Genomic DNA, 57,193 nt, shown 5'->3' with positions numbered 1-57,193 from the left:
GAGTATACCTTGTTTACCCGGTTATTGAACCCCGATCACATCATAAGCCGCTTTTCGGGTCGATGGCATTTTGTGCCCCCTGTTATAAAAATGTAGCAGACAGAGCTTTTCTCTCTGAAAAGATAAAGATTCTGCGTGGCGCGTTTGCGGCAACCGGAATAGACTGGAGTCGTAACCAACAGAAGATGCTAAAGGTTTTTTATGACACAACAGCCACAAGCCAAATACCGCCACGATTACCGTGCGCCGGACTACCTGATTAGCGATATTGACTTGACCTTTGATCTTGACGCCGACAAAACCGTCGTCACCGCGCTGAGCACAGTGTCACGCCATAGCGCCTCTGCTGCGCCGTTGCGCCTGGACGGCGGCGAACTGACTCTGATCTCCCTGCACGTTAACGATCAACCCTGGACAAATTATAAAGAAGAGGGCTCACAGCTGGTCATTGATGGCTTGCCGGAGCGTTTTACGCTGCGCATTGTCAATGAGATAAGCCCGGCGGCGAATACCGCGCTGGAAGGCCTTTATCAGTCTGGCGAAGCGCTATGTACCCAATGTGAAGCGGAAGGTTTCCGTCATATTACCTGGTATCTTGACCGTCCCGACGTGCTGGCGCGTTTTACCACTAAGCTGATTGCTGATAAGACCCGCTATCCTTTCCTGCTCTCCAACGGTAACCGCGTTGCTCAGGGCGAACTGGAAAATGGCCGTCACTGGGTGCAGTGGCAGGATCCTTTCCCGAAACCTTGCTACCTGTTTGCGCTGGTCGCCGGGGATTTCGACGTGCTGCGTGATACCTTCACCACCCGCTCCGGGCGTGAAGTGGCGCTGGAGCTGTATGTCGATCGCGGTAACCTCGATCGTGCGCCATGGGCGATGACCTCGCTGAAAAACTCGATGAAATGGGACGAACAGCGTTTCGGCCTCGAGTACGATCTCGACATCTATATGATTGTCGCCGTCGACTTCTTTAATATGGGGGCGATGGAAAATAAAGGGTTAAACATTTTTAACTCGAAATACGTCCTCGCCCGCACCGATACCGCGACGGATAAAGACTACCTCGATATTGAGCGCGTGATTGGTCACGAATATTTCCATAACTGGACCGGTAACCGCGTCACCTGCCGCGACTGGTTCCAGCTCAGCCTGAAAGAAGGGTTGACGGTGTTCCGCGATCAGGAGTTCAGTTCTGACCTCGGTTCCCGCGCGGTAAACCGCATCAGTAACGTGCGCACCATGCGCGGCATGCAGTTTGCGGAAGACGCCAGCCCGATGGCGCACCCGATCCGCCCGGATAAAGTTATTGAGATGAATAACTTCTACACCTTAACGGTGTATGAAAAGGGCGCGGAAGTGATTCGCATGCTGCATACGTTGCTGGGCGAAGAGAATTTCCAGAAAGGGATGCAGCTCTACTTTGAGCGTCATGACGGCAGCGCGGCCACCTGCGATGATTTCGTGCAGGCGATGGAAGATGCCTCAAACGTCGATTTGTCGCAGTTCCGCCGCTGGTACAGCCAGGCCGGTACGCCGGTGGTGACGGTGCATGATGATTACAACCCGAACACTGAACAATATACCCTGACCATCAGCCAGCGCACGCCGCCGACTGCCGAGCAGCATGACAAACTGCCGCTGCACATTCCGTTCGATATCGAATTGTACGATAACGAAGGCAAAGTGATCCCGCTGCAAAAAGAGGGGCATCCGGTCCATCACGTGCTGAATGTCACTCAGGCCGAGCAGACCTTTATCTTTGATAACGTCTACTTCCAGCCGGTGCCGTCGCTGCTGCGTGAATTCTCTGCGCCGGTGAAGCTGGAATATAAATGGAGCGATCAGCAGCTGACGTTCCTGATGCGCCATGCCAGCAATGATTTCTCCCGCTGGGATGCGGCGCAAAGCCTGCTGGCGACGCACATTAAACTGAATGTCGCGCGCTCCCAGCAGGGCCAGGCATTGTCGCTGCCGCTACATGTCGCCGATGCGTTTCGCGCCATCTTGCTTGATGAGACGATTGATCCGGCGCTGGCGGCGGAGATCCTCACGCTGCCGTCGGCCAATGAGATTGCCGAGCTGTTTGAAACCATCGATCCCCTCGCTATTGCGTCCGTACGTGACGCGCTGACGCGTACGCTGGCGACCGAACTCGCCGATGAGTGCCTCGCGGTGTATAACGCCAATAAACTCGACAGCTATCGTGTAGAGCATGCGGATATCGGTAAGCGTTCCTTGCGCAACACCTGCCTGCGCTATCTGGCGTTTGGCGATGCGCAGCTGGCCGACAAGCTGGTAAGTCAGCAGTATCATCAAGCGGATAATATGACCGATGCGCTGGCGGCGCTTTCGGCGGCGGTTGCCGCACAGCTGCCGTGCCGGGATGCGCTGATGCAGGAATATGATGACAAATGGCATCATGACGGTCTGGTAATGGATAAATGGTTTATCCTGCAGGCCACTAGCCCGGCAGAAGATGTGCTGCAGACGGTGCGCGGCTTGCTGAACCATCGCTCCTTCACCCTGAGCAACCCGAACCGCATTCGTTCCCTGATTGGCGCGTTCGCCAGCAGCAATCCGGCGGCGTTCCATGCGCTGGACGGCAGCGGTTATCAGTTCCTGGCGGAAATGCTGACGGAGCTGAACAGCCGTAACCCGCAGGTAGCATCGCGCCTGATTGAGCCGCTGATCCGCCTGAAACGCTATGACGCAAAACGTCAGGAGATGATGCGCGCGGCGCTGGAGCAGTTGAAAGCGTTGCCGAACCTCTCCGGCGATCTGTACGAGAAAGTCAGCAAAGCGCTGGCGTAACACTAAACGGGCGCGTAATGCGCCCGTTTAGCACTATCAAGCGTGGCGAGTCTGGGCTAACGGCAGCGTTTCCGACTCGCCGCGCTTCATCACCCGGTTCAGTACTTCCTCTTCCAGTTCCGCCAGGCGCACAGAGCCCAGACGGCGCGGGCGGGGCAGATCGACGGTCAAATCCAGCCCGATTTTCCCTTCTTCTATTAACAGCACGCGATCGGCCATCGCTACCGCCTCGCTGACATCGTGCGTTACCAGCACCACGGTGAAGCCGTGCTGTTGCCATAGCTGGGTAATTAATACCTGCATCTCCAGCCGGGTGAGGGCATCCAGCGCGCCCAGCGGTTCATCAAGCAACAATAGCCCCGGCTGATGAACCAGCGCCCGCGCCAGCGCGACCCGCTGTTTTTGCCCACCGGACAATGCGGCGGGCCATTCATTGGCCCGCTGTTCTAGGCCAACTGCGCACAGCGCCGCAAGTGCCGCCTCCCGCCAACGGCCTTTTAGTCCTAAACCGACGTTATCGATCACCGATTTCCATGGCAGCAGGCGCGCATCCTGAAACATCATTCGTGTATCGTGCTGAATATTGGCCAGCGGGGTACTGCCTGCCAGCAACGCCCCGGCATTCGGCTTTTCCAGCCCGGCCAGCAGGCGCAGCAGGGTGCTTTTGCCTCCCCCGCTGCGGCCAACGACGGCAACAAACTGCCCGGCAGCAATATGCAGATCCAAATCGCTCAGTACGCTGTTCTCGCCATAGCGCTTGCTGACACTATTTAAAACCAGCGGGATCCCCTGATTAAGTCGTGCAGTGTTCATGCGCTTGCCTCCTTTTGATGATAAGCCGGATGCCAGCGCAGCCACAGCCGCTCCAGCAGTTGCGCGCTGATATCGGCCAGTTTACCGAGCAGGGCATAGAGAATGATGGCTACCACTACCACATCGGTTTGCAGGAATTCACGCGCATTCATCGCCAGGTAGCCAATGCCGGCGTTTGCCGAAATAGTTTCCGCCACAATCAGCGTTAGCCACATCAGGCCGAGGGCGAAGCGCACGCCGACCATAATTGACGGCAGTGCGCCGGGCAGGATCACATGGGCAAACAGTGCAAACCCGGATAAACCATAGCTGCGCGCCATCTCCAGCAACCCACGATCGATATTACGAATACCGTGCCAAGTATTGATATAAATCGGAAACAGGGTACCCAGCGCCACGAGGAATATTTTTGCGCTCTCATCAATACCAAACCACAGAATCACCAACGGAATTAGCGCCAGATGAGGAATGTTGCGCAGCATTTGAATCGACGTATCCAGCAGCCGCTCTCCCCAGCGCGACAGGCCGCTAATCAGCCCGAGCGTCAGGCCAATCGTGCCGCCGATGGAAAAACCAATCGCCGCGCGCCAGGAGCTGATCGCCAGATGCTGCCATAATTCACCGCTGGCGCTCAGGGTCCAGAAGGCTTTTACCACCCCTTCGGGGGAGGGAAGAATACGTGTTGACAATAACCCGGTTGCCGAGGCGATTTGCCACACCACCACGATCGCCGCCGGCAGCAGCCAGGGCGCAATGCGCTGGAGCCATTTTTTTTCTGCAGCCATCGTAACCTCAGCTTTGCGCCACTTTACGCGGGATAAACTCGTTGGCAACCGTTTCGCCCTGCTGCTGCAACGGTTGCGGCTGCGGGATTTGCGGGATAGCGACATCGAGATGAGGAAACAGCAGTTCACCAACCCGGTACGCCTCTTCCAGATGCGGATAACCGGAAAGAATAAAACTGTCGATACCGAGGGCGGCATACTCATTAATACGCGCCGCGACCGTTGGGCCATCGCCCACCAGGGCGGTTCCCGCGCCGCCGCGCACCAGGCCAACGCCCGCCCACAGGTTGGGGCTGATCTCCAGCTTATCGCGCTTGCCGCCGTGCAGCGCCGCCATGCGCTGCTGCCCCACGGAATCCTGACGAGAGAAGGCCGCCTGGGCTTTGGCGATGGTGTCGTCATCGAGATGGGATATCAGGTTGTCCGCTGCCTGCCAGGCTTCGGCATTGGTTTCCCGCACAATCACATGCAGGCGAATTCCGAAACGCACTTTACGCCCGTGCGCGGCAGCTTTAGCGCGAACCTGCGCGATCTTCTCTTTGACCTCATTGGGCGGCTCGCCCCAGGTGAGATAGAGATCGACCTGCTCTGCGGCAAGATCTTGCGCCACATCGGACGAACCACCGAAATAGAGCGGCGGTCGCGGTTGTTGTACCGGCGGGAAAAAGAGTTTCGCCCCGCGGACATGAATATGCTTGCCCGCAAAATCGACTGTCTCCCCCTCCAGCAGACGACGCCAGACGTGGGTGAACTCCGATGAAGCTTCGTAGCGGGCAGTATGATCGAGGAATACGCCGTCACCGGCTAATTCTTGTGGATCGCTGCCGGTCACCAGGTTAAACAGCGCCCGTCCGTTAGAGAGTCTGTCCAGCGTGGCGGCCTGGCGGGCAGCCACCGTTGGTGAGGTGACGCTGGGGCGCAGGGCGACGAGGAACTTCAGCCGCTGTGTGACGGGAATAAGCGATGCGGCGACCAGCCATGCATCTTCGCAAGAGCGCCCGGTCGGGATCAGCACGCCGCTAAATCCCAAACGATCTGCGGCCTGAGCGATTTGCTGCAAATAGGCATGATCGACCGGACGCGATCCGTGATCGGTGCCTAAGTAGTGTCCATCGCCGTGGGTCGGTAAAAACCAGAACAGATTCAGGCTCATGATTTCGCTCCTTGTGGGGTCGGTTGCCAGATACGGCTGCGGATATCGACTTTTTTCGGTAATAAACGGTTCTCATAAAAGAGATCGGCGGTTTGCTGTTGCAATGCGGCTATGGCGTCATCCACCGGGGAAATTTTGGTCGGCGGTCGGTGATCGAAATAGGTGGCAATCACCGGCTGCGGCAGCCCGAGAGTTTTGGCAAACAGCGCGACGCTCTCGTCTCGCTGGCTCAGGGTGAGCGCATCGGCTTCGCTAAAAGTATTTAATACACCCTGAATAAAGGTGCCGTGCTGTTCGGCATAGGTGCGCGAGGCGAGATAAAAAGAGCCGGTCTGTTTCAGGCTGCTACCGTCTTTTAACACTCGCACACCGCCTTGCAGCAGGGCCGCCGAGTAGTAGGGATCCCAAATCGCCCACGCATCCACATTGCCTTGCTGGAAAGCCGCCCGTGCATCGGCGGGAGTCAGGAAAACGGGTTGAATATCGTTGAATGTTAGTCCGGCCTGTTGCAGCGCACGCAGCAGTAAATTGTGGGAACTGGAACCTTTCTGGAAAGCGACTTTATGTCCTTTCAGATCGGCCACGGTTTTGATCGGGCTACTCTCAGCAACAAGAATGACTTCCGCTTTTGGCTTCGGAGGCTCAACGCCCACATACAGCAGATCCGCGCCTGCGGCCTGGGCGAAAATCGGCGGAATATCGCCGGTGCTGGCAAGATCGATACTGCCAATATTCAGCGCTTCAAGCATTTGCGGACCGGCGGGAAATTCCGTCCAGCTAATTTTGGTGTTCGGGTAGCGTTTCTCCAGCAGCTGATGGGTTTTCGCCAGCACCATACTAACGCTGCCTTTTTGGTAGCCAATGCGTAAACTCTCCGCTGCCGGTTCGGCGGCGTGACTCCAGGCAGAAAGGGTTAATAAACCTGCTAATGCCAATCGGTGTGCAGGGTAGCGAAAGAGATTAAACATGCACGACTCCTTGCGGCTGTTGAAACACGGGAGCCTGGATATCCCGGCGATGCAGGGCCTGCCAGAACGTTTCCAGCGCGCTATCGAGCCGCGTTTGCAGATGGGGCGTAAGGTTGGGTTTATGCTGGTAATCCAGCACCTGGCCGTCATCGGCGAAGACGCCGTGCAGGATCTCTTGTGCTTTCAACGCGCTGAGTACCGGCTTTAAGGCATAATCGACCGCCAGCATATGCGCCACGGTTCCGCCGGTTGCCAGCGGCAGCACCACTTTCCCCGCCAGCGCGCGTTCGGGCAGCAGGTCAAGCAGGGTTTTCAGCGCGCCGGAGTAAGCGGCTTTATAAATCGGCGTGGCGACAATCAGCCCATCCGCCTCGCGAAGCTGGTCAGTAAAGGTTTGCAGCGCCGGGCTGTCAAAGCGGGCATAGATAAGATCTTCCGGGGCAAAATTGTGCAAATGCCAGTGACAGACCTCGATATCCTGCGCTTGTAAGCGTTCGCGGGCATATTCCAGCAACGCGCTGGAGCGGGAGGGAAAGCGCGGGCTTCCGGCCAGGGTAACAACTCTCATAATCGCTCCTTATAACCAATTGTTTGCGTTTAGATAACATCTATAACAATTTCACGCAGTGTGGCAGAGTCGATTTATTCCGCTAAATGATTTATTCGCGCAAAATTTGCCGAAATTTGTATAAAGCAGGAGAAAGAAGGAAAACGATTGCGTCGATCGCGCTTTTTTTGCCGCAGGTCAATTCCCTTTCGCAGACGAATGAAAGATAATACGCCCCCGGTTTGCAACCGGGAATCCAGGAGAGTTCATGTACTACCCCTTCGTTCGTAAAGCCCTTTTCCAGCTCGATCCTGAGCGCGCTCATGAATTTACGTTCCAGCAACTGCGCCGTATTACCGGCACCTCGTTTCAGGCTCTGGTGCGTCAGCGCGTCCCGGAAAAACCCGTCAAATGCATGGGACTGACCTTTAAAAACCCGTTGGGCTTAGCGGCCGGGCTGGATAAAAACGGTGAGTGTATTGATGCGTTCGGTGCGATGGGGTTTGGCGCCATCGAGATCGGTACCGTTACGCCACGCCCGCAGCCGGGCAATGACAAGCCGCGGATCTTTCGTCTTGTCGATGCCGAAGGGCTGATCAACCGCATGGGCTTTAATAATCTCGGCGTTGATAACCTGGTTGAGAACGTTAAAAAATCCCACTTCGACGGTGTGCTGGGTATTAATATTGGCAAAAACAAAGATACGCCCGTTGAGCAAGGTAAAGATGACTACCTGATTTGCATGGAAAAAATCTATGCCTACGCCGGTTATATCGCCATCAATATCTCTTCGCCCAATACGCCCGGTCTGCGCTCGCTGCAATATGGCGAAGCGCTGGACGATCTTCTAACGGCAATTAAGAATAAACAGCAAGCTTTACAAACTTTACATCATAAATATGTGCCGGTTGCGGTGAAGATCGCCCCGGATCTTTCTGAGGAAGAATTGATCCAAGTAGCAGACAGTTTAGTACGTCATAATATCGATGGCGTTATTGCCACAAATACCACCCTTGATCGCTCGTTGGTGCAGGGAATGAAACATTGCGATGAAACCGGTGGCTTAAGCGGACGCCCGCTGCAATTAAAGAGTACCGAAATTATCCGAAGGCTGTCGCAAGAATTAAACGGACGCTTGCCGATTATTGGCGTGGGCGGTATCGACTCGGTGATAGCGGCTCGCGAGAAGATGGCTGCCGGTGCGTCGCTGGTGCAAATTTATTCGGGTTTTATTTTTAAAGGCCCACCGCTGATTAAAGAAATCATTACCCATATCTAATCTTTTACCCCATCTTGTGTAACCAGGGCTTTATTTCCCGCCCTGGTTGTTTTATATTCCACGACTGTTGCTAATTTATACATTTTAGTCTTTTATTATTTAGGTAATAAACGAAGCGGTAAACAGGATGAAAAAACAACAGGATGTTTAGGGGTAGGGGAGAGGAAAATGCGAATTAAACCTGACGATAATTGGCGCTGGTATTTTGATGAAGAGCACGATCGTATGATGCTCGACCTTGCCAATGGCATGTTATTTCGCTCCCGTTTCGCCCGTAAAATGCTGACCCCGGACGCCTTTTCGCCGTCTGGTTTCTGCGTGGATGATGCGGCGCTCTTTTTCTCCTTCGAAGAAAAATGCCGCAATATACCGCTGTCAAACGAACAGCGCGCTGAACTGGTGCTCAATGCGCTGGTGGCGATTCGCTTCCTCAAACCGCAAATGCCAAAAAGCTGGCACTTTCTGACGCATAAAGCGTTGTGGTTCCCCCAGACGGGCGAAGGCGCATGCGTCTGGCTAAGCGACACGCAGGAGTGCGTCAACTTGCTGGTGGTGGAACCGGGTGATAACGCGTCGCTGTGCCTGCTGGCTCAGCCCGGCGTGGTGATTGCCGGGCGCACGATGCAGCTGGGTGACGCGATTAAGATTATGAACGATCGCCTCAAACCGCAATTTCACGCCGCCGAAATGCACCTCGAGCAGGCGGTTTAAGCCTCCAGCCGCAGCGCTGTTTTTGGAATACAGCTACAGCAAAGAACGGACCCTTCCTCTGCAATAGCGGATTGCTTCAGCGCCGTCACTTCTCCCGCCACTAAACGAATCCGGCAGCAGCCACAAATGCCCGCGCGGCATGAGTAGGGCACGCGAATACCCTGATTCTCCAGCTGCTCCAGCAACACTTGTTGGTTATTACCAAGAAAGGTCTGCCCCTGCCAGGTAATCTCGACGGTGCCGGCGGGTTGTTCCGGTTGTGCAAGGGGTTCTTCAACGTGACCCGCGCCGTAAGCTTTCGCCGGTGCCGTTGCCAGAATAGCCACTTCGTCGCCGACGCGAATCACGCCGCTATTACGGGCAATCAGATTTTGGCCGAAATCGACATCGCCATTATCCTTGGCGGTACGAAAACGTTGCAAGGTAGCGAGCGGCTCGCCGGCAGGGTGTTTTTGCCCGCGCTCCGGGCTCACCGTGGTGAAGATGCAGCGGCTGCAGGGTTTAACCACGTCAAAAACCACTTCACCAATGCGGATCACTTTCCAGCCGTCTTCTTCCCACGGCTGCGCACCTGTGACCACCAGGTTCGGACGAAACTGCTCCATCTTCACGCTGGCCGGACAGCGGTTTTGGAGATCACGCAGCGAGGCTTCATTCGTCAGCAAATAGGGGAAGCCGTCGGCAAAGGAGAGCGGCACGGCATCAAAGCGTTTAACCCGGCGGGTTAGCTCTGGCCCAACCCAGCGCAGCTGTACCTCACGGGCAAAAAAACCGCTTAGCCAGGTGTTAATCGCTGCGGGGGCGATAAGGGCGGTAAAATGGTTGCCCCATACTTCCGTCGGTGCCGCATCCGTTGAAAAATCCGTAAAGCGGATCACCGCGCTGCTGCCGTCCGGCGCGGTCAGATGCAGACCATCGGTCAAAGGCGAGGGCGTAAAGCGCACCATCTGCGGATACTGGCGCGCGGTAATAAAGGTGCCATCGGGTTGGGTGATCATAAAAACCCGATCGAAAGCGAAGCCGCTGATATCAGCAAACCCATGGGTCAGACCGATTGCGCGCATTGATTTGACCGGATGAATAAAAAGACGTGAAAGCGTTGGCACGTCTTCCCCCTGTAAGATGAAAATTAGCCTTCAACTTTATGACATGCTCGCCAGATTAGCTATAATGCGCCTCAATTTTCGTAAAGTGTAAGTGACATGATGATTTCTCTGTTTGCCAGTACGGCCCGTGGGCTGGAAGAGCTGTTAAAAACTGAACTGGAAAAACTCGGTGCCGTTGAGTGCCGGGTAGTTCAGGGTGGTGTCCATTTTGAAGGGGACACGCGGCTCCTCTACCAAAGCCTGATGTGGAGTCGTCTGGCTTCGCGCATTATGCTGCCGCTCGGGGAGTGCAAGGTTTACAGCGATCTTGATCTCTATCTGGGCGTGCAGGCGATCAACTGGACAGAGATATTCAATCCTGACGCGACCTTCGCCGTCCATTTTAGCGGCCTGAACGATGAGATCCGCAACAGCCAGTACGGCGCGTTGAAGGTCAAAGATGCAATCGTTGACAGCTTTACCCGCAAAAATCTGCCGCGTCCCAATGTTGAACGCGAGTTGCCCGATCTGCGTATCAACGTCTGGCTGAACCAGGAAACCGCTAATATCTCTTTGGATTTAAGCGGCGAAGGTTTGCATCTGCGCGGTTACCGCGATCGTGCCGGTATGGCGCCGATCAAAGAGAATCTGGCGGCGGCGATTGTGATGCGTTCCGGCTGGCAGCAAGGCACGCCCTTGCTGGACCCAATGTGTGGTTCCGGCACGCTGCTGATTGAAGCGGCGATGGCGGCAACGGATCGTGCACCGGGCCTGCACCGTACCCACTGGGGTTTTGGTGGCTGGGCACAGCACGATGAAGCGGTATGGAGTGAGGTGAAAGCCGACGCGCAAACCCGCGCCCGCAAAGGGCTGGCTGATTATCCTTCCCGTTTCTACGGTTCCGACAGCGATGCGCGCGTGATTGAGATTGCGCGTAAAAACGCCCGCCGCGCCGGGATTGGCGAGCTGATAACGTTCGAGGTGAAAGATGTTGCTCAACTGAGCAATCCGCTGCCAAAAGGTCCGTACGGCACGGTAATCAGTAACCCGCCTTATGGCGAACGTCTGGAGAGTGAACCGGCGCTGATCGCCCTGCACAGCCTGCTGGGTCGTCTGCTGAAAGCCCAGTTCGGCGGCTGGACGCTGTCGCTGTTTAGCGCCTCTGTCGATCTGCTGAATTGCCTGCAACTGCGCGCCGAGCGCCAGTTCAAAGCGAAGAATGGCCCGCTGGATTGTGTGCAGAAAAACTACCATCTGGCGGAAAATACCGGCGAGGCGAAAGCGCCAGCCATGGCGGAAGATTACGCGAACCGCCTGCGCAAGAATGTTAAAAAGCTGGAAAAATGGGCGCGTCAGGAAGGCATCGAGTGCTATCGCCTGTATGATGCGGATCTGCCGGATTACAACGTGGCGGTTGACCGTTATGCCGACTGGGTGGTGGTGCAGGAGTATGCCGCACCGAAAACCATCGATGCGCAAAAAGCGCGCCAGCGTCTGTTCGATATTATTGCCGCGACGATTCATGTACTCGGCATTGCGCCTAATAAGCTGGTGCTGAAAACCCGTGAACGGCAGAAAGGGAATAACCAGTATCAGAAGATGAACGAGAAGGGCGACTTTATGGAAGTGAGCGAATATAACGCTCGTCTGTGGGTTAACCTGACGGATTATCTTGATACCGGTCTGTTCCTCGATCACCGTATCGCTCGCCGTATGCTCGGCCAAATGAGTAAAGGCAAAGATTTCCTCAACCTCTTTTCTTATACCGGCAGCGCCAGCGTGCATGCCGGGCTGGGCGGCGCGCGCTCGACGACCACCATTGATATGTCGCGCACCTATCTGGAGTGGGCGGAGCGCAACCTGCGCCTGAATGGTTTGAGCGGGCGTGCGCATCGTTTGATCCAGGCGGATTGCCTTGGGTGGCTGCGTGAAACCGATGAGCAGTTCGACTTAATTTTTATCGATCCGCCAACCTTCTCCAACTCCAAGCGTATGGAAGACTCGTTCGATGTGCAGCGCGACCATATGCGGCTGATGGAAGATCTCAAACGTCTGCTGCGTAAAGGCGGCACGATTATGTTTTCCAATAACAAACGCGGTTTCCGTATGGATCTCGACGGGTTGGCGAAGCTGGGACTTCAGGCACAAGAAATTACCCAAAAAACGCAGTCGCAGGATTTTGCCCGCAACCGTCAGATCCACAACTGCTGGCTGATTACCGCAGCCTGAAAGGATAAATAAATGTCATTAATCAGTATGCATGGCGCGTGGCTGTCGTACAGCGACGCGCCCCTTCTTGATAATGCCGAGCTGCATATCGAAGAAAACGAACGCGTGTGTCTTGTCGGGCGTAACGGCGCGGGTAAATCAACGCTGATGAAGATCCTCAACCGGGAAGTGAGCCTGGATGATGGTCGCATCGTTTATGAACAAGATTTGGTGGTGGCGCGTCTGCAACAGGATCCGCCGCGGGATGTGACCGGCAGCGTGTACGATTTTGTCGCGGAAGGCATTGAAGAGCAGGCGGAATATCTCAAGCGCTACCACGATGTTTCCCATCTGGTGATGAGCGATCCGAGCGATAAAAACCTTGCCGAACTGGCTCGCGTGCAGGAGATGCTCGATCACCACGGATTGTGGCAGCTGGAAAACCGTATCAACGAAGTGCTGGCGCAGCTTGGGCTGACGGCGGATATGTCGCTGTCTGCACTTTCCGGCGGCTGGCTGCGTAAAGCGGCGCTCGGGCGTGCGCTGGTCAGCGGCCCGCGCGTGCTGCTGCTCGACGAACCGACTAACCACCTTGATATTGAAACCATCGACTGGCTGGAAGGATTCCTGAAATCCTTCGGCGGCACCATTATCTTTATCTCGCACGATCGTTCGTTTATTCGCAATATGGCGACGCGCATCGTTGACCTCGATCGCGGCAAACTGGTCTCTTATCCGGGCAATTACGATCAGTACCTGCTGGAGAAAGAAGAAGCGCTGCGCGTTGAAGATCTGCAAAATGCCGAGTTCGATCGCAAACTGGCGCAGGAAGAAGTGTGGATCCGTCAGGGCATTAAAGCACGTCGTACCCGTAACGAAGGCCGTGTGCGTGCGCTAAAAGCAATGCGTCGCGAACGCAGCGAGCGCCGCGAAGTGATGGGCAGCGCGAAAATGCAGGTGGAAGAAGCGTCACGCTCCGGCAAAATCGTCTTCGAAATGGAGAACGTTAACTACGCCGTCGATGGCAAAGTGCTGGTCCGCGACTTCTCCTCGCAGGTACAGCGCAGCGACAAAATTGCCCTGATTGGCCCCAACGGCTGCGGCAAAACCACGCTGCTGAAGCTGATGCTCGATCAACTGAAGGCCGATAGCGGGCGTGTCCACGTCGGCACCAAACTGGAAGTGGCCTATTTCGATCAGCACCGTGCCGAGCTGGATCCGGACAAAACCGTGATGGACAACCTGGCGGAAGGCAAGCAGGAAGTGATGGTCAACGGCAAGCCGCGCCATATTCTCGGTTATTTACAGGACTTCTTATTCCATCCGAAACGGGCGATGACGCCGGTGCGTGCGCTCTCGGGCGGGGAACGTAACCGACTGTTGCTGGCGCGTTTGTTCCTGAAACCCAGCAACCTGCTGATTCTCGATGAGCCGACCAACGATCTGGATGTTGAAACCCTCGAACTGCTGGAAGAGCTTATCGATAGCTATCAAGGCACCGTTCTGCTAGTGAGCCACGACCGTCAGTTTGTGGATAATACGGTGACCGAATGCTGGATCTTTGAAGGCGAAGGCCGCATTGGGCAATACGTTGGCGGCTATCACGATGCCCGCGGGCAACAGGCGGCATCAACACTGCATAAGCAGGAAGCGGCTAAAAAAAGTGTAGAAGTTCCCGCTGCCAAAGCAGACACTGTCAAACGCGGTAGTAGCAAACTAAGCTATAACCTGCAACGCGAGCTGGAACAGCTACCGCAAAAGCTGGAACAGCTGGAGGCTCAGCTGGAAAATCTGCAGGCGCAGGTTGCCGACGCCAGTTTCTTTAGCCAGCCGCACGATCATACGCAGAAAGTCTTAGCCGATATGGCTTCGGCGGAGCAGGCGCTTGAAGAAGCATTTGAACGCTGGGAGTATCTGGAGGCCATGAAAAGCGGCGCATAAAGGGAGTCTGTATGTGTGAACACCACCACACCACTCGCCACATTCTTTGTTCGCAATGTGACATGCTGGTGGCGTTACCGCCGCTGCAACATGGACATAAAGCGGTCTGTCCACGCTGTGGGACAACCTTGACGACCCAGTGGGACGCGCCCCGGCAGCGTCCCACTGCTTATGCTATTGTCGCGTTGTTTATGCTGCTGCTCTCCAACCTCTTTCCCTTTGTCAATATGCAAGTGGCGGGGGTTGTCAGTGAAGTGACACTGCTGGAAATTCCCGGCGTCCTGTTTTCAGAAAATTACGCCAGCCTCGGTACCTTCTTTCTGCTGTTCGTGCAGTTGGTGCCCGCATTTTGTCTGGTGACGATCCTGCTGCTGGTTAACCGTGTACCGATGGATTTTCGCCTGAAGGTCGGTCTGGCTCGTATCTTTTTTAAGTTGAAAAGCTGGGGCATGGCGGAAATTTTCCTCGCCGGCGTGCTGGTGAGTTTTGTCAAACTAATGGCCTACGGCGACATTGGCATTGGCAGCAGTTTTATTCCCTGGTGCCTGTTCTGCCTGTTACAGCTGCGCGCGTTTCAGTGCGTTGACCGTCACTGGCTATGGGATGACATCGCACCCGCACCGCAAGTGACGCGAAATTTACACGTCGGTGTGCCAGGCATTCGTCAGGGGCTGCGCTCCTGCGCATGTTGTACGGCGATAGTCGACAACGAACAGCTGATTTGCCCGCGCTGCACTACCCGCGGACACGCCCGTCGTCGCCACAGTATTCAGTGGACGCTTGCGCTACTGACGACCGCTATCATGCTCTATTTCCCGGCCAATATTTTGCCGATCATGGTAACGGATCTGCTGGGCGATCGTATGCCGTCGACCATTATCGCCGGGGTAATTCTGTTATGGAGCGAAGGCTCTTATCCGGTCGCGCTGGTGATTTTTATCGCCAGTATTATGGTGCCGACGTTAAAAATGATCGGTATCGCCTGGCTCTGTCTCGATGCCAAAGGGCACGGTAAGCGCGACAGTGAGCGCATGCATTTTATTTATGAAGTGGTGGAATTTGTTGGGCGCTGGTCAATGATTGACGTTTTTGTCATTGCCGTTCTGTCGGCGCTGGTTCGCATGGGCGGACTGATGAATATTTATCCGGCGATGGGTGCGCTAATGTTTGCGCTGGTCGTTATTATCACGATGTTTGCGGCAATGACTTTCGATCCGCGCCTTAATTGGGATCGTGAGCCGTTAACGCGCCATGAGGAGCCGTTGAAACATGGAGAATAAAAGTGGGGAAGCCAGGGTGCAAAAGGTGAGAAATTGGTCGCCGGTGTGGATTTTCCCGATTGTCACGGCGCTGATTGGTGCCTGGGTGCTGTTCTATCACTACAGCCATCAAGGCCCGGTAGTTACCCTGATCACCAATAATGCAGAAGGCATTATTGGCGGGAAAACAACCATTAAAAGCCGTAGCGTCGATGTCGGCGTGGTTGAGAGAACGACGCTCACCGACGATCTCAATCACGTTGAGATAACCGCACGGCTGAATTCGGGCATGGAAAAACTCCTGCACGGCGACTCGGCTTTCTGGGTGGTTAAACCGCAGGTCGGGCGGGAAGGGATTAGCGGGCTGGGTACGCTGCTTTCAGGGGCGTATATCGAGCTTCAGCCCGGCGCGAAAGGCAGTGCGCCGGAACAGTATACGTTGCTGGAATCACCGCCGCTGGCACCGCCGGATGCAAAAGGGATTCGCCTGATCCTCGATAGCAATAAAGCGGGACAGTTGACCGCCGGCGACCCGGTATTATTCCGTGGTTATCGCGTGGGTTCGGTGGAGACCAGCACCTTTGATACGCAAAAGCGCACCATGAGCTATCAGCTGTTTATCAACGCACCAAACGATCGACTGGTTACCAGCAATGTGCGTTTCTGGAAAGACAGCGGCATCGCGGTCGATCTGACGTCCGCCGGGATGCGGGTTGAGATGGGATCGTTGACGACGCTGTTTGGCGGCGGTGTCAGTTTTGATGTGCCGGAAGGACTGGAACTCGGTCAGCCGGTCGCGGAAAAAACGGCGTTTAAACTGTATGACGATCAGCGCAGCATCCAGGATTCCCTCTATACCGACCACATTGATTATCTGCTGTTCTTTAAAGATTCCATTCGTGGCTTGCAGCCTGGCGCGCCGGTAGAGTTTCGCGGCATTCGCCTGGGTACGGTCAGCAAGGTACCGTTCTTTACTAAAAGCATGCAGCAATCCTTGAATGATGATTACCGTATTCCGATCCTGATCCGCATTGAACCGCAACGTATTGCCAATCAGTTTGGTGAAGATCCGAATATGCCCGAGCATCTTAAAGAACTGCTGAAGCGCGGCCTGCGGGCTTCGCTGAAAACGGGAAATATCGTCACCGGCGCGCTGTATGTCGATTTGGACTTCTATAACAATGCGCCGCCTGTGGGAAATATGCATGAATATGCCGGTTATCCGATTATCCCGACGATGAGCGGTGGGCTGGCGCAGATCCAGCAGCGTCTGATGGATACGCTGGATAAGATCAACAACTTGCCGTTGAATCCAATGATCCAGCAGGCAACAACAACGCTGTCTGAAAGCCAGAAAACGCTGAAACGCCTGCAAACGACGCTGGATAATCTCAACAAATTAACCGCCAGCCAGTCGATGCAGCAGCTGCCTGCAGATATGCAAAGCACGTTACGCGAGCTTAATCGCAGTATGCAGGGCTTCCAGCCGGGATCGGCGGCGTATAACAAAATGGTGACGGATATGCAGCGACTCGATCAGGTTTTACGCGAACTGCAACCGGTGCTGAAAACCCTTAACGATAAGAGCAATGCGCTGGTGTTTGAAGCGAAAAGGAAAGACGATCCGCAGCCGAAGAGGGCGAAACAATGAAGAAAAGCGCATTAGTCGGTCTGGCGTTGCTGCTGGCAGGCTGCGGTAGCGGCGGTGACAATAAAAGCTACTATCAGCTCCCTTCACCCACTCAGTTCAAAGGGGAAACGGTGGCGGGGCAGAATCAGGGCGGCCGCCAGTTATGGGTGGAGCAGGTTTCGGTACCGGATTTCCTCGCAGGCACCGGCGTGGTGTATCAAACCAGCGATGTGCAGTATGTTATCGCCACCAACAATCTGTGGGCCAGTCCGCTCGATCAGCAACTGCGCAATACGCTGGTGGCGGGTCTGAGCAATCAACTGCCCGGCTGGGTTGTGGCTTCTCAGCCGCTGGGCAGTGAACAAGATACGCTCAATGTTACGGTGACGGGCTTTCATGGCCGTTACGATGGCAGCGTCATTATCAGCGGCGAATGGTTGCTCAAGCACCAGGGTCAGTTGATCAAGCGGCCGTTCCATATTGAGCTAAAACAGGAACAAGATGGCTATGACGAGATGGTGAAAATGTTAGCGCAGGGCTGGCAGCAAGAAGCCAGGCAGATTGCGACTGAGATTAATCGTCTGCCATAAGAAAATAGAACGATAACAACAGCCGCTATACGCAGACGCGATAGCGGTTTTTTTTATCTTATCCCTCAGATCATTAGTTGTGCCGGCTCACATTTTTTGTACAAATGAACTTTTGCGTAGCTCACATTTATGACACTGGCGTGAATTTTGCGCATTGACGACGCAGTCTATTCAAGGTATTCCTGACCTGTGGTTGAGCACTTAGTGACCACTGTTTTCTTTTCCACCAGATCAAAGAATGAGGGAAACGAGGCATGAAGAGACAAAAACGCGATCGCCTGGAACGGGCACATCAACGTGGTTATCAGGCTGGTATTACCGGGCGTCCGAAGGAAATGTGTCCCTACCAAACCCTGAATCAAAAGTCCGAGTGGCTGGGAGGCTGGCGGCAAGCCATGGAGGACAGGGCAGTCATTGCCTGATTCTGTCTCTTTAAAAAAGAAACCTCCGCACTGCGGAGGTTTCGCCTTTATAGGGGTATAAACCCGTATTAGAAAGTAGAGGTGTCCTGGAACAGGCCCACTTTCAGGTCAGCGGCGGTATAGATAACGCGGCCATCGACCAGTACTTCGCCATCCGCCAGGCCCATGATTAAACGACGGTTCACAATGCGTTTAAAATGAATACGGTAAGTGACGGTTTTTGCCGTCGGCAGTACCTGCCCGGTAAATTTCACTTCGCCAACGCCCAGCGCGCGGCCTTTGCCTTCACCGCCGAGCCAGCCCAGATAGAAACCGACCAGCTGCCACATGGCGTCCAGACCGAGGCAGCCTGGCATCACCGGATCGCCGATGAAATGACAGCCAAAGAACCACAGGTCCGGATTGATATCCAGCTCAGCTTCAACATAGCCTTTATCAAAGTTACCGCCGGTTTCGGTCATTTTGACCACACGGTCCATCATCAGCATGTTCGGTGCCGGTAATTGCGGGCCCTTCGCGCCAAACAATTCACCACGACCAGAGGCAAGAAGATCTTCTTTTGTATAGGATTCGCGTTTATCTACCATGTTCTCAGTAAGCCTTATTTGTAGTTTCGGACGCAGGATAGCTAACACGTGTAAGCTGAACAAGTCCGATCAGTTTCGGATAAACCAGCTTAACCAGCGAAGCGGCCATGGGAAACGATGGCGCGCCTCCTGCTGCATCACCTGCGCGATGCGTTCCTGAATGATTTGCTTCAGGTTATTTTGCCCCTCAGCGTCCCAGGGCAAGCCTGTTAATAAGGGTAGCGCATCCGCCATATCATCTACCGCCCAGATGAAAAATTGCTGTGCGCTGATGGCGTCCAGCAGCTCCTGATGCAAACAGAGATGACGCACATTCGCTGCGGGGATGATAACGCCCTGCTTCCCGGTAAGCTCACGCTGCTGACAGATGGCGAAGAAGCCTTCAATCTTTTCGTTAAGCCCGCCGACCGGTTGCGAGCGACCAAACTGGTCGACAGAGCCGGTGATAGCAATGCTCTGATTAATTGGCACTTCAGACAGGGCGCTGATCAGCGCGCAGAGTTCGGCCATTGATGCGCTGTCGCCATCCACTTCGCTATAGGATTGTTCGAAAGTCAGCGAGGCGGAGAAAGGCAGCTGCTGTTCTAGTTCCAGCTCGGCCATCAGGAACGCCTGCATGATCATCATGCCTTTGGCGTGGATATTGCCGCCCAGCTCTGCTTTGCGCTCTATATCATGGAACTCGCCATCGCCGACGTGCACAACACAGCTGATGCGCGAGGGTTCGCCATAGGCGCGCGGATGGCCCGGAAATTCAACTACCGACAGGGCGTTAATCTGGCCGATCTGTTCCCCTTCGGTTTCAATCAGGATTTGATCGAGCAGGATCTCGTCCTGCATGCGTTCGGCCAGGAAGCCTTCGCGCCATTCGCGCTGGGCAAGCATCGTCTGCAGTTCTTCGGCGCTAAAGGTTTCTTCGCTCGACATCGCCGCGACTTCACGCAGTTGCCGGGTTAACCATAAAGGGCAAAGGGGGAGCGTTTCGCGGTCGCCGGTATAGCGCACGGCTTCGCGAATCAGCGTGGACCAGGCGTCAGCCGCAGGAATGGGCAGCTGTGCCGCATCGGCGGTCTGTACAACCCACTGCCGCCAGCTGGTCATGGCTTCGGCATCGGTAATTTGCAGCGTCTCTTCATATTCGCTATAGATGGCCTGGGAGGCGAGTTCCGGTTCCATCTCCTGGAAATCCGCCAGCGATTCACGTTCGCCGACCAGAATAACTTTTAAATCCAGCGGCATGGACGGCACGATAACCGGCAACGGCCGTGATTCATCGAAGGAGACCCAGTCGAAGCGGCGCTGCGTGACCATGGTTTTCAGGCGGACCCACAGCAGCGGCTGTGTGAGCAGCGTACGCAAGGAAATGATCAGCACTCCGCCGTTGGCCTGGTGAACGAGGCCCGGCTGCAGCGTGATTTCCTGATTGAACTGGCGCAGGCAACCAAACAGTTGTTCCGCCTCAACCCATTCGGCGATAACGGTAGGTTTATTGCCGGTAAAATTCGCCTGCACATCGGCCGAAGGTTCAAAACGAATGACCGAACCATTAACGTGATAATGCCCACCAGAAACGGGGCGAACGTCATCGGACGCTGCCGTTTCAGCGGCGCTGGCGATCAGGGTAAGGTATTCGGCTTCTTCTGGCGCTTTGGCCAGTAAAAAGCGCGACGTGGCTTGCGGATAGAGCAACTGCTCCAGCGCATACTGTAATCGGGGCTGCGTATCGGCCAGCGTGAAGTCCGTTTCGCGGGCTAATTCGGACGATTCAAAGAGCGCCTGATAACTGCTGGTATCAGGAACCAGGTCGTTCCAATCAAGTTTTGTAATGGTCAAAGTCGTTTTTTAGTCTGATGTCAAAGGCGCGATTATACCGTAAACGCAATAACAGCACACACCCAATACGCGCTTTCGCGACACAAGGTGCGGTGAAATGCCGGGCTGAAATATTTCTTTGCAGCAGAGCGAGAAAAAACTGATATTCTGAACTGTGTTACACGGTAACGTTGAGAGCGCAATGAAATATCAACAACTGGAAAATCTTGAAAGCGGCTGGAAATGGAAGTACCTGGTAAAAAAGCATCGTGAAGGGGAGTTAATCACGCGCTATATCGAAGCCAGTGCTGCCAAAGAGGCGGTCGATCGCTTGTTGACACTCGAAAATGAACCTGTACTGGTCAATGACTGGATCGCGAAGCACATCAACCCGGTTTTGATTAATCGGATGAAGCAGACTATTCGCGCCCGCCGCAAACGGCACTTTAATGCTGAGCATCAGCATACGCGTAAGAAGTCGATCGATCTGGAATTTGTTGTCTGGCAGCGTCTGGCGGGCTTAGCGCAGCGCAGAGGGAAAACCCTCTCGGAAACCATTGTGCAGTTGATTGAAGATGCAGAGCATAAAGAGAAGTATGCTTCGCAGATGTCGACGTTAAAACATGACCTGCAGGCATTGCTGGGAAAAGAGTAGGCGTTTACCGCTTCACATATTTCAGCCAATAAAAAACCCCGCTAGCAAGCGGGGTTTTTTTAGACGGGAACTTAAGCCTGCGGCTGAGTTACAACGTCTTTGCTACCTTTAACTTCGATCTCAACGCGACGATCCGGTGCCAGGCAGTCGATCAGCGCAGCACGCGCTTTCACGTTGTCACAGGTGTTGCCGGTAACCGGGTTGGATTCACCCATGCCACGTGCGGAGATTTTGTTCGCCGGGATACCTTTAGATACCAGGTAATCAACAACGGACTGAGCACGTTTCTCAGACAGAGCCTGGTTGTACGCGTCAGAACCGATGCGGTCGGTGAAGCCCAGAACCACTACGGAACCGTCTTTCGGATCCAGGTTGCTCAGCTGACCGTACAGCTGGTCCAGCGCCTGCTGACCTTCCGGTTTCAGGGTTGCTTTGTTGAAGGTGAACAGAACATCAGACTTCAGAGTGAAGTGTTTGGTCTGCACTTCCGGAGCCGGAGCCGGAGCCGGAGCGACTACCGGAGCAGACTCTTCCTGCTGGCCAAAGCGGTAGGAAACACCTACGCTCAGCATGCCGTTGTCCGGACGAGTACCGATGGTGTTTGCATCACCGATGTTGTTAACCCACTGGTATTCCAGACGGGTAGCGATGTCACGAGTAACTGCCCACTCAACACCACCAGCGAAGACCGGAGAAACACCGGTATCGTGATCTTTGAAGCCCAGGTTGTTCTGAGCGTCTGCACGCCAAACCATACCACCCAGGCGGGTGTACAGGTCTACGTCGTCAGTTACCGGGTAACCCAGTTTAGCGGTCAGCTGAACGCCCTGAGCTTTGAACGCGCCGTTAACGGTGTCGCCTTTGTAAGGCATACGACCCAGCCAGTCATAGCCCAGTTCGAAACCTACGTACGGGTTAACCTGGTAGCCACCGAACGCACCAGCACCCAGTTGGCTTTCGTGGGTCGGGCCATCGTTCTGCCATACCGCACCTTTGTCATGATACTGGGACCAGCCCAGTTTACCACCTGTATACCAGGTGTTATCTTTCGGAGCGGCCTGCGCTACGGTAGCGAAACCAGCCAGTGCCACTGCAATCGCGATAGCTGTCTTTTTCATTTTTGCGCCTCGTTATCATCCAAAAATCGCCATGGGAATCTCAGTAGAGAAGCCACGGTTAAATCCTTCACCGGGGGTATTGCTCACTGACAACTCTGCAGATATCTTTACCGATATCTTTGGCTTATGCCGAGCACCCCTGGCGATGTAAAGTCTACAACGTAGTTGGAAACTTACAAGTGTGAACTCCGTCAGGCATATGAAAAAAAAGGCTTTGTATACACATTATTTAACAATTATGGTTACTCTTTCGCCGCGGCTGTTTATGCGCAAAGCGCGCCACGCAGGCTTTCACGCTGTATTTGATTGATAAATTAGACGTGCCATCGTGAAGCAAAAATAATCCCAGGAAAAATCTTATTTTTACTCAATGATACAAATTTGAGTGAATTTTTATCCCGGAAAGCTGTCTGGCAGCCAGAGAATCGTGACGGACAGGACGCATAACAAAACCGATCGCATTCCCTTCTTCTGCTGCTAACGCTAATTGACGATGCTCTTCGCTGGTCAATTCTTCAGCGTGCCAGCCAATCACGACGCTATAGTTGCCGGTACGCAACGCGCGGATCATAGAGTCCAGCGTTACGCTGGGAGAGAGCTGATTGATCTGCATAATCTTAGTAAGCGGTAAGCCTGCAGACTGCACCCATTCACGGCTTAGCTTTTGCTGCGGCGTCAGCCACAACTGCCAGCGGGATTGCTGTCCGAGCTGCTGCAGCAACGGTAATAATAGAAGCTGCGTCATCCAGGGCTGATCTTCGCGATAGACCATTTCGCTAATCAGCCCCGGAGCGTTGTTGCCGGAGGTTTCTGCTTTACTTAGGGTTTTAAGCGCGGAAGCGGGCATATTTGAGCGATTAGCATAACCTGAAGTGTACATAATCAATCCAGCCTTTAGAGTTACTGTATAAACATACAGTACCCTTTGGATGTTTAAAGATCAACCTCATTTTCTGAAACTATCTCGCATTTTTGTTTTGTACCTGCCGCGTTCTGCAAAATTCGCTTGCCGTCTTGCTCGCAGTTGCCTATGTTCCTCCATAACGGTTTCACTAACTCAAATCCCGCTTTTACTACGTGATTTGTAAGGGAAAAATCATGGAAGAACTATCGTATCAACGGATATATCAGTCGCGCGAATACCTCACACCCCTCGGCACAATTCGCCACCGCGCCCATTTTGGCGGTTATAGTCTTTCAGTGGACAAAACCGTCTTCGCGATGGTTGCAGAAGGTGAACTCTACCTGCGCGCCTGCGATGAGAGTGCGCAATACGCCGTCACCCAAAATGCGCCTTTATTAAAATTCAATAAACGCGGTCGCCAGGTTTCATTAAATTACTACTTCGTCAGCGACAGTTTATGGCGCGATCCACCGTTGCTCCTGAAGCTCTCAGAACTTTCCCTCGATGCCGCACGACGTGAAAAAGATCGGCGTAGCGCCAGAGTGCGGTTGCGCGATCTGCCTAATCTCTCTTTTCAGCTCGAAGCGCAACTCCATGAAGCTGGCGTGTTGGATGTGCATATGCTGCGCTTGCTGGGGGCGAAAGCCTGCTGGCTGCGGTTAAGGAAAATGAATAACCAACTCAGCGGCAAAATCCTTCTTGCGCTGGAGGGGGCTATTGTTGGGCTTCACGAGGCAGCGCTGCCGGCGCTAAGGCGCCGGGAACTGATCGAGTGGATTAATGGCTTACCCAAGAAACGCTAGCCTCTTACCGGGTGATTTTGCTTTTCAGCCGGCTCACTTCAGGCAGTAAGGCTATCAGTAATCCAATTTGCTGTAGCACCAGCGGCTCTTTGCTGTCCGGTCGCGGTTCAAGATGCTTAATGCGCGAACTCAGATCGGCCAGGGTATCCTGCACGCGTTGTTGGTCTGCTGGCAGGTGATGTAACGCATCATCGACATAGCAGACCGCATCATCAAGCAGACGCAGCGTATCCGGTTGGGTGAGTTGTTCACGATGCGCGCCCAGCGCGGAGATATAACTGGTAAATGTGTGATTCAGGCAAAGTAAGCGGAACGCGGCGTCGCGAAGTTCAGGCGACGTTCCCGGTTCGGAAGACATATTTGAAACCACCGACGCCAAATCCGCATCCCGATTGTAAGCATTACGTCTGGCTATGCGGTAAGCGAGCCGGTTATCGCGCCCCTGATGGTACTGTTCAAGGATAGCGTCCAGATAGCGGCAGTTGGCGTCAAAGGCTTGTTCAATGACGCGAGGAAGGTGGCGAAAACGCCAGTCTGGCCAGATAAAACTCACCGCCGCCCAGGCGATCGCGCAGCCAATAAGCGTATCAATAATGCGCGGTAGCGCGACTTCAAAGCCTTCGCCCAGCAGGTTAAAGCATAACAACACCAGCAGAGTAATAAACATGGTGGCGTGGGCGTATTGCACTGTGCGAAAGGCAAAAAACAGAACGCCGGTGATGACGATAAGGATCAATTGCCCTTCGTGGGAAGGCACGAAATAGAGCACCGGTAAGCCAATCGCGACACCCACCAGCGTGCCGATAACCCGTAAAGAGAGGCGATGACGCGTGGCGTTATAGTTTGGCTGGCAGACAAACAAACTGGTCAGCAAGATCCAGTAACCATGCTGTAATCCGGTAATTTGAATAAAAGCATAGCCAATACACAACACCACCGACATGCGTATCGCATGGCGAAACAGCGCGGACTCGGGGGTTAAGTTGTTGCCCAGCCATTGCCAGATATCACGAAAACTCGTCAGGCTATCGTCCGAGAGCTGATTTTCCGTGTCATGGGCTAACGAGAGCTGTGGCTGTCCGGATTCAATTGCCGCCAGCTGAGCGTCAATGGCTTTGAGATTATCGACAAGAAAGCCCAGCGCTTTGAGCTGATCTTGCGGTGTGACGCCGCTTGCGCGAATGCGATCGAGGGCAGCATCCAGATGAATGAATACCCGTTCGAAGCGTGCATCATGCTGGTAAGGTATGCGCAGCAAAATAGCGCGCGAAAGTTGGGCGCAGGCCTGGGACTGCATTGAGAGTAGACGCTGAAAGCGGAACATAACGTCGCTATAGCGGAACTGTTCGCGCAGTGTCTGATATTGAATATGGGATGAACTTGCGCGCTCGTGAATATCTTGCGCCGCAAAATAGTAGTGCAGCGTTTGTCGCGTGCCGCGCTGGCCGCGATCCCCACGTAACCGCGTGAGTAAAGTGGTTTTCGTCTGGTTAAGGGTATTCACCAGTTGCCCGTTCGCCAGCGCCAGGTCATACAGGGGAGCCTGGCTGTCATCTTCAATATCCGGGTCGAAAAGACGGGATTTCAGCTCGAGGTAATGCGCCAGCTGTTCATAACTGCGCGCCAGGTTGTCCTGCAGAGCGCGGATGGGGAAAACCAGATGACCAATCAGCGTGAGTAAATTGAACCACACCGCGCCCGCCAGCAGTAAAAGCGGCTGTTGATACCATTGGGCAAAAAGGGAGATCCCCAGCATGGTATAAACCGCAATCAGCAATGCGCCAAACGCGATCGTTGCATAGCGCTGCCCAAGGCCGCCGAGCAGGATAAAACCAATCGTTGACGTCACAAGGCCAAGCGCAAACAGCCACGGCCAGGGAAAAAGTAATTCCACGGAGGCGGAGGCGATAAAAAAGCACACCAGCGTGATGATCAGATTTTTCAGGCGGCCGGCAAGGCGATCGTCAAGATCGGCCAGTGCGGCAGCTACAACGCCAAGGGTTAACGGGATGGTTAGCTTCACTTCTCCCAGCAGCCAGGGCACCAGTGCGGTCCCGCAAAGGGCGATAAAAATTCTGACGTTATAGAGCCAGGCACTGTTCCATGTATAACGGCGAAGCAGAGGACTTAACATAATGGTAAGCGACCCGGTTATTGGAAATGACGACGCGCATTGGCTTCGCGGGCGGCACGAGCGGTCTCAACGGAAACCACCCGGCGACCAACCGGCCACAGAGCAATCGCAGCAATTTTAAAATTTGCGACGCCAACCGGAATGCAGACGATAGTCAGGCATTGAGCGATACCAATGGCAATGTGCGAGATGCACAGCCACCAGCCAAACAGCACAAACCAGACAATATTCAGCAGCGTTCCTCCCGCATTGAACAGGACGTTTTTGCGCTGCGGTGCGAGCTCATCAACGTGAATCGCTTCATTTCCCCAGGGGAAAAGTGAGAGTTTAGTGATCTCCCAGCAGGAGCGTGTCAGCGGTAGGGTGAAGATCAGCAGGGCGCTTATCAGCGTTGCCAAAAGCCATCCCAGCGTTGTCGCGAAACCGCCAAGAACAAAATTCAGGATATTCAAAATGGTACGCATAAAACCCTCATCACTAACCGGACAATAACCAACGCCGCTAATTGTAACGATTATTTGGGCTGGAGCACCAATTCTCTGGCAGGTAAACTGGCATTTATTGTCACAAGCTGAGAACGATAATTCATGGAATTGAAAGCGACTTCACTGGGAAAACGCCTGGCGCAGCACCCGTATGATCGCGCCGCCATTTTGAATGCGGGCATTAAAGTGGCGGGTGACCGGCATGAGTACCTTATCCCTTTCAATCAGTTGCTGGCTATTGAATGCAAGCGCGGGCTGGTCTGGGGCGAAATGGAATTTCAGCTTGCCGATAAAAAAGTGGTTCGTCTGCACGGCACCGAATGGAGTGAAACCCAGCGATTTTATCATCTCTTAAACGATCGCTGGAATCGTTGGAGCGCCGAGATGAGCGAAGTCGCGGCCGGCGTTTTGTCCGAACAGCTGGAACTGATCGCCGCGCGGACTGAAGAAACGAAATGGCTGACAAAAGATCGGTTGCAGGGATTGCAGCAGCAACTGCAGCAGGCCTTTATCGCATTACCGATCCCGACAAGTCGCTTATCTGAGTTTGAAAACTGTCGCGAGCTTTGGCAGCAATGCCAGTCCTGGTTGACGGACATTGAAGGACGTCGGGCGCAGCATAATCAACGCTATACCGAGATTATGCTTGAGCAGTACGCCACGTTCTTTGCGCAGGTGGAAACCTCCCCGTTAAATCCGGCGCAGGCGCGAGCGGTAGTCAACGGTGAGCGTTCTTTATTAGTCCTTGCAGGTGCCGGCAGCGGCAAAACCTCCGTGCTGGTCGCCCGAGCCGGGTGGCTGCTGGCGCGGGGTGAAGCAACGGCAGATCAAATCCTGCTGCTGGCGTTTGGCCGCAAGGCGGCTCAGGAGATGGACGAGCGTATTTCGCAGCGGCTGCATACCGAAGAGATGACTGCCCGCACATTTCATGCGCTGGCATTACACATTATTGCTCAGGGCAGCAAAAAAGTGCCTGCGTTAAGCGAGCTGGAAAATGACACTTCCGCGCGGCTGGCGCTGCTTACCGACGCCTGGCGTCAGCAGTGCAGCGAAAAAAAAGCGCAGGCCAAAGGGTGGCGACAATGGCTGGAAGAGGAGATGGCCTGGGATGTCCCGGAAGGAAATTTCTGGGAAGATGCCGGGCTACAGCGCCGTATCGGCCCCCGGCTCGATCGCTGGATTGGCTTGATGCGTATGCATGGAGGCGCGCAGGCGGAGATGATTGCCGACGCACCTGAAGAGGTGCGCGCACTGTTTAGTAAACGTATCAAACTGATGGCACCGCTTCTTAAAGCATGGAAAGCGAAATTAAAAGAAGAGAATGCCGTCGATTTTTCCGGCCTGATCCACCAGGCGGTTAATGTGCTGGAAAAGGGCCGTTTTATTAGCCCGTGGAAACATATCCTGGTTGATGAGTTCCAGGATATTTCGCCGCAGCGTGCGGCTTTACTCGCCGCATTGCGCAAGCAGAACTCGCAAACGACACTGTTTGCCGTGGGCGACGATTGGCAAGCTATCTACCGTTTCAGCGGCGCGCAGCTCTCTTTAACCACCGCTTTTCAGGACTATTTTGGCGAGGGTGATGTTTGCGCCCTCGATACCACTTATCGCTTTAATTCCCGCATTGGTGACGTGGCGAATCGCTTTATTCAGCAAAATCCGCAGCAGCTGGCCAAACCCTTAAACAGCCTGAACGCGGGGGATAAAAATGCGGTAACGCTGCTGGCGCAGGATCAGCTGGAGGCGTTACTGGATAAGCTCAGCGGCTATGCGAAACCGGAAGAGAGGATCCTGGTTCTGGCTCGTTATCACCACGGCAGGCCAGCTGTTTTGGAAAAAGCGGCAACCCGCTGGCCGAAACTTCAACTCGATTTCATGACGGTCCATGCCAGTAAAGGCCAGCAGGCGGATTACGTGATTATTGTGGGACTAAAAGAGGGGCTGGATGGGTTTCCGGCGCCGGCACGCGAATCGGTGATGGAACAAGCCTTGCTCCCGCAGGAAGAGGCTTTCCCTGATGCAGAAGAGCGGCGATTACTTTATGTTGCGCTGACCCGCGCTCGTCACCGCGTCTGGTTGCTGTTTGATAAACAGGAGCCGTCACGCTTTGTTGAGACATTAAAATTGCTGAACGTGCCGGTGGCGCGGAAGCCTTAAAAAAAGGCGGCCACAACGGCCGCCATCTCTTATTTAAGCCGTTCGGCCAGATAGCGCTGATAATCCGGGATCATGATCTCAATGCTACTGTTAAATTTCGGCGATTCGATAATAAAATCCGCCGTCGATAAGTTGGTGGCCACTGGAATATTCCACACCGTCGCCAGACGTAAGAGGGCTTTGACATCTGGATCGTGCGGCACGGCATTTAGCGGATCCCAGAAAAAAATCAGCACATCGATTTTGCCTTCCGAAATCAGAGCGCCCACCTGCTGATCGCCGCCCATTGGGCCGCTTAACATCGCATTGATGTTAAGGCCCGTCGCCCGCTGAAGTAAATTCCCGGTAGTCCCGGTGGCGTACAGCTCATGATTCTCCAGTATGGACTGATGCCGCTCTACCCATTTCATTAACAGCTGCTTGCAGTGATCGTGCGCAACCAGGGCAATATGTTTGCGTACGGGTAAGATACGAGTTGTTGTTTCCATCATCGGTTTCCGTGAGTTATTTTCGCTACAGATTACTGGAAGCGACTGATGCTGCAAGAGAAGTAGATAAAAAAAGATGAAAATGGTTGAGTGGGTCTGTTTGATTTACACTTTGGTGACATCGCCGGGAGGAAACCATGAAAGAAAACGATATTGCCGCTATTTTACAATCGACCCAGACTATCGCGCTGGTTGGTGCAAGTGACAAACCCGATCGCCCCAGCTATCGCGTGATGAAATATTTGTTAGATCAGGGATATCACGTGATTCCGGTCTCGCCGAAAGTTGCAGGTACGACGCTGCTTGGGCAGCAGGGCTATGCCACTCTTGCCGAGGTACCTGAAAAAATCGATATGGTCGATGTTTTTCGTAATTCAGAGGCGGCCTGGGGCGTCGCGCAGGAGGCGATTGCTGTGGGTGCGAAAACGCTGTGGCTGCAGCTGGGTGTTATTAATGAACAAGCTGCGGTGCTGGCGCGCGAAGCCGGTTTGTCGGTGGTAATGGATCGCTGCCCGGCCATCGAGATCCCGCGATTAGGGCTGGCTAAATAAAAAAATACCCCGCAGCAGGCGGGGTATTATCAGTTACGCAGGCGCGGAGCCTGAAGCTGTCGGCGTATGGTGCGCGCCAGTTCGTCCATCGAAGGCTGTTCCGGATGCTCTTCCGTAATTTCACTCGTCAGCTGCGCTTCCGCCAGATAGGTATGGACTGGCTGACCATCATCATCTTCCATCACCACATGATACCAGGGTAGCGCACGTAATTCGTCGTTGACCGCCAGCTCATCTGCAGACGGTTCATCAAGTGAATATTCAGGATCGATATCGACCACAACGCCCAGATATCCCAGCAGGGAGTGGCGAACCTGCTGACCGATACCGAATTTGCTGGCATTCATTGTCACCTCCAGGGAACTTATCTACCCCTTAATATGCGGGCCAGGTTCCAAAATTCAAGTTACATGACGCGACAGGCAAACCCTTTCAGATAGAGCCCTTCCGGGTAGGGAGCAATCACCGGGTGATCGGCGGCCTGACGGAACTGCTCTATAAATTGTACATCACGCCCGGCATCAATAGCGGCATCGGCAATGATTTTCTGAAATAAATCGGTGGTCATCAAACCAGAACAGGAGAACGTAAGCAGCACGCCGCCGGGATTCAGCAACTGAATAGCCAGCATATTGATGTCTTTATAACCGCGACAGGCACCCATCAGCTGGCTTTTGTTTTCCACAAACTTTGGCGGATCCATAACGATGACATCGAAGGTTTCCCCCCGATCGCGATATTTGCGCAGCAGCTTAAAGACGTCATCGCGGACAAATTCCGCTTTGCTTAAATCGAGTTTATTCAGGGTGATATTTTGTTTGGCAACATCCAGTGCTTCCTGGGACGTATCGACGCTAACAACCTGTCGGCATCCTCCCATCAGCGCAGAAACCGCAAAACCGCCGGTGTAAGAAAAACAGTTGAGAACCCGTTTGTCCGCAACATAGCGGCGCGTTGCCAGTCGGCTGTCACGCTGATCGAGGTAGTAACCTGTTTTATGTCCGCCCTGAATATCGACATATAATTTCATGCCGTGCTCTTTAATAGGCAGTAAGGCTGGAGGAAGTTCGCCTGTTACCGGGCCTTGCGTCAGCTCCAGCCCCTCTTTTTTACGTACCGCAACGTCGCTGCGATCGTAAATCGCGCATTGCGGATAAAGGGCCTGCAGAGCAGAAATAATGGCCGGACGCTGATATTCGGCGCCTGCGCTTAACAGCTGCAGGACAAGAAAATCGCCAAATCGGTCAATCGTTACGCCCGGTAGGCCGTCCGATTCGCCCGCAATCAGACGATAGCTGTCGAGATCGTCGCGTTGAGCCAGCCAGTCGCGCCACTGCTGAGCTTGTTGCAGGCGGCGGGTAAAAAAGGCGATATCAATGCTTTCGTTTTGATCGAATGTCCAGACGCGCGCACGGATCTGTGATGCCGGTGATAAGGCACCGCGCGCCAGCCATTTACCCTGATGATCAACAATATCCACCGTTTCACCGAGGCTGGCTTTGCCTTCCATTCGCGCAACCGCGCCGGAGAAAACCCAGGGATGACGGCGCAATAATGACTTCTCACGCCCTTTGGCTAACACTAAACGTACGCTCATATTCGACTATTCTGTAATCATAAGAAAATGGGCGCTATTGTTACGGGTTCGCCGGGCAAATGCAACGCGCCCGCGTGGAAAGGGGGATTAAAGATGGCAGATGTGTGCAAAATTGCCTGGGTACATGGAATGGTGCAGGGCGTGGGATTTCGCTATAGCACGCAATATGAAGCACAGCGGCTAGGGCTGACGGGATACGCACGTAACCTGGACGATGGCAGCGTCGAAGTGGTTGCCTGCGGAAATGAACAAGCGGTTAATCAGCTAATTGAGTGGTTGAAGGCAGGCGGCCCGCGAAGTGCCCGGGTGGACAAGGTTCTGGCAGAACCTCATCAACCCGGCAGGGAGTGGACCCACTTTGGTATTCGCTATTAAATGCACTTCACCGGTTTTGGCAAGCCGGCGATTTTGGTCGCCTGTTTAGCAGGGCCTTTAGGAAACAGGCGGTACAGATAGCGACTGTTTCCTTTCTCTTCGCCCAATTTGTTCGCCATGGCTTTTACCAGCATGCGGATGGCGGGAGAAGTATTAAATTCCAGGTAAAATTCGCGCACAAAGCGCACCACTTCCCAGTGTTCAGGCGAGAGGTTGATACTCTCTTGCTCCGCAATGATTGGCGCTAAGGCTTCACTCCACAGGGTGGTGTCTTTCAGATAGCCCTCGCTATCGGTTTCGATTTCTTTACCTTCAAAGATCAACATAATTTTTCGCAGCGTGAGTCAATAACGGCGGGAGTGTAGCAAAAAACAAAGCCCCGCATAAGCGGGGCTGGGTAACAGTCAAACTGGCTTAATCGCGGCTGGCGAAGCCCAGGATACTCAGCAGGCTGACAAAGATATTGTACAGCGAGACATACAGGCTGACGGTGGCACGGATATAGTTCGTTTCCCCGCCGCGAATGATGTTGCTGGTTTCAAACAGAATAGCGCCGCTGGAGATGAGGATAAACACGGCGCTGATAGCCAGGTGCAACGCTGGCAGCTGCAGGAAAATATTTGCAACCATGCCGATCAAGACTACGACCACGCCCGCCATCAGCATGCCGCCGAGGAAGGACATATCTTTACGCGTCGTCAAAACGTATGCAGAGCAGCAGAAAAAGACTAACGCTGTACCGCCGAGCGCCAGGCCAATCAGGTCGCCCATGCCGGCTGACAGATAAGCATTAAGCATTGGGCCGAGGATATAGCCGAGGAAGCCGGTAAAAGCGAACGCCGCCAGAATACCGGTCGGTTTGTTGGCCAGTTTGTAAGTCAAAAACATCAAGCCGTACATCCCCACCAACGTCAAAATCAGGCCCGGAGAAGGCAGCATCAATACGGTGCTGGCTGTGGCTGTAATAGCGGAAAAGGCCAGCGTCAGGCTTAACAGAAAATAGGTGTTACGTAAAACTTTGTGCGTGCTGAGCAGGGAAGTGCGGTCACGCGATGAAGTAATTATACGATCCATGAGTCACTCTCTTATGACAGATGTAATTGATTGCCGAGTCTAGAAAAGTCTTGCGTAGCGACAAAGTTGTTTTACCCATCTTTACTCATCAAGGACCGCTACCAGCACAGGGTTTTGTGCGTAGAAATGAGAGCGGTACAGCATAAACAGATAATTGTGAGGTAAATCCATATCGCTGCCTTATAGGTCGCTGAATTCTATTGCTATATAACCCTATGGGCGCTAAGAGTGTTATCGCGTCGTTATAAAACACATTATTAAGGCGAAAGGACATGAAACCACAAAAACGTAATCATATTGCACTTTCATTATTAGCCGTCGGCATTCTGAGCGCCTGCAGCGGCGCGTTTGCGGCGACGGTGCCGGCAGGAACGACGCTGGCGGAAACGCAGGAACTGGTACGTAACAATGGCAGTGAGCCCGCTTCGTTGGATCCGCATAAGGTGGAGAGCGACGTCGAATTCAACATTATTAGCGATATTTTTGAAGGGTTGGTAGCAGTTAATAAAGAGGGGAATATTGAACCGCGTTTAGCGGAAAAATGGGAAACGAAGGATAATACCGTCTGGATTTTCCACTTGCGCCCGGGAATAACCTGGTCCGACGGTACAGCGATTACCGCGAAAGATGTGGTATGGAGCTGGCAGCGATTAGTCTCGCCAAAGACCGCCTCTCCGTATGCCAGTTATCCGGGTAATATGCATATCCTCAATGCGGCAGAGATAGCGCAGGGTAAACAATCCCCCGATACGCTGGGAGTGAAAGCGCTGGATGATGCGACCCTTGAGATAACCCTGACACAACCGACGGCGGCGTTTCTGCCTATGCTGGCGCATCCCTCTTTGGTGCCGGTAGACAGCGTATTGATTAATCGCTTTGGCGATAAATGGACCAAGCCAGAACATATTGTCACCAGTGGCGCTTATAAAATTACCGATTGGGTGGTGAACGAGCGGATTGTCGCGCAGCGCAATCCGCGGTACTGGAACAACAATGCGACGGTGATCAATAAAGTCACCTACTTGCCCATTAACGCCGAAACGGCGGACATTAACCGCTACAAAGCAGGTGAAATTGATATCACCTACACCATCCCGGTTAATCAGTTCGCACAGTTAAAGAAAACCTTAGGCGATGAGGTGCACGTCGCACCACAGCTGGCGACCTATTACTACCAGTTTAATACCACTAAGGCGCCTTTTAACGATCCTCGCGTGCGCCGTGCGCTGAATATGGCGCTGGATAAAGATGTCATCGCGGAAAAAGTGATGGCGCAGGGGCAACGCCCCGCCTGGGTCATCAGCCAGCCTGAAATTGGCGGCGTTAAAATACCGCTGCCGGATTACGCGTCATGGCCGCGGGAAAAACGGCTGGCCGAAGCGAAAAAATTGCTCAATGAGGCTGGCTTCAATGATGCACACCCGCTGAGTTTCAACCTGCTGTATAACACCATGGAAACCCATCAGCGCATCGCCATTGCCGCAAGCTCTATGTGGCAGAAGAACCTCGGGGTCAATGCGAAACTACAAAACCAGGAGTGGAAAACCATGCTGGATACCATGCACACCGGTAATTTCGATGCGGTGCGCTATGCCTGGATTGCCGATTATGCTGATGCTGCTTCATTCCTGAATAACTTCCGTACCGGCGACAGCGAAAATACCAGCAAATACAGCAACCCCGCCTATGACGAAGCGCTGCACAATGCCGCGAAAGCGAAGGATGTTGCCGAGCGTGGGAAATATTACCAGCTGGCCGAGAAGATCCTCGCCGACGACGTTCCGGCTATACCGGTTTACCACTATGTACGTACACATCTTGTTAAGCCCTGGGTCGGCGGCTTTGCCCCTGATAGCCTCGGCGTGTACTTAACAAAAGATATCTACATCAAAAAACACTGACAGGGCGTGCGCAATGTGCTGAATATTCGATCATTGCGCTGATTTTTCAGGCTACCGACGCACTTTTGCTGTTTTTTCAGGCAAACGAACATTCAATGGCTTTACACAGGAGCCGAGGATGTTTATAGTGCGCCTCACACCGGAAGTGTGGCCGAGCGGTTGAAGGCACCGGTCTTGAAAACCGGCGACCCGAAAGGGTTCCAGAGTTCGAATCTCTGCGCTTCCGCCAAATATGAAACCCAAGTCGTTTTGCGACTTGGGTTTTTTTTTGGCCTTTATCTTGATGCCACCTCATAGCACTTCCTGTCCTCTGGTGTGGGATGACTAAGCCATGACGGCTTCTTGATCAAGCCGAAGGGATAAATTGCTGGCATCACTCTCAAACCCCGCATTTGAAAATTTATCAAGCACAGGGCAGTAGGTGGCTGGAATATATTTACTCAGAATATTAAAGAGATTTAATTATTAGTAATGGCTTATATATTCCACGTTTACCCTTCCGTAATACTACTGAATAACCATAGGGTAATATACTTAAATAATCTCTCGTAACGGATTTATTAAATGACATGCTATTAAATTCTTTGAGTTACGCTTTTATTTCTTGTAAATAAAGATAAGATATTGCCCATTGTTTTAAAAAACGAAAAGATCTGCATAGTACGATGAAAACCACAAAAACTGCTCTTGATAGTATTATGTTCGATAGATGCGCACTGGTGGTTGTTACTTTCAATAGCAAACCCGCAGGAGTTAGAACTGAATAAAAATTTTTTAGAAGTAAAGGATTAATCTCTAATTTTACGCGAAAAGAATTAAACCCATGCTTAAAAACGGCAGGAGCCATAACGTGACGTTGTATGACATCAAACCCAAGTTTCAAAATTTACTTCGCCCAGTCGTTGTGCGGCTTCATGCAAAAGGCGTAACGGCCAATCAAATCACATTACTGGCAATGATGACATCAGTAATCCTGGGCGGATTACTCCTCTATTTTTCTAAACCGTTACTCTTTATTTCAATGCCGGTTTTTTTGTTTTTCCGGATGGCGTTGAATGCCATTGACGGTATGTTAGCCCGGGAATTCAACCAACAATCCGCATCCGGAGCCATACTTAATGAGGTGGGCGATATTATTTCCGACGCTGCACTTTATCTCACTTTTGCTTTTTTAGCCGGAATGATGTCATGGCTTGTCGTGCTGGTGGTGCTTCTTACCTGGCTTACTGAATTTTGTGGCGTGATAGCTCAAACGCTGACAGGTGAACGGAATTACGCTGGACCTATGGGGAAAAGCGATCGCGCCTTTATTCTCGGCGCGATAAGCCTTGTGATTGCCTTTTGGCCGCAGTTTATCCCTACGGTTAATATCCTGTTTGGTGTGCTCGCGTTGTTGCTTGTCTGGACCTGCCTCAATCGCTGTCGTAGCGTAATGGAGGTGAAAAATGCCTGACTCTCAGCATACGCTTTATTATTGCCTCAGCGGTATTTTCAGCATTTTGTTGCTGGCGACACTGCTCATTTTCACCTTGAAAAAATGTTACCCGCAGCGAGACTGGTTGGAACTACAGCAGCGAATCACCAGTTGGTGGGTCATCATCTGCCTTTTTTCAGTGGCGATATTGTCGCCTAAATGGCTGGGACTTACCTTCTTCGGTTTTATCAGCTTCCTGGCATTAAAGGAGTATTTGACGCTTGCTCCGACGCGACGCTCGGACAGTATCCCTTTGCTTTGGCTATACGCCGCTATTCCTGTGCAATATGTCTGGACGGGAATGTCGTGGTACGGAATGTTCATTATTTTTATTCCGGTCTATGTTTTTTTATTTTTGCCCACCAGAATGGTTCTGGTAGGCGATACGAAAGGTTTTCTCCATTCTGCATCGGTCATGCATTGGGGCATGATGACGAGCGTCTTTGCGCTGAGCCACGTTGCTTACCTGCTGACGCTTCCCAACGCTGATGGTCGATCCGGGGCGCTGCTGGTGATTTTTCTTGTTGCCCTGACGGAACTGAACGACATTTCTCAATACCTGTGGGGTAAATCGCTGGGCAAAATAAAAATCACTCCGAAAGTCAGCCCTAATAAAACACTGGCTGGACTCATCGGCGGTGTGCTCACAACCACATTTTTAGCTGCTGTGTTCGGACCGTTATTAACCCAGATGAATTGGACACATTCGCTTATCGCTGGCGCCCTTATCGGCATCAGTGGCTTTTGTGGTGATGTCGTTATGTCCGCTATTAAGCGAGATTTTGGTGTCAAAGACTCAGGAAAATTACTGCCTGGCCATGGGGGAATCCTCGATCGGTTAGATTCGCTGATCTATACCGCGCCACTTTTTTTCCACTTTTATTATTACTTCTATATGTGAGAGATGGTTATGAATCGCGTATTGCGCTGGATTTTTACGCTATGCATCGCTTACCCCGTGGTGTGGATCTGGCTTGGCGTTTCGGTTGCTAACCGCCAAAAATTAACCAAACACGGCCCGGCAATTATCGTCGCTAATCACAACAGCCATCTGGATGTGCTGACGCTTTTTACACTGTTTCCACTTTCTACTCTGGTTAATGTGCAGCCGGTTGCCGCCGCTGATTATTTCCTTAAAAATAAACTCGTGGGTTGGTTTGCATTGAAAGTTATCGGTATTATTCCTGTTTATCGAGGGGCCCATCAGGCTAACCCTTTACAGGCTTGTGTCGATGCGCTGGCAGAAAAAAAGATTGTGATTATTTTTCCTGAGGGAACCCGGGGTGAACCCGGACAGTTCTCGGAGATTAAATCCGGAATCTGGTATTTAAGTCAGCAATGTCCGGATGTTCCAATCATCCCCATCTATATGCATGGTCTGGATCGTGCGATGGGTAAAGGACAAAAGTTTCCCATTCCTTTTTTTATCGACGTGTATATTGATGACCCACTGTTTTATGAGGCAGATAAAGAAGGGTTTAAAAATAAGCTACTAGGTCGTTTTCTTTCATTGCAGCAGCAAGCGACAAAGAAAATACCCTGACCACTAAGGCCTTGAGGCATGGCGGCCCTATGACGTCGATTGCGGGTGAGTTATTTATTTTCCATCATGCATTTTTTTATGCGAAAGCCGATGACATGCACTAACAAAGACGCTACGCCCGGCCTGTTCATGCCGCCACCTATTGGAAACTTAACCGGGAAGTAAACCGCCTGCTGCACAATGGCCTGAAACAAGCGGCTTATCCTGGCTTTGCCTCTTTTAAAAGCTGTAGTCCGGTTCGTGTAGCGCAGACGAGTTCGTAAACCAGCCTGACGGCTCTTCGAGAAGTTTATCGCGCAGCAAAAGCAGGTCACTGATTTTTTTACCGCCTAGTTTTTTACAGGCTTTATTGCGATGAGCGTACACTCTTTTGGGTGGGATATTCAGCGTTTTCGCTATCAGATGGATATTTTTTCCTTTCAGGGATTCTTTCAGGATAACATTCTCAATATCGCTGAGTTCGCTGACTCTCGAAGGTAATTTTTTGTTCTTTCTGACTACTATTCTGATAGCGCCTAAAATACTGCGCAGGGAGTCTCTTGATTTAACGACCATATCGGACTCACTAATCACAATATCTCTTACTGCGCTGACTATCACTAACAGCTTACAAATTCTATTAAGCGGGGAAATAGCTTTCGCATGAGCGCTATTTTTTACATTGAGATGAAGAATGACAATGTCGTCTGGCATCAGTTGGCGGAACAGGGATGAATTTAAGTTATGAGCGACAGCATCCCATCCATACATGCTCGCTAATGAAATAACGCCTTGTTGCAAGTAAAAATCATCACTGACTGTATAAATTTTCATAGAGTTGCTCAACATTCAGAAGCCATTTGGAATTATCTGTATTGTGAATGGCAAACTCTAACGGGTGCTGAAATAAACTCGTAATTAAAAAATCTTAAATAATATTTTATTAAGTTATATGAAGAAAGAGAGACCAATTGTATTTATGCATATGCGGTCTATACTTGTGACAGGTTTTATCGGAACTTACTGTTTTTGCAAGCAAAAAATACCGTTTGCTTTCTTACGCCGAACTGGTTTTTTATATTGCTAATGCAGGGTTTGAGAACAGAATATCTTATAAAAATGAGAGGCGGTGCTGAAAAGTTTTTTAAAGGTCTGTTCAGCTTGCGATATGCCCCATAGCGATGCGCGCAGGCGAGAAGCGGATAACCTATCGTAAGGGTCTAAGTAATGGAAAATTATCTTAACTTAATAAGAGGCGAGTGGGTTCATCATATTGATAAAACAGATGAACATATCCGCGTTTTAACGGCAGAAGTCGGCAAAAACCATGCGCATATCCTTAGCCAGGAATTCTACCGCATCGTGCTTATCGATCCCCATGCTGAAGAGTTCCTCTCCAATGATCAAGTTGAAAGGCATCTTAAAAGCGCGTTGGCGCAGTGGATCGTCGATGTATTAACCTGCCAGGTAAGCGACATAGATCGCATTATCGCTATTCAACAACATGTTGCCACGATTCACGCGCGTATTGGTATCGCTGTCGAAATCGTGGAAATGGGCTTTCGGGTTTTGAAAAAAATCCTCTTCCCGGTGATCAATGCTGCTCCATATGAGGCTGCCGAGAAGCTTGAGGTATATCATTTTGCCATTAACAGTATTGATTTGGCGATGGAAGTGATGTCGCGGGCGTTTACGTTCACCGAGCATAACTCTGCCAAAGAGGACGAAAACTACCGTATATTCGCGCTGATGGAAAACGCAGAAGAGGAAAAAGAGCGCCAGAGCGCCGCACTGTTAAGTTGGGAAATTGATCTGGTCTATAAAATCCTTATGGATGCTGATTTAGGCAATAGTCTGAGCCTTAGCCAGTCCGACTTTGGCCTGTGGTTTAACCATAAAGGTCGGCATTACTTTAGCGGTATTGCTGAAGTCGGACATATTTCTCGCCTGATCCAGGATCTCGATGAACTATTTCGTCAAACCCGCACCAGCACACGACCATTAAATAATCGCACGCAGCGCACCCAGTTTCTGATCCAGGTCAGAAATACGGTTTCACAAATTCTCACCATGCAGCGTGAATTATTTGAGGAAGTTTCCCGCCATGAAGTAGGCATGGATGTATTAACCAAACTCCTTAATCGCCGCTTCTTACCAACGATTTTTAAACGTGAAATCGCCCATGCTAATCGCATGAAAACATCACTTTCCGTCTTGCTGATTGATGTCGATAAATTTAAACAAATCAATGATACCTGGGGACATCTCACGGGGGATGATATTCTGCGCAAAGTCTCCGCTGCTTTTTACGATAATGTGCGCAGCAGCGATTATGTTTTCCGCTACGGCGGTGACGAATTTGTCATTATCCTGACGGAAGCCTCTGAGTTTGATACGTTGCGCATTGCTGAACGCATCCGTAGCGGGGTCGAAAGAACGGCGGTTATGTCGCCGTCGGGCGAAAAAATTGCCTTGTCGCTCTCTATCGGCGCGGCAATGTTCAGTGGACATCCTGATTACGAACGGTTAATTCAGGTTGCCGATGAGGCGCTCTATATCGCTAAAAAGAAGGGCCGCAATCGCGTCGAACTCTCAAAGCCCGCGGCCTGACGGCTTACGCATACAGGATAAGAAACGGCAGGCTCATTTTGTGAGCCCTTGCCGTTAAACGTATATTTCTCGCAGCTTGTAGAACAGGCGTTTATCCTGGCCACACCGCTTTTTGCGCCAGTGCACACTCCGTATATCTTGTTGCGGCGCGATGCCATATTTATGTCACACTTCTAATTTTGGGACACAAAATAAGGACAACAAATGAAAAAGCTTTTTTGGCTTAGAGCGCTTGCCATTGCAACAGCTTTACCCGCCGCGATGGCGCAAACCGTGCCGCAGGGTTATCAATTACAACAAGTATTAATCATGAGTCGACATAACCTGCGCGCGCCGCTGGCGAACAACGGCAGCGTGCTGGAACAGTCTACGCCCAATAAATGGCCTGAGTGGGATGTGCCGGGAGGCGAACTCACCACCAAAGGCGGCGTACTGGAAGTCTATATGGGGCACTATATGCGCGAGTGGCTGGTGGCGCAGAATCTGCTCACCGCCGGAGAGTGCCCAACCCCGGAAAGCGTTTACGCATGGGCAAACAGTTTGCAGCGTACTGTCGCCACGGCGCAGTTCTTTATCAATGGCGCGTTTCCAGGCTGCGATGTGCCGGTGCATCATCAGGAAAAAATGGGCACCATGGATCCGCTGTTTAATCCGGTCATCACCGACGAATCTGCCGCGTTTAGCCAGCAGGCAGTGAAGGCGATGGAGACGCAGCGTCAACATTATTCCCTCGACGAAAGCTACAAGCTGCTGGAAAAAATTACCCGCTATCAGCAATCACCGGCCTGCAAAGAGAAACAGCCGTGTTCACTGGCACAAGGGAGCGATACATTCAGCGCGAAATATCAGCAGGAGCCGGGTGTTTCCGGGCCGTTGAAAGTGGGCAATTCACTGGTTGATGCTTTCACTTTGCAATATTACGAAGGTTTTCCGATGGATCAGGTCGCCTGGGGAGAGATCAAAACCGATCAGCAGTGGCGTCTCTTATCGAAGCTGAAAAATAGCTACCAGGATTCGTTATTTACCTCAGCCGACGTGGCACGAAATGTGGCAAAACCGCTGGTGAAATACATCGACAAAACCCTTGTGGAAGAAGTCGGCCAGGCACCGAAGATCACGCTGCTGGTGGGCCACGACTCTAATATTGCCTCGCTGCTGACGGCGCTGGACTTTGAGCCTTATAAGCTCCATGACCAGTACGAACGCACGCCGATTGGCGGAAAAATTGTTTTCCAGCGCTGGCACGATACGGCGGGTAATCGCGATTTGATGAAGATTGAGTATGTCTATCAGAGCAGCGAGCAACTGCGCAGAACGGAAGCGTTAACCCTGAAATCACCGGCCCAGCGCGTTACGCTGGCGCTAAAAGGATGCCCGGTGGATGGGCAGGGATTCTGTCCAATCGATAAATTTAATGCGGTAATGCGGGACGCGGCGAAATAGAGCGATGAAGTTCCCCCGCGATAGCGGGGGAGTGCGGATTACACGTTTTGCCGTTCGATGGTCTGTTCACCCCAGAATAGTGCGTCTTTATCGGTTTTTTCAAAGGCGCGCAGCAACACTTCATCGCTGCCTTCTTCCCAGATTTTCTCCGCCAGGGTTTCATCGTAGTTAGCGAGTTCGAAGATCGCTTCGGCGATTTCCGGTGAGGTATTGCGTAAACTGGCCCATTCACCCACGCGATGAGCTTTTGCTTCTTGAGATGGCATGCAGTCCTCCTGTAGAAGTTTAGCCGTTCAGTTTTACTGCCAGGCCGGCAACATACTCACCCTGATAACGGGCAATCGCCAGCTCTTCTGCGCTGGGCTGACGAGAACCATCGCCGCCCGCAATGGTGGTCGCGCCATAAGGCGTGCCGCCGCGAACCTCTGAAACATCGAACAGTTCTTGTGCGCCATAGCCAATCGGCACAATCACCATCCCATGATGAGCAAGGGTAGTCCATGTGGAGGAGATTGTATGTTCCTGGCCGCCACCGGTGCCGGTGGAACTAAACACGCTCGCCAGCTTGCCGTACAACGCACCCGACGCCCACAGACCGCCGGTCTGATCGAGGAAGGTACGCATTTGCCCGGACATATTGCCGAAGCGTGTCGGCGTACCCAAAATAATAGCGTCATACTCAGCCAGTTCTTGCGGCGTAGCGACCGGTGCGTTCTGCGTTTTACCACCTGATTTTAAGAATAGTTCTGCCGGCATGGTTTCGGGTACGCGCTTAATCACCACCTCTACGCCCGCCACTTTTTGCGCGCCTTCGGCTACGGCATGCGCCATCGTTTCAATATGTCCATACATGGAATAATAAAGCACCAAAACTTTGGCCATCTGCCTCACTCCTTTAGTTATTTTCCGCCAGCACAACGCTGCCGTCTTTTTAAGCGTATGACGTGCTGGCCAGAGTGCAAATCTGAGGGACATTTATTTGATAAATCACAAATTAGGAAAAAAAGTCTGATGTTTACAGTTTGTAACATATTGCCGGGCTTAATTTTCCAATTTGATAAGAATTGCTTATGAATTTAGCCGGGTGGAATCGGGCTTTATGGCGTGCAACCTGTTGCAAAATATTACTGATAACTGGCCGAAGCTGCGCGTTTCGCTAAGCTTAGTTTCACGCGGCGCAGATGAAGGCATGGCCTTCACGTCGCCAGTGAAAGAGTCCTCTTTTACTCAATGCAGTATGAAGTCTGATATTTCACTCATCTGGAGGTAAGCATGGCAAACCATCGTGGTGGATCAGGTAACTTTGCTGAAGACCGTGAAAGAGCATCCGCAGCAGGTCGCAAAGGTGGCCAACAGAGCGGGGGGAATTTTAAAAACGATCCTCAACGCGCTTCTGAAGCGGGGAAAAAAGGGGGCAAAAATAGCCACGGCAGCCGCAATAGCAGCAGCTAGTCCTGCAGGCTGGTAACCTAACAGGTGCCAGCCAGGCCCGCCGCCGGGGAAACCCGGCGGTTGTTAATGACCTCCTCACCCAGTCCTTCGCAGGATGATGTCATTCCCGCTACTCGTCATAGCTTTCCCTCAGAGGCAATCTCAGCCTTCCTTATTTGTGCCGTAATTTCACACGCGATGGGTACTTTTCGCTCAAGCCGAACTGCACAGTTGCCGCCAAACGCTCTTGTCAAAAACAGGGTAAGCTCGCCGCAGGGAATGACGTGTTCCTGTGTAAAATAAAAACCCTTAAAGCCACCGTCTCGAAACAAAGCCTCGGCTTGTAGCGATAAATCGCGACAAACCCGGTTCCGGGCAGTGCAGCCATTGTTATAAGTGATTGTCAGGAGTTTTTGGTATGCAGCAGGGCGCGGTAAAAAGTATGGGCAAACGTAAGCAAGCAGTGAGTGAAAAGCGCCAGGCAATCCTGGCCGCGGCGCTGGATCTCTTCTCGCGCCTTGGTTTTCACGGTGCACGTCTTGAACAGGTGGCCGAACTGGCGGGGGTTTCGAAGACCAACTTGCTCTATTACTATCCGTCGAAAGAGGCGCTCTATATCGCCGTGCTGCGCCAGATCCTCGATATCTGGCTGGCGCCCCTTAAAGCGTTTCGGACAGATTTCGCGCCGCTGGAAGCTATTGGCGAGTATATCCGTTTGAAAATGGAAGTGTCCCGCGATCATCCTCAGGCGTCCAAACTCTTTTGTCAGGAGATGCTGCAGGGCGCGCCGCTGCTGAAAGCGGAACTGACCGGCAGTTTAAAAACCCTGATAGATGAGAAGTCGGCGATTATTGCTGGCTGGGTCGCCAGCGGCAAACTTGCCGCCATCGATCCGCACCATCTGATCTTTATGATTTGGGCCTCAACCCAGCACTACGCCGATTTCGCCACTCAAGTGGAAGCCGTGACCGGCGCGACCCTGCAGGATGAGGCCTTTTTTCAGCGCGCGGTAGCGAATGTACAGCGCATGATTATTGAAGGTGTGCGCGTACGTTAATGACCAGGCTGCAGCGGGCAACTGAGATCGCCTTCGCCACATTGCAACAGCGACGCCAGCCAGGCTTCTCGCTCGTTGGTTTTATCCGCCAGGCACTGGTTTTGTACCATCGGCTGCGCGCTACCGCCTTCGACCCCAGAACTCATAAAAGCACAATCGCTGTCGCGTAAGGCAACCCAGGTCTGCTGCGCTTTTTTCAGCATTACCGCCTGCTGCGGCGTTGAGCGTTTCAACGCAGCCTGGTAGGTTTGATTGAGTTTCTTATCGGCAGTCTGGTACTGCTCTGCGGTGCAGCTATTAAGCTGCGATTGGGTCGAGGCGTTATCGCACTCATCGGCTATGGCCAACAGCGGGCTGCTCAGTAACAGCGCCGCTAACGCCAGCGTACGTATTTTCATTCATTCCCCTTAATTCGCAAGGCGTTGAAACAGCGCTTTTCTTAACATAGCCCACAGGGAATGTCACCCGCCCGCCGCAGATTTTAACAAACGAGCCTGCTTGTACCGTGCTTCGCAGCATGGAATAGCGGGCGGTATGCCAGGCAGCCAACATAACGGCTTAAAGCCAGGAAGACGACGCTTTGCCGGGTCTCCACGTTTGCCAATAAAAAAGCGCCCGCAGGCGCTTAACGTTTCCCCCTGGTGAAAGGGGGGAAAAGAACGGCTTGGTGCAGCGTTTAGCCGATTGTCATCAGGCTGGCATTGCCGCCTGCGGCTGCGGTATTCACGCTCAGGGAGCGCTCAAGCCACAAGCGTTCGAGATGAATATTGCTCTCACCCCGTGCAAAGCCCTGCACCGACACAATTGCACCGTTGCGTGCAGCAACGTTTTCACACAGCGCCACCAATTGGTCGGAATCACCGTGGAAAATAACCGCGTCAAACTTCTGCGCCATCAACGCATCGGTTTTGGCGAACTGGATACGTTTGCTGACGCTTTCCGGCAACTGTTTTGCCAGATCGCGATGCAGTGTATCGTCCGGCCACAGCACCTGGTTGCCGCAGGCGAGAGCTGCCGCCAGTTGAACCAGTGTGTCTTGCTTGTTATCCGCCACGCACAGCACGCGCTCGCGCGGCATCAACGTCCAGCTGTTGCGCTCCCCGGTCGGGCCAATCAATACACGCTGCGTACCGGTTTGCGCCAGCTCGCCGAACTGCTCGCACAGTTGCTGCAACGCCGGGTTATCTTTTGCCCAGGCGCGTAACGCTTCCAGCGGTTGCGCCAACGACGTTTTTAACTGAGCATCCAGCGGGAAGCTGGCGTCATGGCGGGAAAGGGTTTTCAGCACGGCGTTTTCCGGCCGGCTGCCCAACAGGCGGTAAAGATAGAGCGGTCCGCCCGCTTTCGGTCCGGTACCTGACAAACCTTCACCACCAAACGGCTGTACGCCCACCACCGCGCCAACCATATTGCGGTTGACGTATAGATTACCGACACGCGCATTGCCGGTGACCTGAGCAATGGTTTCATCAATACGGGTATGGACGCCGAGGGTCAGACCGTACCCGGATGCATTGATTTGCTCAATCAGTTGATCCAGATGGTTACGCTGGTAGCGCACCACGTGCAGAACCGGGCCGAAGATCTCTTTTTTCAGCTCATCGAAGCTTTCAAGCTCAATCAGCGTCGGTGGGATAAACGTACCGGTGCGCCATTCACGCGCATCTTCACTGTTCTCGCGTACCGCCTGATAGACCTTACGGCCTTTGGCCTGCATCGACTGGATATGTTTTTCGATATTGGTTTTCGCTTCGACATCGATTACCGGGCCGATATCGGTGGAGAGACGGCCCGGATTGCCCATCCGGCACTCGGCCATCGCACCGCGCAGCATGGTCAGCGTATGGTCGGCAATATCATCCTGTAAGCAGAGCACGCGCAGCGCAGAACAGCGTTGGCCTGCGCTATCAAAGGCAGAAGCCAGCACATCGATCACCACCTGTTCCGTCAGCGCAGAGGAGTCGACAATCATCGCATTCATACCGCCGGTTTCGGCGATAAGCGGCGTCGGATGACCCTGGGCATCGAGACGGGTCGCAAGATTGCGTTGCAGCAGCGTCGCGACATCGGTCGAGCCGGTAAACATTACGCCGCGCACGCGCGCATCCCCGGTCAACTGTGCGCCCACGGTTTCGCCGCGGCCCGGCAGTAACTGCACAACGCCTGCCGGCACACCGGCTTCCAGCAGAATCGCCACGCCCTGAGCGGCGATCAGCGGTGTTTGTTCAGCCGGTTTCGCCAGTACGCTATTGCCGGCGGCTAAAGCGGCGGCAATCTGCCCGGTAAAAATCGCCAGCGGGAAGTTCCACGGGCTGATACAGACCACCGGCCCCAGCGGACGGTGCGTTTCGTTATCGAAATCCGCACTGACCTGGCCGGCGTAGTAGCGCAGAAAATCCACCGCTTCACGCACTTCGGCAATGGCATTGCTAAAGGTTTTCCCAGCTTCACGCACCAGAATGCCAATCAACGACTGCATCTGATCTTCCATCAGCACCGCGGCGCGCTGAAGAATGGCGGCGCGCTCCTGCGGCGGCGTAGCAAACCAGATGGGCGCATGGTTAACGGCGTTTTCCAGCGCCTGATTCACCTGCGCTTCGCTGGCTTCAACCACGTAACCGACGGTGTCTTTCGGCTCGGCAGGGTTGATAACCGCCAGCGGTTCGCCTTCCATCACCGTTTGTTCCAGGATTGGGCGTGCGTACCATTTGTGTGCGGCGCTGGCTAATAGTGACGAAGAGAGCGAGGCCAGTCGATGTTCGTTCGCCAGATCTAAACCTGCCGCATTAATACGGCCTTCGCCATACAGCGCGCGGGGCAGGGCGATTTTCGGATGCGGCAGACCCACCTGACCTTCCTGGGCGGCCATTTTTTCCACTTCGCTCACCGGATCCGCCACCAGCGCATCCAGCGGTAAGGTGTTATCGGCGATGCGGTTAACGAACGAGGTATTGGCACCGTTTTCCAGCAGACGACGCACCAGGTAAGCCAGTAAGGTTTCATGCGTGCCGACCGGCGCATAAATACGACATGGGCGGTTCAGCTTGCCGTCGGCGACTTTGCCGACCACTTGCTCATACAGCGGCTCGCCCATCCCGTGCAGGCACTGGAATTCATACTGACCTGGATAGTAGTTCTGTCCGGCGAGTTGATAGATTGCCGCCAGCGTGTGGGCGTTGTGGGTGGCGAACTGCGGGTAGATCAGGTTCGGCACCGCGAGTAATTTTTTCGCACAGGCGAGGTAAGAGACGTCGGTATAGACCTTGCGGGTATAGACTGGATAGCCCTCCAGCCCTTCCATCTGCGCCCGCTTGATTTCGCTGTCCCAGTACGCGCCTTTTACCAGGCGGATCATCAGGCGACGGCGACTGCGGGTCGCCAGATCGATAAGATAATCAATCACAAACGGGCAGCGCTTTTGATAAGCCTGAATCACGAAGCCGATGCCGTTCCAGCCCGCCAGTTCCGGTTCAAAACAGAGTTTTTCCAGCAGGTCGAGAGAGATTTCCAGCCGATCGGCCTCTTCGGCATCAATATTAATGCCGATATCATACTGGCGTGCCAGCAAGGTGAGGGACTTCAGACGCGGATAGAGCTCATCCATCACGCGATCGTATTGCGCACGGCTGTAGCGCGGGTGCAGGGCGGAAAGCTTAATGGAGATACCCGGCCCTTCATAAATACCGCGCCCGTTCGAGGCTTTACCAATGGCGTGGATCGCCTGCTGATAGGAGACCATATAGGCTTGCGCGTCGGCGGCGGTCAGCGCCGCTTCGCCCAGCATATCGTAGGAGTAACGAAAGCCTTTATCTTCCAGTTTGCGTGCATTCGCCAGCGCTTCGGCGATGGTTTCGCCGGTGACAAACTGCTCCCCCATCAAGCGCATTGCCATATCCACGCCTTTACGGATCAGCGGCTCGCCGCTTTTACCAATAATACGGTTCAGGGAGCGCGAGAGATTGGCTTCGTTATGGGTGGAAACCAGACGGCCGGTAAACAACAGTCCCCAGGTCGCGGCATTGACGAACAGCGACGGGCTACGGCCAATATGTGAATGCCAGTTACCGTTGCTGATTTTGTCGCGGATCAGCGCATCGCGGGTCGCCTTGTCGGGAATGCGCAGCAGCGCTTCCGCCAGACACATCAGCGCCACCCCTTCTTGCGAGGAGAGGGAAAACTCTTGCAGCAGACTTTGCACCATACCGGCGCGACCGGACGCGGTTTTTTGATTGCGCAGCTTTTCCGCTAACTGATAAGCCAGTTTATGCGCATTTTGCGCCACCGGCTGCGGCAGTCGGGCTTGTTCAAGCAGCATGGGGACCGCATCGGTTTCCGCCCAACGCCATGCGCCGGTAATCGCCGCGCGGGAAACGGACTGCGGCAGGATCTGTTCGGCGAAATCCAAAAATGGCTGATGGTTCTCCTCAACGGTTACCAGCGGCTCGTCTTCCGCAGCGGACGGCTGTGCGCCAGCCAGCTCCGGTAAACCTTCGCTGTTTTCCAGTTTTTCGAGGAAGTTAAATATGGCCTGCTTAATCAGCCAGTGCGGCGTGCGGTCGATGGTGGCTGCAGCGGCTTTGATCCTTTCGCGCGTTGCGTCATCAAGCTTGACCCCCATGGTAGTGGTGCCCATGCTTTGCTCCTGTTTTTGCGTAATTTTGCGGTTCAGGCTGAAATATCCATCATGTTGCAACTTTGTGCAACCTTGTTAAATGTGACCTGGGCAGCAAGCCGCAAAATGAATGAAATGTTAATTACCGGTAACACGAAAAAGCGACGTCTCGTTTGCTGCTAATTCAGGTTTTATGCGGTACATAACATTTTTCAAAGGTGCAACCCTTGAAAGTGTGACTCAGTGCAACCTATAGCAAAATGTTATTAGGGCCAGGGTGAATTCGATGTAAATGCTGTGTTAAACCAATTGTGAATAAGTGAGGCTTCCGGCAGGATACGGGCGCTTCACATAATCAATACGTCCGTCGCCCCGTTCCGGCGAGGGCCATCAGCGGCAAACGATGTTTGCCGACGAAGACTCCTGGAGAATTCTTAATGGCAATGAGCACACCGATGCTGGTGACCTTCCTTGTGTATATTTTTGGCATGCTGCTCATCGGTTTCGTCGCCTGGCGTTCGACGAAAAACTTTGATGACTACATTCTGGGTGGCCGCCGCCTGGGCCCGCTGGTAACGGCGTTGTCCGCCGGAGCATCTGATATGAGCGGCTGGCTGCTGATGGGGCTACCGGGGGCGGTTTTTATTTCCGGTATCTCCGAAAGCTGGATAGCCATCGGCCTGACGTTAGGGGCCTGGATCAACTGGAAGCTGGTGGCCGGGCGTCTGCGCGTGCATACCGAGGTGAACAATAATGCGCTAACGCTGCCGGACTATTTTACCAGCCGTTTCGAAGACAATAGCCGCCTGCTGCGTATTATCTCAGCCATCGTTATTCTGGTGTTTTTCACCATTTATTGCGCTTCCGGCATTGTGGCGGGGGCGCGTCTGTTTGAAAGCACCTTTGGCATGGGTTACGAAAATGCGCTGTGGGCCGGTGCTGCCGCGACGATTATCTATACCTTTATCGGCGGTTTCCTGGCGATCAGCTGGACCGACACGGTACAGGCCAGCCTGATGATTTTCGCGCTGATCTTAACGCCGGTGATCGTCATTATCTCCGTCGGCGGTTTCGGTGACTCGCTGGAAGTTATCAAGCAAAAAAGCATTGAAAATGTCGACATGCTGAAAGGACTCAATTTTGTCGCCATTATCTCCTTGATGGGCTGGGGGCTGGGTTATTTCGGCCAGCCGCATATCCTGGCGCGCTTTATGGCGGCCGATTCCCATCACACCATTGTTCATGCGCGTCGCATCAGTATGGCGTGGATGATCCTGTGTCTGGCCGGTGCGGTGGCGGTAGGCTTTTTCGGCATCGCTTATTTCACTAACAATCCAGCTGCTGCGGGTGAAGTTAATCAGAATGCCGAGCGCGTGTTTATCGAGCTGGCGCAGGTGCTGTTTAACCCGTGGATTGCCGGAGTGCTACTGTCAGCCATTCTCGCTGCGGTGATGTCGACGCTAAGCTGCCAGCTGCTGGTATGCTCCAGCGCGTTAACGGAAGATTTCTATAAAGCCTTTTTACGCAAAGGTGCAAGCCAGCGCGAACTGGTGTGGGTGGGCCGCGCAATGGTGCTGCTGATAGCGTTTATCGCCATTGCGCTGGCGGCGAACCCGGAAAACCGCGTGCTGGGTCTGGTGAGCTACGCATGGGCCGGCTTCGGCGCGGCTTTTGGCCCGGTGGTGCTGTTGTCAGTAATGTGGCCGCGTATGACGCGCAATGGCGCGCTGGCCGGGATGATCATCGGTGCGTTGACGGTCATTATCTGGAAACATTACGGCTGGCTGAATCTGTATGAAATCATTCCGGGCTTCGTTTTTGGCAGCCTTGGGATTGTGATCTTCAGCCTGTTGGGTAAAGCGCCGTCTGCGGCAATGCAGCAGCGTTTTGCTGAAGCGGACGCCCATTACCGCTCTGCACCGCCGTCGCGGTTACAGGCCGAATAAGCTTTTTAAAGTTAAAACCCGCTGGGTAACTGAGGATTCCTCAGGATCGCAGCGGGTTTTTTTATTGCTTATACAAAGCGCGTTTGATCGGGTTGGCATTTACTACGCACCCGCCGGGCAAGGGCAAAAATTGCCAACAGAAAGGGCGCGTCAGCGTTGAGTGGACATAGATTCGCTTTCTCACTACGACACGGAGTATGCGCAGGGATTATCGCAATATTTGAGTTAAGGTTTATTTCCTGGCATAAAACGCGCAAACCCGCATGGTTAGGCTGCTACACGGTTACATCCAGTTATCATTCTCATCATTTTTCGCTTGAGTTTCTTATCGGCGTAATGATAATCACTATCACTGCAATTTACTTTTCTTTGCAACCTTTGACCGCGCATGACATTAGGGGCTCCCTCCATGTTTGTTCCATTTTTGATTATGTTACGTGAAGGCCTCGAAGCGGCGCTGATCGTCAGTTTGATCGCCAGTTATTTAAAGCGCACCCAGCGCGGACGCTGGATTAGCGTGATGTGGATAGGGGTTTTCCTTGCCGCCGCGCTCTGTCTGGGGCTGGGTATTGCCATCAACGAAACGACCGGCGAGTTCCCGCAAAAAGAGCAGGAGTTATTCGAAGGGATAGTCGCGCTGATAGCCGTGGTGATCCTTACCTGGATGGTGTTCTGGATGCGTAAAGTGTCGCGCAACGTCAAAGTGCAGCTTGAGCAGGCGGTGGATAGCGCGCTGGCGCGCAGTCATAACCACGGTTGGGCGCTGATCCTAATGGTCTTTTTCGCCGTGGCACGTGAAGGTCTGGAATCGGTATTCTTCCTGTTGGCGGCGTTCCAGCAGGATGTCGGCATCTGGCCGCCCCTTGGCGCGATACTGGGGCTGGCGACGGCGGTGGTACTCGGCTTTCTGCTGTACTGGGGCGGTGTGCGCCTCAATCTTGGTGCATTTTTCAAATGGACCAGCCTGTTTATTCTCTTTGTCGCAGCCGGTCTTGCTGCCGGAGCGATCCGCGCCTTTCATGAAGCGGGCTTGTGGAACCATTTTCAGGATGTGGCATTCGATTTAAGCAATGTCCTCACCACCCATTCCCTCACCGGCACGCTGCTGGAGGGGATCTTTGGTTATCAGGAAACGCCGAGCGTCAGCGAAGTGGTGACCTATTTTGTTTATCTAATCCCGGCGCTGGTGCTGTTTTTCCTGCCGCCGCGCGCTGGTACGCAGCCGTCCCGGGCGGCGCAGTAATTGCTTTTTAGTTACAACATACTTTTATAGGGAAGGGTCATGGCTATACATTTTCGTCGTAGTGTTTTGCAGGCCGGGATAGCGGCTTTACTTACCGGCACTTTCGCGGCGCAGGCAGCAGATATTCCGCAGGTCAAAGTCACGGTCACTGACAAGCAGTGTGAACCGATGAACCTGACGGTGAACGCAGGTAAAACGCAGTTTGTGATCCTCAACCACAGCCAGAAAGCGCTGGAGTGGGAGATCCTCAAAGGCGTGATGGTGGTAGAAGAGCGTGAAAATATTGCGCCGGGTTTCAGCCAGAAGCTGACCGCCAATCTGCAACCGGGCGAGTATGAGATGACCTGCGGTCTATTGACCAACCCGAAAGGCAAGCTGATTGTAAAAGGTGCGGCAAGTGCCGATACGGCAAAAGGCGACGCGCTGCAGATCCTGAGCGAGGCTATCACTCAGTATAAAGCCTATGTGGTGGCAGAAACCGCCCAACTGGTCTCCGGGACCAAAGCGTTTACCGATGCGGTGAAAGCGGGCGATATTGAAAAAGCGAAAGCACTGTATGCGCCAACGCGCCAGCACTACGAACGTATTGAACCGATTGCCGAACTCTTTTCCGATCTCGACGGCAGCATTGATGCCCGCGAAGATGACTATGAGCAGAAAGCCGCCGATCCGAAATTCACCGGCTTCCACCGTCTGGAAAAAGCCCTGTTTGGCGATAGCAACGTCAAAGATATGGGCAGCTATGCCGATCGTCTGCACAGCGATGTGGTTGAGTTGCAAACGCGCATTAATGCGCTGGCATTTCCGCCATCCAAAGTGGTCGGCGGCGCAGCCGGTCTGATTGAGGAAGTGGCGGCAAGCAAAATCAGCGGTGAAGAAGATCGCTACAGCCACACCGATCTGTGGGACTTCCAGGCAAACGTAGATGGCGCGCAGAAGATTGTCGATTTGCTGCGTCCGCAGTTGCAAAAAGATAACGCCGATCTGCTGGCGAAAGTGGATGCCAACTTCAAGAAAGTGGATACCATCCTCGCAAAATACCGCACCAAAGAAGGCTACGAGACTTACGATAAACTGACCGATGCCGACCGCAATGCCCTAAAAGGGCCGATCACTACCCTGGCGGAAGATCTGGCTCAGTTACGCGGCGTGTTGGGGCTGGATTAATACCATGAAGCACAATGATGACAACGACGTAAGCGAGCCTTCGCGGCGTCGTTTATTAAAAAGTATGGGCGCGCTGGGAGGCGCGCTTGCGCTGGCGGGTGGATGCCCGGTGGCGCATGCGGCAAAACCGCAAAGCGCACCGGGAACGCTGTCGCCGGATGCGCGCATGGAAAAACAGCCCTTTCTGGGGGCTCACCAGGCCGGTATTTTAACGCCGCAGCAGGCCTCCATGATGCTGGTGGCTTTTGACGTACTGGCAGCAGATAAAGCCGAGCTCGAAAGGCTATTCCGCTTATTAACGCAGCGTATAGCGTTCTTAACGACCGGTGGACCGGCTCCCGAGACGCCAAATCCGCGTTTGCCGCCTATGGATTCCGGTATTCTCGGTGCTTATATCGCCCCGGATAACCTGACCATTACGGTTTCGGTAGGCGACGCGTTGTTCGACAACCGTTTTGGTTTAAGCGCGCAGAAGCCGAAAAAACTGCAAAAAATGACCCGTTTTCCCAATGATTCATTGGATGCGGCGTTATGCCACGGCGATGTGCTGTTACAAATTTGCGCCAACACGCAGGATACGGTGATTCACGCGCTGCGCGATGTGATTAAACATACGCCAGATTTGCTTAGCGTGCGCTGGAAGCGGGAAGGGTTTATCTCTGATCACGCGGCGCGCAGCAAAGGTAAAGAGACACCGGTCAATTTGCTGGGGTTTAAAGACGGTACCGCCAACCCGGACAGCAGCGATAATACGCTGATGAACGAAGTGGTATGGGTGACGCCAGAGCAGGGCGAACCCAATTGGGCGACGGGTGGCAGCTATCAGGCGGTGCGTATCATCCAGTTCCATGTCGAGTTTTGGGATCGTACACCGTTGAAAGAGCAGCAGACCATTTTCGGGCGTGATAAGCACACGGGTGCGCCGCTGGGTATGCAAAATGAGCATGATGCTCCGGATTATGCCAGCGATCCCGGCGGCGATGTGATTGCCCTCGACAGCCATATTCGTCTGGCGAATCCGCGCACCAAAGAGACGCAATCGAGCCTGATGATGCGCCGTGGCTACAGCTATTCACTCGGCGTGACCAACTCAGGTCAGCTGGATATGGGGCTGTTGTTCGTCTGTTATCAGCATGATTTGGAAAAGGGTTTTCTGACGGTGCAAAAACGTCTCAACGGCGAGGCGCTGGAAGAGTACATTCGTCCGATTGGCGGCGGTTACTTTTTTGTCCTGCCCGGTGTAAAAGAGGCAAACCGCTATCTGGCACAATCGCTGCTTGAAGCGTAACGTTTCGATCCTGCCCGCCAGCGGGCAGGATATTCTGTTATCCGTTCTCTCCTGACAGGCTTTTCTGCCATCCAGTTATCTTTTTTTTGCCTTAGAAAGTATCTGTTATCTTTCTGTAATATTTATCAAAGAGACTGAAATTAACTTTACAGAGGCCTGTGCGCCTGTCTGGTTGGTAAAAATAATGTTGCAATAATGCTAAACTTTGATGTAATTAGTTATAGCGTTATCCCCTGCGGTGATGAAGTTTATCTGGAGATCGCGGATGGTAAAGTCCTTTAGCGGACCGACAAAAAGACCTCGTAAGACCCGGCATGGAGGTGCGACCTCCGGCATTGACTTCTTCGCCCCTGAATTTTCCTCCCTCTTTTTTATTCCTGATTACAGCGATGTGACAGGCAATGCAGTCCGTTGCTTCGGCACGTCATTTTCAAAGGCAAGCAATGGCTTACAAGGAAGCCAACCCTCAGACGTTTGTGCGCATAATCGCGTCGAGAACGACGCGTGTGATGTAAACCAACAACTCAAGGTGCTATCCATGGGAAGACAGAAAGCAGTGATCAAAGCTCGTCGTGAAGCGAAACGCGTGCTGAGACGTGATTCACGCAGCCATAAGCAACGTGAAGAAGAGTCGGTCACCTCGCTTGTGCAGATGAGTGGCGTTGAATCAATTGGCATGGCGCGGGACAGCCGGGATGTTTCACCAATTGCAGCGCGTAATGAAGCTCAAGCGCACTACCTGAATGCTATCGAGAGTAAACAGCTGATCTTCGCCACCGGTGAAGCCGGCTGCGGTAAAACGTGGATCAGCGCAGCGAAAGCGGCGGAGGCCCTGATTCACAAGGATGTGGAGAGAATTATTGTTACCCGTCCGGTACTGCAGGCCGATGAAGATCTCGGCTTCTTACCCGGGGATATCTCGGAGAAGTTCGCGCCTTATTTCCGGCCCGTTTATGACGTGCTGCTAAAACGCCTGGGCGCGTCCTTTATGCAATACTGCCTGCGCCCGGAGATCGGCAAGGTGGAAATCGCGCCGTTCGCCTATATGCGCGGACGTACCTTTGAAAATGCGGTGGTCATTCTCGACGAGGCTCAGAATGTTACTGCAGCGCAAATGAAAATGTTTTTAACGCGCCTCGGGGAGAACGTGACCGTCATTGTTAACGGTGACATTACGCAGTGCGATCTGCCGTCCGGCGTGAAGTCGGGCCTGAGCGACGCGCTGGCACGTTTTGAGGAAGACGACATGATAGGCATCGTCCGCTTTAACAAAGATGACTGTGTACGATCCGCTCTTTGCCAGCGAACGCTAAAAGCGTACGACTGACCCTCAACGTATTTCGTGTTAAAACCCGGGAAACCGGGTTTTATTTTTTTGCGCTGGGATCGTAAGCGTATTAACGGTGCTGAAAAGCCAGGTTGTCTGCCCACGACATCGTCTACGAGCTGCGGGGAAGCCCATTAAAACGTGTTATTTGATATCGATATTCTCTTCGGGCAACCATCCTGATTCACCGGCGACATTCGTCGCCCAGCACCAGCCATTTAGCGACGTACCAATAGTAATTTTTTCGCCAACGATGACGGATAACTCCCGCGCCGTATAATCTTCCAGGCACAGGATTTTATTAGCGCTCTGCGGTAAGAACAACTGCTGTGGTGCCCAGCCGGCATGCCCGTTATCGAGAGTAATCCACACCCATCCGCGATACTGGAGATCGCAATGGCTGACAACAGCAGTGGCATTTTTCTTTATCGAAATGGGGTCAGGAAACGCAGATGTGTAATTTTTGATGACCACAGCACAAGTAATCATCTCAAAGACTCCTGTTGCTTAATCAATATCCTGAATCGTATAGCACTCGTTGCCCCACAGGACAACCGCGTGCGGACATTTCATTAAATGATGGTGAGGAAGGGGGAATGACTCGCTTTGCTCGCCCTGCGGGCAGCCCCACTCACAGCGTGCGCGGGCAGCCCCACTTACTGCGTGCGTGGTCTGTCCAACTGGCTGCGCCAGTTGTCGAACCCCAGTCGGGGCTTCTCATCCCCCCTGATGCGGTGCCACAGGCGAAAAAAAAGCCCGCATTTGCATGCGAGCTCTTCTTCAAATGATGGCGGTGAGGGGGGGATTCGAACCCCCGATACGTTGCCGTATACACACTTTCCAGGCGTGCTCCTTCAGCCACTCGGACACCTCACCACATTGTATTGCTGCCAGCCTCTGCAGGGGGCAACGGGGCGCTACTATAGGGAGTTGTATGAAAACGGTCAAGCAAGATTTTAAGCTTTAATGATTGTTCGCTTAAGGTGTGAGCAATAAGGGGCCTGGGGGAAATCATAATATCTGACAGAGCGTTAAAAAGGCATCTGGTTGAGCAGTAGCGCGGCGTGAGTAGGTGGGAGGCGTTCAGTGGGCAGATTGTGCCAGCTATATAAAGGAAGAAGCCGTGCTTTCATGCAGGCTCTTCTCTTAAAGAATGGCGGTGCGGGGGGGGATTGACTCGCTTCGCTCGCCCTGCGGGCAGCCCACTTACTGCGTGCGTGGTCTGTC

50 protein-coding genes, 2 tRNA genes and 1 other RNA gene are annotated in these 57,193 nt (G+C 53.1%); 28 read left to right on the top strand and 25 right to left on the bottom strand.

Annotated features, from left to right (window positions below):
- Nucleotides 1-201: 201 nt before the first annotated feature.
- Nucleotides 202-2,814, top strand: a complete 2,613-nt coding sequence (pepN, locus tag RW65_RS08720) for an aminopeptidase N (RefSeq protein WP_039056334.1) — start codon at nucleotides 202-204, stop codon at nucleotides 2,812-2,814.
- Between the two features lie 36 nt (nucleotides 2,815-2,850).
- Here pepN and ssuB read toward each other — a convergent pair whose 3' ends face one another.
- Genes ssuB through ssuE form a run of 5 tightly spaced genes read right to left on the bottom strand, consistent with a single transcriptional unit; the run spans nucleotide 2,851 to nucleotide 7,101 of the window.
- Nucleotides 2,851-3,627, bottom strand: coding sequence for an aliphatic sulfonates ABC transporter ATP-binding protein (gene ssuB, locus RW65_RS08715; protein WP_039056333.1), 777 nt, complete (start codon nucleotides 3,625-3,627; stop codon nucleotides 2,851-2,853).
- Nucleotides 3,624-4,412 (bottom strand): aliphatic sulfonate ABC transporter permease SsuC, encoded by a 789-nt coding sequence (gene ssuC, locus RW65_RS08710; RefSeq protein ID WP_039056332.1) that lies wholly within the window; start codon nucleotides 4,410-4,412, stop codon nucleotides 3,624-3,626. Before ssuC ends, ssuB begins: the two co-directional genes overlap by 4 nt.
- A gap of 7 nt (nucleotides 4,413-4,419) precedes the next feature.
- Nucleotides 4,420-5,565, bottom strand: coding sequence for an FMNH2-dependent alkanesulfonate monooxygenase (gene ssuD / locus RW65_RS08705; protein WP_039056331.1), 1,146 nt, complete (start codon nucleotides 5,563-5,565; stop codon nucleotides 4,420-4,422).
- Complete coding sequence (locus RW65_RS08700; RefSeq protein ID WP_039056330.1) at nucleotides 5,562-6,533, bottom strand: sulfonate ABC transporter substrate-binding protein; 972 nt, start codon at nucleotides 6,531-6,533, stop codon at nucleotides 5,562-5,564. Before RW65_RS08700 ends, ssuD begins: the two co-directional genes overlap by 4 nt.
- On the bottom strand, nucleotides 6,526-7,101 hold the full coding sequence (ssuE, locus tag RW65_RS08695; protein ID WP_039056329.1) for an NADPH-dependent FMN reductase: 576 nt from the start codon (nucleotides 7,099-7,101) through the stop codon (nucleotides 6,526-6,528). Before ssuE ends, RW65_RS08700 begins: the two co-directional genes overlap by 8 nt.
- A gap of 247 nt (nucleotides 7,102-7,348) precedes the next feature.
- Between ssuE and pyrD the strand changes: the two genes are divergently transcribed.
- Nucleotides 7,349-8,359: a quinone-dependent dihydroorotate dehydrogenase gene (gene pyrD / locus RW65_RS08690; protein ID WP_039056328.1), complete on the top strand. Its 1,011-nt coding sequence runs from the start codon at nucleotides 7,349-7,351 to the stop codon at nucleotides 8,357-8,359.
- Between the two features lie 168 nt (nucleotides 8,360-8,527).
- Nucleotides 8,528-9,070 carry a cell division protein ZapC gene (gene zapC / locus RW65_RS08685; protein WP_039056327.1) on the top strand — a complete coding sequence of 181 codons (543 nt, stop codon included), beginning with the start codon at nucleotides 8,528-8,530 and terminating at the stop codon, nucleotides 9,068-9,070.
- Here the strand turns inward: zapC and RW65_RS08680 are convergent.
- Nucleotides 9,067-10,176, bottom strand: coding sequence for a YcbX family protein (locus tag RW65_RS08680; RefSeq protein ID WP_039056326.1), 1,110 nt, complete (start codon nucleotides 10,174-10,176; stop codon nucleotides 9,067-9,069). The two genes, zapC and RW65_RS08680, sit on opposite strands and share 4 nt — an antisense overlap.
- Nucleotides 10,177-10,275: 99 nt before the next feature.
- Between RW65_RS08680 and rlmKL the strand changes: the two genes are divergently transcribed.
- From rlmKL to rmf, 6 genes are all read left to right on the top strand, one after another.
- Entirely contained in the window at nucleotides 10,276-12,384 is a 2,109-nt protein-coding gene (gene rlmKL, locus RW65_RS08675; RefSeq protein ID WP_039056441.1) for a bifunctional 23S rRNA (guanine(2069)-N(7))-methyltransferase RlmK/23S rRNA (guanine(2445)-N(2))-methyltransferase RlmL, read from the top strand.
- A 12-nt stretch (nucleotides 12,385-12,396) separates the two neighbouring features.
- Nucleotides 12,397-14,304 carry an ABC transporter ATP-binding protein gene (locus RW65_RS08670; protein ID WP_039056325.1) on the top strand — a complete coding sequence of 636 codons (1,908 nt, stop codon included), beginning with the start codon at nucleotides 12,397-12,399 and terminating at the stop codon, nucleotides 14,302-14,304.
- Between the two features lie 11 nt (nucleotides 14,305-14,315).
- Nucleotides 14,316-15,584: a membrane integrity-associated transporter subunit PqiA gene (gene pqiA, locus RW65_RS08665; RefSeq protein WP_039056324.1), complete on the top strand. Its 1,269-nt coding sequence runs from the start codon at nucleotides 14,316-14,318 to the stop codon at nucleotides 15,582-15,584.
- On the top strand, nucleotides 15,574-17,214 hold the full coding sequence (pqiB, locus tag RW65_RS08660) for an intermembrane transport protein PqiB (protein ID WP_039056323.1): 1,641 nt from the start codon (nucleotides 15,574-15,576) through the stop codon (nucleotides 17,212-17,214). The genes pqiA and pqiB overlap by 11 nt, the downstream gene beginning before the upstream one ends.
- Nucleotides 17,211-17,783 carry a membrane integrity-associated transporter subunit PqiC gene (pqiC, locus tag RW65_RS08655; RefSeq protein ID WP_039056322.1) on the top strand — a complete coding sequence of 191 codons (573 nt, stop codon included), beginning with the start codon at nucleotides 17,211-17,213 and terminating at the stop codon, nucleotides 17,781-17,783. The genes pqiB and pqiC overlap by 4 nt, the downstream gene beginning before the upstream one ends.
- A gap of 254 nt (nucleotides 17,784-18,037) precedes the next feature.
- A complete protein-coding gene (gene rmf / locus RW65_RS08650) occupies nucleotides 18,038-18,205 on the top strand; it encodes a ribosome modulation factor (protein WP_039056321.1) in 168 nt (55 codons plus the stop codon).
- Nucleotides 18,206-18,273: 68 nt separating this feature from the next.
- Here rmf and fabA read toward each other — a convergent pair whose 3' ends face one another.
- On the bottom strand, nucleotides 18,274-18,792 hold the full coding sequence (gene fabA, locus RW65_RS08645) for a bifunctional 3-hydroxydecanoyl-ACP dehydratase/trans-2-decenoyl-ACP isomerase (protein WP_039056320.1): 519 nt from the start codon (nucleotides 18,790-18,792) through the stop codon (nucleotides 18,274-18,276).
- A gap of 69 nt (nucleotides 18,793-18,861) precedes the next feature.
- Nucleotides 18,862-20,625 (bottom strand): AAA family ATPase, encoded by a 1,764-nt coding sequence (locus RW65_RS08640; RefSeq protein WP_039056319.1) that lies wholly within the window; start codon nucleotides 20,623-20,625, stop codon nucleotides 18,862-18,864.
- A 181-nt stretch (nucleotides 20,626-20,806) separates the two neighbouring features.
- Here RW65_RS08640 and matP point away from each other — a divergent pair, with 181 nt between their 5' ends.
- Nucleotides 20,807-21,259, top strand: a complete 453-nt coding sequence (gene matP, locus RW65_RS08635; protein ID WP_039056318.1) for a macrodomain Ter protein MatP — start codon at nucleotides 20,807-20,809, stop codon at nucleotides 21,257-21,259.
- Between the two features lie 71 nt (nucleotides 21,260-21,330).
- Here matP and ompA read toward each other — a convergent pair whose 3' ends face one another.
- A complete protein-coding gene (gene ompA, locus RW65_RS08630) occupies nucleotides 21,331-22,377 on the bottom strand; it encodes a porin OmpA (RefSeq protein WP_039056317.1) in 1,047 nt (348 codons plus the stop codon).
- A gap of 367 nt (nucleotides 22,378-22,744) precedes the next feature.
- Nucleotides 22,745-23,257: an SOS-induced cell division inhibitor SulA gene (gene sulA / locus RW65_RS08625; RefSeq protein WP_039056315.1), complete on the bottom strand. Its 513-nt coding sequence runs from the start codon at nucleotides 23,255-23,257 to the stop codon at nucleotides 22,745-22,747.
- 218 nt (nucleotides 23,258-23,475) lie between these two features.
- Here sulA and RW65_RS08620 point away from each other — a divergent pair, with 218 nt between their 5' ends.
- Nucleotides 23,476-24,084: a TfoX/Sxy family DNA transformation protein gene (locus RW65_RS08620; protein WP_039056314.1), complete on the top strand. Its 609-nt coding sequence runs from the start codon at nucleotides 23,476-23,478 to the stop codon at nucleotides 24,082-24,084.
- Nucleotides 24,085-24,088: 4 nt separating this feature from the next.
- Here RW65_RS08620 and yccS read toward each other — a convergent pair whose 3' ends face one another.
- Together yccS and RW65_RS08610 are read right to left on the bottom strand one after the other, a co-directional pair.
- Nucleotides 24,089-26,218, bottom strand: coding sequence for a YccS family putative transporter (gene yccS, locus RW65_RS08615; protein WP_039056313.1), 2,130 nt, complete (start codon nucleotides 26,216-26,218; stop codon nucleotides 24,089-24,091).
- A 17-nt stretch (nucleotides 26,219-26,235) separates the two neighbouring features.
- A complete protein-coding gene (locus RW65_RS08610) occupies nucleotides 26,236-26,682 on the bottom strand; it encodes a YccF domain-containing protein (RefSeq protein ID WP_039056312.1) in 447 nt (148 codons plus the stop codon).
- Nucleotides 26,683-26,805: 123 nt separating this feature from the next.
- Here RW65_RS08610 and helD point away from each other — a divergent pair, with 123 nt between their 5' ends.
- Nucleotides 26,806-28,860, top strand: coding sequence for a DNA helicase IV (gene helD, locus RW65_RS08605; RefSeq protein ID WP_039056310.1), 2,055 nt, complete (start codon nucleotides 26,806-26,808; stop codon nucleotides 28,858-28,860).
- A gap of 29 nt (nucleotides 28,861-28,889) precedes the next feature.
- Here helD and mgsA read toward each other — a convergent pair whose 3' ends face one another.
- Complete coding sequence (mgsA, locus tag RW65_RS08600) at nucleotides 28,890-29,348, bottom strand: methylglyoxal synthase (protein WP_039056309.1); 459 nt, start codon at nucleotides 29,346-29,348, stop codon at nucleotides 28,890-28,892.
- A 137-nt stretch (nucleotides 29,349-29,485) separates the two neighbouring features.
- On the opposite strand from mgsA, the gene RW65_RS08595 reads away from it, so the two are divergent.
- The gene (locus RW65_RS08595; protein ID WP_039056308.1) at nucleotides 29,486-29,899 is read left to right on the top strand and encodes a CoA-binding protein; all 414 of its coding nucleotides are present in this window, start codon (nucleotides 29,486-29,488) and stop codon (nucleotides 29,897-29,899) included.
- Between the two features lie 29 nt (nucleotides 29,900-29,928).
- Here RW65_RS08595 and hspQ read toward each other — a convergent pair whose 3' ends face one another.
- Both hspQ and rlmI read right to left on the bottom strand, forming a co-directional pair.
- Complete coding sequence (gene hspQ, locus RW65_RS08590) at nucleotides 29,929-30,246, bottom strand: heat shock protein HspQ (RefSeq protein ID WP_039056307.1); 318 nt, start codon at nucleotides 30,244-30,246, stop codon at nucleotides 29,929-29,931.
- Between the two features lie 59 nt (nucleotides 30,247-30,305).
- A complete protein-coding gene (gene rlmI / locus RW65_RS08585; RefSeq protein WP_039056306.1) occupies nucleotides 30,306-31,496 on the bottom strand; it encodes a 23S rRNA (cytosine(1962)-C(5))-methyltransferase RlmI in 1,191 nt (396 codons plus the stop codon).
- 93 nt (nucleotides 31,497-31,589) lie between these two features.
- Here rlmI and yccX point away from each other — a divergent pair, with 93 nt between their 5' ends.
- Nucleotides 31,590-31,871, top strand: coding sequence for an acylphosphatase (gene yccX / locus RW65_RS08580; RefSeq protein ID WP_039056305.1), 282 nt, complete (start codon nucleotides 31,590-31,592; stop codon nucleotides 31,869-31,871).
- On the opposite strand, the gene tusE is transcribed toward yccX, so the two are convergent.
- On the bottom strand, nucleotides 31,868-32,197 hold the full coding sequence (tusE, locus tag RW65_RS08575; protein ID WP_039056304.1) for a sulfurtransferase TusE: 330 nt from the start codon (nucleotides 32,195-32,197) through the stop codon (nucleotides 31,868-31,870). The two genes, yccX and tusE, sit on opposite strands and share 4 nt — an antisense overlap.
- A gap of 88 nt (nucleotides 32,198-32,285) precedes the next feature.
- A complete protein-coding gene (gene yccA, locus RW65_RS08570; RefSeq protein WP_039056303.1) occupies nucleotides 32,286-32,945 on the bottom strand; it encodes an FtsH protease modulator YccA in 660 nt (219 codons plus the stop codon).
- A 272-nt stretch (nucleotides 32,946-33,217) separates the two neighbouring features.
- Here yccA and RW65_RS08565 point away from each other — a divergent pair, with 272 nt between their 5' ends.
- The 5 genes from RW65_RS08565 to RW65_RS08545 all read left to right on the top strand — a co-directional run bounded on the left by RW65_RS08565 (nucleotide 33,218) and on the right by RW65_RS08545 (nucleotide 37,863).
- Complete coding sequence (locus RW65_RS08565) at nucleotides 33,218-34,846, top strand: ABC transporter substrate-binding protein (protein WP_039056302.1); 1,629 nt, start codon at nucleotides 33,218-33,220, stop codon at nucleotides 34,844-34,846.
- Between the two features lie 141 nt (nucleotides 34,847-34,987).
- Nucleotides 34,988-35,075: transfer RNA gene (locus tag RW65_RS08560), tRNA-Ser, on the top strand.
- A gap of 621 nt (nucleotides 35,076-35,696) precedes the next feature.
- Nucleotides 35,697-36,299, top strand: coding sequence for a CDP-alcohol phosphatidyltransferase family protein (locus RW65_RS08555; RefSeq protein WP_039056440.1), 603 nt, complete (start codon nucleotides 35,697-35,699; stop codon nucleotides 36,297-36,299).
- On the top strand, nucleotides 36,292-37,221 hold the full coding sequence (locus RW65_RS08550; protein WP_039056301.1) for a phosphatidate cytidylyltransferase: 930 nt from the start codon (nucleotides 36,292-36,294) through the stop codon (nucleotides 37,219-37,221). The genes RW65_RS08555 and RW65_RS08550 overlap by 8 nt, the downstream gene beginning before the upstream one ends.
- A 9-nt stretch (nucleotides 37,222-37,230) precedes the next feature.
- Nucleotides 37,231-37,863, top strand: coding sequence for a lysophospholipid acyltransferase family protein (locus tag RW65_RS08545; protein WP_039056300.1), 633 nt, complete (start codon nucleotides 37,231-37,233; stop codon nucleotides 37,861-37,863).
- Nucleotides 37,864-38,082: 219 nt separating this feature from the next.
- On the opposite strand, the gene RW65_RS08540 is transcribed toward RW65_RS08545, so the two are convergent.
- A complete protein-coding gene (locus RW65_RS08540) occupies nucleotides 38,083-38,676 on the bottom strand; it encodes a helix-turn-helix transcriptional regulator (protein WP_231564375.1) in 594 nt (197 codons plus the stop codon).
- 393 nt (nucleotides 38,677-39,069) lie between these two features.
- Between RW65_RS08540 and RW65_RS08535 the strand changes: the two genes are divergently transcribed.
- Together RW65_RS08535 and agp are read left to right on the top strand one after the other, a co-directional pair.
- Entirely contained in the window at nucleotides 39,070-40,452 is a 1,383-nt protein-coding gene (locus RW65_RS08535; protein ID WP_039056298.1) for a diguanylate cyclase, read from the top strand.
- A gap of 204 nt (nucleotides 40,453-40,656) precedes the next feature.
- Nucleotides 40,657-41,895 (top strand): bifunctional glucose-1-phosphatase/inositol phosphatase, encoded by a 1,239-nt coding sequence (gene agp / locus RW65_RS08530; protein WP_039056297.1) that lies wholly within the window; start codon nucleotides 40,657-40,659, stop codon nucleotides 41,893-41,895.
- Between the two features lie 38 nt (nucleotides 41,896-41,933).
- Here the strand turns inward: agp and RW65_RS08525 are convergent, their stop codons facing one another.
- Nucleotides 41,934-42,161: a YccJ family protein gene (locus RW65_RS08525; protein WP_039056296.1), complete on the bottom strand. Its 228-nt coding sequence runs from the start codon at nucleotides 42,159-42,161 to the stop codon at nucleotides 41,934-41,936.
- 19 nt (nucleotides 42,162-42,180) lie between these two features.
- Entirely contained in the window at nucleotides 42,181-42,777 is a 597-nt protein-coding gene (gene wrbA / locus RW65_RS08520) for an NAD(P)H:quinone oxidoreductase (RefSeq protein ID WP_039056295.1), read from the bottom strand.
- Between the two features lie 390 nt (nucleotides 42,778-43,167).
- On the opposite strand from wrbA, the gene RW65_RS08515 reads away from it, so the two are divergent.
- Nucleotides 43,168-43,347 (top strand): con-10 family general stress protein, encoded by a 180-nt coding sequence (locus RW65_RS08515; RefSeq protein WP_072037729.1) that lies wholly within the window; start codon nucleotides 43,168-43,170, stop codon nucleotides 43,345-43,347.
- Between the two features lie 397 nt (nucleotides 43,348-43,744).
- On the top strand, nucleotides 43,745-44,383 hold the full coding sequence (gene rutR, locus RW65_RS08510) for an HTH-type transcriptional regulator RutR (RefSeq protein ID WP_039056293.1): 639 nt from the start codon (nucleotides 43,745-43,747) through the stop codon (nucleotides 44,381-44,383).
- On the opposite strand, the gene RW65_RS08505 is transcribed toward rutR, so the two are convergent.
- Both RW65_RS08505 and putA read right to left on the bottom strand, forming a co-directional pair.
- Nucleotides 44,380-44,781 carry a lysozyme inhibitor LprI family protein gene (locus RW65_RS08505; RefSeq protein ID WP_039056292.1) on the bottom strand — a complete coding sequence of 134 codons (402 nt, stop codon included), beginning with the start codon at nucleotides 44,779-44,781 and terminating at the stop codon, nucleotides 44,380-44,382. The genes rutR and RW65_RS08505 overlap by 4 nt on opposite strands.
- A gap of 278 nt (nucleotides 44,782-45,059) precedes the next feature.
- Complete coding sequence (gene putA / locus RW65_RS08500) at nucleotides 45,060-49,016, bottom strand: trifunctional transcriptional regulator/proline dehydrogenase/L-glutamate gamma-semialdehyde dehydrogenase (protein WP_039056291.1); 3,957 nt, start codon at nucleotides 49,014-49,016, stop codon at nucleotides 45,060-45,062.
- 416 nt (nucleotides 49,017-49,432) lie between these two features.
- Here putA and putP point away from each other — a divergent pair, with 416 nt between their 5' ends.
- The 5 genes from putP to phoH all read left to right on the top strand — a co-directional run bounded on the left by putP (nucleotide 49,433) and on the right by phoH (nucleotide 55,966).
- Nucleotides 49,433-50,941 (top strand): sodium/proline symporter PutP, encoded by a 1,509-nt coding sequence (gene putP, locus RW65_RS08495; RefSeq protein ID WP_039056290.1) that lies wholly within the window; start codon nucleotides 49,433-49,435, stop codon nucleotides 50,939-50,941.
- A gap of 409 nt (nucleotides 50,942-51,350) precedes the next feature.
- Entirely contained in the window at nucleotides 51,351-52,184 is an 834-nt protein-coding gene (gene efeU / locus RW65_RS08490; protein WP_039056289.1) for an iron uptake transporter permease EfeU, read from the top strand.
- A gap of 39 nt (nucleotides 52,185-52,223) precedes the next feature.
- A complete protein-coding gene (efeO, locus tag RW65_RS08485) occupies nucleotides 52,224-53,351 on the top strand; it encodes an iron uptake system protein EfeO (RefSeq protein WP_039056288.1) in 1,128 nt (375 codons plus the stop codon).
- 4 nt (nucleotides 53,352-53,355) lie between these two features.
- On the top strand, nucleotides 53,356-54,639 hold the full coding sequence (gene efeB, locus RW65_RS08480) for an iron uptake transporter deferrochelatase/peroxidase subunit (protein ID WP_039056287.1): 1,284 nt from the start codon (nucleotides 53,356-53,358) through the stop codon (nucleotides 54,637-54,639).
- A 538-nt stretch (nucleotides 54,640-55,177) separates the two neighbouring features.
- A complete protein-coding gene (phoH, locus tag RW65_RS08475; protein ID WP_039056286.1) occupies nucleotides 55,178-55,966 on the top strand; it encodes a phosphate starvation-inducible protein PhoH in 789 nt (262 codons plus the stop codon).
- 144 nt (nucleotides 55,967-56,110) lie between these two features.
- Here phoH and RW65_RS08470 read toward each other — a convergent pair whose 3' ends face one another.
- From RW65_RS08470 to RW65_RS08460, 3 genes are all read right to left on the bottom strand, one after another.
- Nucleotides 56,111-56,455, bottom strand: a complete 345-nt coding sequence (locus RW65_RS08470; protein WP_039056285.1) for an SH3 domain-containing protein — start codon at nucleotides 56,453-56,455, stop codon at nucleotides 56,111-56,113.
- Between the two features lie 91 nt (nucleotides 56,456-56,546).
- A non-coding RNA gene (locus RW65_RS21775) (RtT sRNA) lies at nucleotides 56,547-56,708 on the bottom strand.
- Between the two features lie 46 nt (nucleotides 56,709-56,754).
- Nucleotides 56,755-56,842, bottom strand: a tRNA-Ser gene (locus RW65_RS08460).
- Between the last annotated feature and the right edge of the window lie 351 nt (nucleotides 56,843-57,193).

The organism is Enterobacter sp. Bisph1 (assembly GCF_000814905.1).
GTDB lineage: Bacteria > Pseudomonadota > Gammaproteobacteria > Enterobacterales > Enterobacteriaceae > Kosakonia.
The sequence above is the reverse complement of the archived record's forward strand: the minus strand, read 5'-3'. Positions and strand labels throughout refer to the sequence as shown.

What these genes read in the sequence shown, in the direction of transcription:
- RW65_RS08595 (WP_039056308.1), top strand. Translation starts at nt 29,486, where the DNA reads ATGAAAGAAAACGATATTGCCGCTATTTTACAATCGACCCAGACTATC.
- putA (WP_039056291.1), bottom strand. Translation starts at nt 49,016, where the DNA reads ATGGGCACCACTACCATGGGGGTCAAGCTTGATGACGCAACGCGCGAA.
- pqiB (WP_039056323.1), top strand. Translation starts at nt 15,574, where the DNA reads ATGGAGAATAAAAGTGGGGAAGCCAGGGTGCAAAAGGTGAGAAATTGG.
- rlmKL (WP_039056441.1), top strand. Translation starts at nt 10,276, where the DNA reads ATGATTTCTCTGTTTGCCAGTACGGCCCGTGGGCTGGAAGAGCTGTTA.
- rlmI (WP_039056306.1), bottom strand. Translation starts at nt 31,496, where the DNA reads ATGAGCGTACGTTTAGTGTTAGCCAAAGGGCGTGAGAAGTCATTATTG.
- efeU (WP_039056289.1), top strand. Translation starts at nt 51,351, where the DNA reads ATGTTTGTTCCATTTTTGATTATGTTACGTGAAGGCCTCGAAGCGGCG.
- matP (WP_039056318.1), top strand. Translation starts at nt 20,807, where the DNA reads ATGAAATATCAACAACTGGAAAATCTTGAAAGCGGCTGGAAATGGAAG.
- agp (WP_039056297.1), top strand. Translation starts at nt 40,657, where the DNA reads ATGAAAAAGCTTTTTTGGCTTAGAGCGCTTGCCATTGCAACAGCTTTA.
- ssuB (WP_039056333.1), bottom strand. Translation starts at nt 3,627, where the DNA reads ATGAACACTGCACGACTTAATCAGGGGATCCCGCTGGTTTTAAATAGT.
- RW65_RS08505 (WP_039056292.1), bottom strand. Translation starts at nt 44,781, where the DNA reads ATGAAAATACGTACGCTGGCGTTAGCGGCGCTGTTACTGAGCAGCCCG.
- RW65_RS08525 (WP_039056296.1), bottom strand. Translation starts at nt 42,161, where the DNA reads ATGCCATCTCAAGAAGCAAAAGCTCATCGCGTGGGTGAATGGGCCAGT.
- phoH (WP_039056286.1), top strand. Translation starts at nt 55,178, where the DNA reads ATGGGAAGACAGAAAGCAGTGATCAAAGCTCGTCGTGAAGCGAAACGC.
- rutR (WP_039056293.1), top strand. Translation starts at nt 43,745, where the DNA reads ATGCAGCAGGGCGCGGTAAAAAGTATGGGCAAACGTAAGCAAGCAGTG.
- efeB (WP_039056287.1), top strand. Translation starts at nt 53,356, where the DNA reads ATGAAGCACAATGATGACAACGACGTAAGCGAGCCTTCGCGGCGTCGT.
- ssuC (WP_039056332.1), bottom strand. Translation starts at nt 4,412, where the DNA reads ATGGCTGCAGAAAAAAAATGGCTCCAGCGCATTGCGCCCTGGCTGCTG.
- efeO (WP_039056288.1), top strand. Translation starts at nt 52,224, where the DNA reads ATGGCTATACATTTTCGTCGTAGTGTTTTGCAGGCCGGGATAGCGGCT.
- hspQ (WP_039056307.1), bottom strand. Translation starts at nt 30,246, where the DNA reads ATGAATGCCAGCAAATTCGGTATCGGTCAGCAGGTTCGCCACTCCCTG.
- yccX (WP_039056305.1), top strand. Translation starts at nt 31,590, where the DNA reads ATGGCAGATGTGTGCAAAATTGCCTGGGTACATGGAATGGTGCAGGGC.
- RW65_RS08545 (WP_039056300.1), top strand. Translation starts at nt 37,231, where the DNA reads ATGAATCGCGTATTGCGCTGGATTTTTACGCTATGCATCGCTTACCCC.
- RW65_RS08470 (WP_039056285.1), bottom strand. Translation starts at nt 56,455, where the DNA reads ATGATTACTTGTGCTGTGGTCATCAAAAATTACACATCTGCGTTTCCT.
- RW65_RS08620 (WP_039056314.1), top strand. Translation starts at nt 23,476, where the DNA reads ATGGAAGAACTATCGTATCAACGGATATATCAGTCGCGCGAATACCTC.
- sulA (WP_039056315.1), bottom strand. Translation starts at nt 23,257, where the DNA reads ATGTACACTTCAGGTTATGCTAATCGCTCAAATATGCCCGCTTCCGCG.
- pqiC (WP_039056322.1), top strand. Translation starts at nt 17,211, where the DNA reads ATGAAGAAAAGCGCATTAGTCGGTCTGGCGTTGCTGCTGGCAGGCTGC.
- rmf (WP_039056321.1), top strand. Translation starts at nt 18,038, where the DNA reads ATGAAGAGACAAAAACGCGATCGCCTGGAACGGGCACATCAACGTGGT.
- helD (WP_039056310.1), top strand. Translation starts at nt 26,806, where the DNA reads ATGGAATTGAAAGCGACTTCACTGGGAAAACGCCTGGCGCAGCACCCG.
- ompA (WP_039056317.1), bottom strand. Translation starts at nt 22,377, where the DNA reads ATGAAAAAGACAGCTATCGCGATTGCAGTGGCACTGGCTGGTTTCGCT.
- pqiA (WP_039056324.1), top strand. Translation starts at nt 14,316, where the DNA reads ATGTGTGAACACCACCACACCACTCGCCACATTCTTTGTTCGCAATGT.
- yccA (WP_039056303.1), bottom strand. Translation starts at nt 32,945, where the DNA reads ATGGATCGTATAATTACTTCATCGCGTGACCGCACTTCCCTGCTCAGC.
- putP (WP_039056290.1), top strand. Translation starts at nt 49,433, where the DNA reads ATGGCAATGAGCACACCGATGCTGGTGACCTTCCTTGTGTATATTTTT.
- fabA (WP_039056320.1), bottom strand. Translation starts at nt 18,792, where the DNA reads ATGGTAGATAAACGCGAATCCTATACAAAAGAAGATCTTCTTGCCTCT.
- tusE (WP_039056304.1), bottom strand. Translation starts at nt 32,197, where the DNA reads ATGTTGATCTTTGAAGGTAAAGAAATCGAAACCGATAGCGAGGGCTAT.
- RW65_RS08610 (WP_039056312.1), bottom strand. Translation starts at nt 26,682, where the DNA reads ATGCGTACCATTTTGAATATCCTGAATTTTGTTCTTGGCGGTTTCGCG.
- ssuD (WP_039056331.1), bottom strand. Translation starts at nt 5,565, where the DNA reads ATGAGCCTGAATCTGTTCTGGTTTTTACCGACCCACGGCGATGGACAC.
- RW65_RS08540 (WP_231564375.1), bottom strand. Translation starts at nt 38,676, where the DNA reads ATGAAAATTTATACAGTCAGTGATGATTTTTACTTGCAACAAGGCGTT.
- yccS (WP_039056313.1), bottom strand. Translation starts at nt 26,218, where the DNA reads ATGTTAAGTCCTCTGCTTCGCCGTTATACATGGAACAGTGCCTGGCTC.
- ssuE (WP_039056329.1), bottom strand. Translation starts at nt 7,101, where the DNA reads ATGAGAGTTGTTACCCTGGCCGGAAGCCCGCGCTTTCCCTCCCGCTCC.
- pyrD (WP_039056328.1), top strand. Translation starts at nt 7,349, where the DNA reads ATGTACTACCCCTTCGTTCGTAAAGCCCTTTTCCAGCTCGATCCTGAG.
- zapC (WP_039056327.1), top strand. Translation starts at nt 8,528, where the DNA reads ATGCGAATTAAACCTGACGATAATTGGCGCTGGTATTTTGATGAAGAG.
- mgsA (WP_039056309.1), bottom strand. Translation starts at nt 29,348, where the DNA reads ATGGAAACAACAACTCGTATCTTACCCGTACGCAAACATATTGCCCTG.
- RW65_RS08670 (WP_039056325.1), top strand. Translation starts at nt 12,397, where the DNA reads ATGTCATTAATCAGTATGCATGGCGCGTGGCTGTCGTACAGCGACGCG.
- RW65_RS08515 (WP_072037729.1), top strand. Translation starts at nt 43,168, where the DNA reads ATGGCAAACCATCGTGGTGGATCAGGTAACTTTGCTGAAGACCGTGAA.
- RW65_RS08550 (WP_039056301.1), top strand. Translation starts at nt 36,292, where the DNA reads ATGCCTGACTCTCAGCATACGCTTTATTATTGCCTCAGCGGTATTTTC.
- wrbA (WP_039056295.1), bottom strand. Translation starts at nt 42,777, where the DNA reads ATGGCCAAAGTTTTGGTGCTTTATTATTCCATGTATGGACATATTGAA.
- RW65_RS08565 (WP_039056302.1), top strand. Translation starts at nt 33,218, where the DNA reads ATGAAACCACAAAAACGTAATCATATTGCACTTTCATTATTAGCCGTC.
- pepN (WP_039056334.1), top strand. Translation starts at nt 202, where the DNA reads ATGACACAACAGCCACAAGCCAAATACCGCCACGATTACCGTGCGCCG.
- RW65_RS08535 (WP_039056298.1), top strand. Translation starts at nt 39,070, where the DNA reads ATGGAAAATTATCTTAACTTAATAAGAGGCGAGTGGGTTCATCATATT.
- RW65_RS08700 (WP_039056330.1), bottom strand. Translation starts at nt 6,533, where the DNA reads ATGTTTAATCTCTTTCGCTACCCTGCACACCGATTGGCATTAGCAGGT.